The sequence below is a fragment of the Bacillus sp. B2-WWTP-C-10-Post-4 genome (assembly GCF_009183805.1).
GTDB classification, from domain to species: Bacteria; Bacillota; Bacilli; order Bacillales; family Bacillaceae_G; genus Bacillus_A; species Bacillus_A cereus.
Genome location: NZ_WEII01000031.1, coordinates 1 through 48,608 on the forward strand (window position 1 = coordinate 1; position 48,608 = coordinate 48,608).

Below are 48,608 nucleotides of genomic sequence, written 5' to 3' on the forward strand. Positions count from 1 at the left end.
AGATTTCCCATAGCGTAAGCTAGTAAGATCCCTGAAAGATGATCAGGTTGATAGGTTCGAGGTGGAAGCATGGTGACATGTGGAGCTGACGAATACTAATAGATCGAGGACTTAACCATATAATATGAAGCAATGTTATCTAGTTTTGAAGGAATATGCCTTCATAGTTTGGTGATGATGGCAGAGAGGTCACACCCGTTCCCATACCGAACACGGAAGTTAAGCTCTCTAGCGCCGATGGTAGTTGGGACCTTGTCCCTGTGAGAGTAGGACGTCGCCAAGCAACTAAAAACACAAGTCATTTGACTTGTGTTTTTTTGTATTGTTAAAAAGAATGGGAAAGAAGTAATGGTAATACAAACACGTTGCCCAAGAGTTAATCATATTATATAAAAGATGGGTGTATATTTTTCTGTAAATTGTTAAGGATTAGAAGTATAAAATAGGTTCACTTAAATAGGGAGGGAAGGTTATGAAATTACAAAGTGAAGTTTGTATTGTTTGTGAGACGAAAAGAAAAGAAGGTATATATGTTTATAATAATTTAATATGCTATGAATGTGAAAAGGATATGGTGAATACAGAGACAGATGATCCGAAATATATACATTATTTAAAGCAGCTTCGAAAATTAGAAGTATCATATTTTTAAATAGGCATATGCCTATTATTTTTTTTGTTCTGTATAATAGATAGAGAATGAATAATAAGGAAGAGATGTAGATGAATCAAAATCGTATGCCTTTATATGAGGCGTTAATAGAGTTTAAAGAAAGAGGGCCGTTATCTTTTCATGTTCCAGGTCATAAGAATGGTTTAAACTTCCCTCAGGAGGCAATAAGAGAGTTTAAAGATATTCTATCTATTGATGTAACTGAGTTAGCAGGACTAGATGATTTGCATAGTCCGTTTGAATGTATAGATGAGGCACAACAATTATTGGCTGAAGTTTATAATACAAAGAGGAGCTATTTTTTAATTAATGGTTCAACAGTCGGGAACTTAGCAATGATTTTGTCTTGTTGCGGGGAACATGATATTGTTCTTGTACAAAGAAATTGCCATAAATCAATTATTAATGCTTTAAAACTTGCGGGAGCAAATCCCATTTTTTTAGATCCATGGATTGATGAAGCTTATAACGTACCGGTGGGAGTTCGTAACGAAATTATTAAGAAAGCAATTGAAAAGTATCCAAATGCGAAAGCGCTCATTTTAACGCATCCTAATTATTATGGTATGGGGATGGATCTAGAGGCAAGCATCGCTTTTGCACATGCACATAAAATACCTGTTTTGGTAGATGAGGCACATGGGGCACATCTGTGCTTGGGAGAACCATTCCCGAAGTCAGCATTAACATATGGTGCAGATATTGTAGTTCATTCTGCACATAAAACATTACCCGCAATGACAATGGGTTCCTATTTACATATAAATAGTCACTTAGTAGACGAAGAGAAGGTTACTACTTATTTAAGTATGCTACAATCTAGTAGTCCATCGTATCCAATTATGGCTTCCTTGGATATAGCACGCTTTACAATGGCGCGTATAAAAGAAGAAGGTCACAGTGAAATTGTTGAGTTCTTACGAAAATTTAAGGAACAATTACGTTCTATTCCTCAAATCGCCATTTTAGAATATCCGTTGCAAGATGAGTTAAAGGTCACCGTACAAACTCGTTGTCAGTTATCAGGGTACGAATTACAGTCTGTATTTGAAAAGGTCGGTATATATACAGAGATGGCTGATCCGTACAATGTCCTATTTATTTTACCCTTACAAGTAAATGGGGGATATATGAAGGTTATAGAGATGATCCGAGTAGCATTGCAACATTATGAGGTGAAAGACAAGAGGGAATCTATTCGTTATACTTATAAAGGTGAATTCTCTCTTTTACCGTATACGTATAAACAACTAGATGGATATGAAACAAAGATAGTATCTATAGAAGATGCTGTTGGAATGATAGCGGCGGAAATGGTGATTCCGTATCCACCTGGAATTCCATTGATTATGTATGGAGAGAGAATTACTTCAGAGCATAAAGAGCAAATTATGTATTTAGAGAGAGCAGGGGCTCGTTTTCAATGTAATACGAAATATATGAAAGTGTATGATATAGAAAGTAGGTTTTAGGATGAAGGGATTATTTGTAACAATTGAGGGCCCAGAAGGTTCAGGTAAAACAACGTTAATTAAAAGCTTATTGCCATATTTTGAAAAAAAAGCACAAAAGGTAATGGCGACAAGAGAACCAGGCGGTATTGCAATTTCTGAGGACATTAGGACGATTTTACATAAACAAGAATATACGATGATGGAAGCACGTACAGAAGCGCTTCTTTATGCTGCTGCGCGCAGACAACATTTAGTAGAAAAAGTTATGCCAGCACTTAATGAGAACTACCTCGTGTTATGTGATCGTTTTATAGATAGCTCTTTAGCATACCAAGGCTATGCAAGAGGATTGGGTATGGATAAGGTATTTGAAATAAATCGTTTCGCAACAGAGGACTGTATGCCTAGTTTAACAATTTATCTAGACATTGAGCCTGAGGTTGGTTTGGCTCGGATTGAAAAAGATGCAGGACGTGAAGTAAATCGACTAGATATGGAAGATATCTCTTTCCATAAACGTGTGCGCGAAGGGTATTTACAAGTTGTAGAACGTTTCTCGGATCGTATTGTATTGGTAAATGCTGATCAGCCGATGGAAAAACTTATAGAAGAAGTTGTTCAGATTATAGAAGATAAATTGTTATAATAGAAGGAAAGAATGAAATAAGTGAGGTATGCATTATGACGAAGACGTGGGAGCAGCTTTCTGCTATACAACCCATCGGTGTAAAAATGTTGATGAATAGCATTGCAAAAGAGCGTATATCCCACGCTTACTTGTTAGAGGGAGGGAAAGGGACAGGAAAGTTTGCGACAGCAATTCAAATGGCAAAGAGTTTCCTCTGTTCTGAGCGAAATGGGGTAGAGCCCTGCCATGTATGTACAAACTGTAAGCGAATTGATTCAGGTAACCACCCTAACTTACATATTGTAAAACCAGACGGATTATCTATTAAAAAGCAGCAAATTCATGATTTACAAGAAGAGTTTTCAAAAACAGGATTAGAGGCAAATAAAAAATTATATATTATTGAGCACGCAGATCGTATGACAGCAAATGCGGCAAATACACTTTTGAAATTTTTAGAAGAACCAAGTAGTGATACAACTGCTATTTTACTTACTGAACAAAGTCATCAAATTTTAAATACGATTTTATCTCGTTGCCAAGTTGTTACGTTTAGACCGTTACCTACGGAATCTTTAATTAGAAGATTACAGGATGAAGGGATTACAGCATCTTTATCGACACTTGCTGCTCAACTTACAAATAGTTTTGATGAAGCTTTAGCTTTATGTAGTGATGAATGGTTTGCACAAGCACGAGCTTTAGTGATAAAATTATGTGAAGCGCTCGAAAAAGATAAAACCTCTATTTTTTTTGTACAAGAAAAATGGGGAAAACACTTTGGAGAGAAAGAACAATTACAGCAAGGTTTAGATATGTTACTCCTTATTTATAAGGATTTATTATATGTTCAACTTGGAGAAGAAGATCGTCTTGTTTTTCATGATCAGAAAGAGATGTTTGAATCGTTTTCCTATGCTCAGAAGCGCATTGTATCAGCTCTCTTTAATATATTAGAGGCAAAAAATAGAATCAACGCTAATGTAAATGCGCAGCTTGTGTTCGAACAGTTAGTGTTGCGGTTGCAGGAGGGATGACCGTTTTGTATGATGTAGTAGGTGTTCGCTTTAAGAAGGCCGGAAAGGTATATTACTTTGATCCAAATCAGTTCGATATCTCTGAAAATGAGTTTGTCATTGTAGAAACGGTAAGAGGTATTGAATACGGAAAAGTAGTTATTACCAAAAAACAAGTTGATGAAAACGACGTTGTATTACCGCTAAAAAAGGTTATTCGTATTGCAAATGAAAATGATCGTACCATTGTTGAAGAGAACAAACATGCTGCCAAAGAAGCATATCAAGTCTGTCAACAAAAGGTAGTAGAGCATAATCTTGATATGAAACTTGTAGATGTAGAGTATACATTCGATCGTAATAAGATTATTTTCTATTTTACTGCGGATGGTCGGATCGATTTCCGCGAACTAGTGAAGGACTTAGCCGCAATTTTTAGAACAAGAATTGAACTAAGACAAATTGGTGTTCGTGATGAAGCGAAGATGCTAGGTGGTATTGGTCCATGTGGTCGTATGCTTTGTTGTTCTACTTTTTTAGGGGATTTTGAACCTGTATCCATTAAAATGGCAAAGGATCAAAATTTATCATTAAATCCTGCAAAAATCTCTGGTTTATGTGGTCGCTTAATGTGTTGCTTAAAATATGAGAATGATGAATATGAGGCAGCAAAGGAACAACTTCCTGATTTAGATCAACGTATACAAACCCCGCATGGTACTGGCCGTGTTATCGGATTAAATATTTTAGAAAGATTAATTCAAGTGGAACTAGTAGACAAGGAACGGATAGTAGAATATACGTTAGATGAGTTAGTGAATAAAGGGGTCGTTTCGAGTCAAACCACAGATTAATGAGGTGGGTGCTTGTGGAGAAAAAAGATATTTTTGAATCGGTTTCTAGTATGGAAGAGCAAATTGGACATTTATATAAACAGTTGGGAGAGTTAAAACAGCATCTTGCAGAGTTGTTGGAAGAAAACCAGCATATAAAAATGGAAAATAACAATTTGCGACACCGTTTTGAAGAAGTGCAGAATAAAGAAAAACAAAAAACTCAAAAACGTAAAGAAGTGAAGCCGAAAACAGATATTGGTGAAGGCTATGACAATTTAGCGAGACTGTATCAAGAAGGTTTTCATATTTGCAATCTACATTATGGAAGTGTACGTAAAGAGGGAGATTGTTTATTCTGTCTGTCATTCTTAAATAAAAAGTGAAATTACCTTTCCAATTATAATTGGAAAGGTAATTTTTTATACATGAAATAGGGTAGGTTAAGGGTAAGAAAAGGAGCAGTATATGAATTTATATGAAGATGAACGTTTAGATTACTTATTAGCACAAGACATGAAGATTATACAAAGCCCATCAGTATTTAATTTTTCTTTAGATGCCGTTTTACTTGCAGATTTTGCATGGGTACCAATTCAAAAGGGGAATTTACTTGATTTGTGTACAGGTAACGCGGTTGTTCCCCTTCTATTAAGTACAAGAACAAAAGGAAATATTACTGGGGTGGAAATTCAAGAACGCTTATATGATATGGGAGTAAGAAGTGTTCAATACAATGGGTTGGAGGAAAGAATTCACCTCATACATGGAGATTTGAAAGATATGCCAGAGAAACTTGGGCGTCATCAATATGATGTTGTTACATGTAATCCACCATATTTTCAAACACCTCAAACTTCAGAGAAAAATATGAATGAACATTTAGCGATAGCTCGTCATGAAATTATGTGTACATTAGAAGATGTTGTATCTGCAAGTAGTCAGTTAGTAAAACAAGGTGGGAAAGTAGCGTTTGTACATCGTCCAGGGCGATTACTAGACATTGTCACATTAATGCGTAAATATAAAATTGAACCAAAGCGTGTGCAATTTGTTTATCCTAAGGTTGGAAAAGAAGCAAATACGTTGTTAATTGAAGGAATTAAGGATGGAAATGCAGATTTGAAAATTTTACCGCCTCTCGTTGTATATGAGAACAATAACGAATATACAAAGGAGCTACGTTCGATTTTATATGGAGAAGAATAAGCACTTTTTTTATGTGGTAGAGTGCTCTGATGGAAGTTATTATGCTGGATATACAAACCATATAGAAAAGAGAATTCAGACTCATAATAGCGGCAAAGGGGCTAAGTATACACGCGTCAGGCTTCCTGTTGTTTTAAAATATGTAGAGACCCACGATGATAAGCGTACAGCTATGCAAGCGGAGTATTACTTTAAGCAATTAACGAGAAAACAAAAAGAGGCATATATGCAAAAAGGAGAACGTTATGTGGCAACAAAAAAGCTTTCAACAAAATGAAAAGGGAGTTTTATATTTAGTACCAACTCCTATTGGAAATCTAGAAGATATGACATTTCGTGCAATCCGAATTTTAAAAGAAGTTGATTTAATTGCTGCTGAAGATACGAGACAAACGAAAAAACTTTGTAATTATTTTGAAATTGAAACACCTGTTACGAGTTATCATGAGCACAATAAAGAAGTAAGTGGGAAGAAACTATTAGAGAAATTAGAGGATGGAAAGAATGTAGCACTTGTTAGCGACGCTGGTATGCCGTGTATTTCTGATCCAGGTTACGATATTGTCGTTGAGGCAGTAGCTGAGCAATATCATGTAATTCCGCTTCCAGGAGCAAATGCAGCCCTTACAGCATTAATTGCATCCGGTCTTGAAACAAAGCAATTTTATTTCTATGGTTTCTTGCAGAGAAACAAAAAGGAACGAAAGATGGAGTTAGAAAAGCTTCGTTATGTACAAACTACAATGATGTTTTATGAAGCGCCTCATCGTTTAGACGATACTTTAATTTCGATGCAGGAAGTGTTGGGAAATAGAGAGATTGTATTATGTCGAGAGTTAACTAAAAAATTTGAGGAATTTATTCGAGGGACAATCGAAGAAGCAATTGAGTGGACGAAGCAAAATGAAGTACGTGGTGAGTTTTGTATTTTAGTAGCTGGTTCAACAGAAGAACCTGCTCCAGAAGAACAATGGTGGGAATCTCTTTCGGTATATGATCATATTGAATATTATATAAATGAAAAAAGTATGAATTCAAAAGAAGCGATTAAAACAGTCGCTAAAGATCGAGATTTGTCGAAAAGAGATGTATATCAAATCTATCATGTCGATAAAAAATAAGCTTCTCATAATTGAGAAGCTTATTTTGCTGTTTCGATATAATCTTGAAGTTCGTTTAAGATTTGCTCAGCGCCTTCTTTGCTTAAGATGATTTTACCTTCAGCTAAAGAAAGGTTACCGTCAGATACTTCACCAGTTACTTGGCAAGTCATGTTTGGTTTATATTTCTTTAAAATGATTTTTTCGTCATCAACATAGATTTCAAGAGCGTCCTTTTCTGCAATACCTAAAGTACGGCGTAATTCGATTGGAATTACTACACGACCTAATTCATCAACTTTACGAACAATACCAGTAGATTTCATAATTTTTTTCCTCCTAAATAAATAGTTTATAAGTTTCGAGTCTATTTTTAGATTCGTCATTTTTCGACAAAATACCCTATGGACATATGATACCAATCATTTACATTTCCGTCAATTCTTAAATTCTATATTTTTTAAAAAGATTTATAGATTTCTTATTTCTTATATATAATAGATTGAGAGGAAATTCCACAATTATTTACATTATTTTCTGAAAAAATAATAAATTAAAAGTGGAGATTGTATATTTTTGTGAAATATGAGCAATAGATGATAAAGATATCGAGCATTAAGACCTAAATTTAAAATTAGGTTGGCGTAAAGAAGATAAGTTAGATTTGGGCTGCTCGTAAAGCCCAATTAATGTGGGCTAATAATTAGTGGGGAGGAACAAAAACCCTACTGATTAAAGTTTCACTTTATATATGAGTTTTTGATATACTGTTTATAAATACATATGAGGTTATTCGGGAGGTCCAAAACAATGACAGAGGAAAATAAGTCCTTTTATATTACTACCCCAATTTATTATCCAAGTGGAAAATTACACATTGGACATGCTTATACGACAGTAGCAGGAGATGCGATGGCACGATATAAGCGTATGCAAGGTTATAATGTGCATTATTTAACAGGAACTGATGAGCATGGACAGAAGATCCAAAAGAAAGCAGAAGAGTTAAATATTACGCCACAGGCATATGTTGATAACATTGTTGCAGGAATTAAAGAGCTTTGGGAGAAGATGGATATTTCTTATGATGATTTTATTCGTACAACTGAAGATCGTCATAAAGATGTTGTCGAAAAAATCTTTAAGCAATTAGTAGATCAAGGTGACATTTATCTTGATGAATATGAAGGTTGGTATTCTGTACAAGATGAGACGTTCTATACAGAGCATCAATTAGTAGATCCAATTATGGAAGGCGACAAAGTAGTTGGAGGAAAAAGCCCAGATAGTGGTCATGATGTAGAACTTGTTCGTGAAGAATCTTATTTCTTTAGAATGGGTAAATATGTCGACAGACTATTAAAGTTCTATGAAGATAATCCACATTTCATTCAGCCGGAGTCTCGTAAAAATGAAATGATTAATAATTTTATTAAACCAGGATTAGAAGATTTAGCGGTTTCTCGTACTTCATTTGACTGGGGAGTTCGTGTTCCTGGTAACCCAAAACATGTTATTTACGTATGGGTTGACGCATTATCTAACTATATTACGGCGTTAGGTTATGGAACAGCAAATGAAGAGAAATATAAAAAATTCTGGCCTGCAGATGTGCATTTAGTTGGGAAAGAAATTGTTCGTTTCCATACAATTTATTGGCCGATAATTTTAATGGCATTAGATTTACCTCTTCCGAAGAAAGTCTTTGCTCATGGCTGGATTTTAATGAAGGATGGAAAGATGAGTAAGTCAAAAGGAAACGTAGTAGATCCAGTTACATTAATCGATCGTTACGGATTAGATGCATTACGTTATTATCTACTTCGTGAAGTTCCATTTGGATCTGATGGTGTATTCACACCAGAAGGATTTGTGGAGCGTATTAATTTCGACTTAGCAAATGACTTAGGTAATTTATTAAATCGTACAGTAGCTATGATTGATAAGTATTTTAACGGAGAAATCCCTGCATTTAAAGAAAATGTGACGGAATTTGATGAAACGTTAGTAGCGTTTGCACAAGATACTTTGAAAAAAGTAGAAGAAGCAATGGAGAATATGGAGTTCTCTGTAGCGTTAGGATCTATTTGGCAACTAGTTAGTCGTACGAATAAATATATTGATGAAACACAACCATGGGTATTAGCAAAAGATGAGAATGATCGTGAAAAGTTAGCTTCTGTAATGGCTCATTTAGCAGAAGTACTTCGTCAAACAGGTATTATGCTTATGCCATTCTTAACAGTAGCACCAAGCAAGATGTTTGCTCAACTTGGCCTTACTGATGAAGCTCATAAATCTTGGGAAAGTCTATCTACAATTGGCTGCATTCCAGCTGGAACAAAAGTAGAAAAAGGAAACCCAATTTTCCCTCGTTTAGAAATGGAAGTGGAAGTAGAGTACATTAAAGAACAAATGAAAAGCTCTGCTCCTAAAGTAGAAGAGAAAAAAGAAGAAGAACCGAAGGCAGAAGAAATTACAATTGATGATTTCTTTAAAGTAGAATTACGCGTAGCTGAAGTACTATCTGCTGAACCTGTGAAAAAAGCAGACAAGTTGTTAAAAATTCAACTAGACTTAGGCACAGAAAAGCGTCAAGTTGTTTCTGGAATTGCAAAATTCTATTCGCCGGAAGACTTAAAAGGTAAAAAGGTTATTTGTGTAACAAACTTAAAACCTGTAAAATTACGTGGTGAATTATCGCAAGGTATGATTTTAGCGGGTGAAGAGAATGGCGTATTGTCATTAGCATCAATTGACCAAAATCTACCAAATGGTACAAAAATCAAGTAATTAAGACAAGAAAAGAGATGTTTCACGTGTAACATGTGTGAAGCGTCTTTTTTCTTTTTACACTCTCTATTTTGCATTAAGATTGTAGTATTGTTATCGTTAAGTTATTAAAGAACTTATTTTTGTAGAATAAACTTGATTTCAATATAAAAGGAGTTATGTATTATGTTGTTTGATACACATTCACATTTGAATGCAGAGCAATTCGAAGAAGATTTGCAAGAGGTTATTGCCCGAATGAAAGAAGCGGGAGTTACTTATACAGTTGTTGTTGGTTTTGATGAAGTAACAATAAAAAAGGCGATGGAATTAGCTGAAGCCTATGATTTTATTTACGCTGCGGTTGGCTGGCATCCAGTTGATGCAATCGACATGACAGAAGAACATTTAGCTTGGTTAGAAGAACTTGCTTCTCATCCTAAAGTCGTTGCACTTGGAGAAATGGGCTTAGATTATCACTGGGATAAGTCTCCAAAAGAAATACAGAAAGAAGTATTTCGTAAACAAATTGCATTAGCGAAAAAAGTAAATTTGCCGATTATTATACATAACCGCGATGCAACTCAAGATATTGTCGATATTCTAGAAGAAGAGAATGCAGCTGAAGTAGGAGGCATTATGCATTGCTTTAGCGGTAGCGTAGAAGTAGCAGAGCGATGTGTTGATATGAACTTTTTAATTTCGTTAGGTGGACCAGTTACATTTAAAAACGCTAAGAAACCGAAAGAAGTTGCTACGGAGATTCCATTAGAGAAATTGTTAATAGAGACGGATTGTCCCTATTTAACGCCGCATCCATTTCGCGGGAAACGAAATGAACCGAGTTATGTAAAACTCGTAGCAGAAGAAATTGCGAATTTAAAAGGAATTTCTTATGAGGAAGTAGCAAAAATGACAACTAAAAATGCAAAAGTTTTATTTGGAGTTGAATAAAAAGAACGGGTGAAACCTGTTCTTTTTTATTTTGAGAAAAACTAGTAGAAGTAATCAAGAAAATAAATGTGAATGATGAAGTGTTACAATAAGGACAGAGAACAAAGATTTTTCTATTCTATTTTTTAAAATATAAGAATGGGGAAAATAATAATGGAAAAGTCGTCATTTTTTTGTTTTACTAAGTAGAGACGAAATGAGTGTGGAGGCAAGCATGAAAATAAAAGAGATTATCGTTGTAGAAGGTAAAGATGATACAGTTGCGATTAAGCGTGCTGTTGATGCGGATACAATTGAAACGAACGGTTCAGCAATCGGTGATCATGTTATTGAGCAAGTTAAATTAGCGCAGCAAAAAAGGGGCGTTATTATTTTCACAGATCCGGATTATCCTGGAGAGCGTATTCGAAAAATTATTTCTGACAAGGTTCCTGGCTGTAAGCATGCTTTTTTACCGAAGGAAGAAGCGCTTGCTAAAAGGAAAAAGGGTGTTGGGATTGAACATGCTTCTAATGAGTCGATTCGCCGTGCTCTAGAGAATATACATGAAGAAATGGAAGCTTACACAAGTGAAATTAGTTGGAGTGATTTAGTCGATGCAGGCTTAGTGGGCGGAGAAATGGCAAAGAGCCGCAGAGAAAGAATGGGTAAGCTATTAAAGATTGGTTATACAAATGCAAAACAGTTACATAAACGATTACAGATGTTTCAAGTTTCAAAGGAATCATTTGCAGAAGCTTATAAGCAAGTAATACAGGAGGAAAAAAAATGAAGGATATCGCAACGCCAAATCGTACAAAAGACATTGTTGAAAAGTATGGATTTTCATTCAAAAAAAGTTTAGGACAAAACTTTTTAATTGATACAAATGTATTAAATCGTATTGTCGATCATGCAGAAATTGGTTCAGAAAGTGGTGCAATTGAAATTGGACCAGGTATTGGAGCATTAACAGAGCAATTAGCGAAGCGTGCTAAAAAAGTAGTGGCTTTTGAAATTGATCAAAGACTATTACCAATTTTAGATGAGACGTTAGCGCCATATGGTAATGTTACAGTTATTAATAAAGATGTACTAAAAGCAGATGTACATGAAGTATTTAATGAGCAATTTGAAGAAGGGCAAGATGTAATGGTAGTAGCTAACTTACCGTACTATATTACAACGCCAATTTTATTTAAATTGCTTGAAGAAAAGTTACCAGTTCGTGGATTTGTTGTTATGATGCAAAAAGAAGTTGGAGATCGTTTAGCTGCTAAACCTGGAACGAAAGAGTATGGTTCTTTATCGATTGCCATTCAGTACTATACAGAGGTTGAAACAGTTATGACTGTACCGCGTACAGTGTTTGTACCACAGCCAAACGTTGATTCTGCAATTATCCGCCTTCTAAAGCGTCCTAAACCGGTTGTAGAGGTGACAGATGAAACGTTTTTCTTTGAAGTAGTACGAGCAAGTTTCGCACAGCGCCGTAAAACTTTAATGAATAATTTATCAAATAATTTAAATGGTTTCCCGAAAGATAAGGAGTTATTGGATCGAATTTTAACAGAAGTAGGAATTGATCCAAAGCGAAGAGGCGAAACGCTATCTATTGAAGAGTTTGCAACATTAAGTAATGCATTAGTTCTTCATAAATTATCATAAGAATATGAAAGGGACAGTTCAAGTTGAACTGTCCCTTTTGTCACCTTTCTCTCTCTAAATTCATACTTTAAAAACAGGTAAGATGGCCTAATGAGTTTGGAGGTAGGAGAATGGTTTTACATGTTGGAGAATTAGTGGAACGATATTCTCATAAGAGGGATATTCTTTTTCGTATTATAGAAATAAAAGGCGAGATAGCTATATTGTTTGGAGAGGAAATTAGACTGGTGGCGGATGCGCCACTTGAAGATTTAATTAGTATAGATCAAAGAGAACATAAAAAAAGGGTGAAGCGTGAGAAAGAAACAATGGAGCGCACGTATCGTTTGTTTCAACAAGATTATGTACTGATGAAACAAAGGCATGAACATACTTCAACTGGTGGATACACAAGTGAGGTAAATTATTTTCAAATGCCGGGACGTGTATTGCATATAGATGGAGACCCTTTATATTTGCGCAAGTGCTTAGATTTATATAATAAAATTGGCGTTCCTGTTCAAGGTATTCATTGTAAAGAAACGGAGATGCATGAAAAAGTAGTAGACTTAATAGATCACTTTCGCCCAGACATTCTCGTTATTACAGGGCATGATGCATATACAAAATCAAAAGGAGTGAAGGGAGATTTAGCGGCATATAGGCATTCAAGGCATTTTGTACAGGCTGTTCGTGAAGTGCGAAAAAAATATCCATCATTGGATCAACTTGTTATTTTTGCTGGGGCATGTCAATCACATTTTGAGGCACTAATTCGTGCAGGGGCCAATTTCGCTAGTTCACCATCTAGAATTAATATTCATGCACTAGATCCTGTATATGTAGTTGGTAAAATTAGTTTTACTTCATTTATGGAGAGAGTCAATGTATGGGATGTCGTACGTAATACAATTACTGGTGAAAAGGGACTAGGTGGAATTGAAACGAGAGGGATTTTACGAACGGGATTACCTTTTCAACATTACGAAGAGTAAGCAGGGTACATATGTATCTTGCTTTTTTGTATGGAAGGATTTAAATGAATTTGGATAAAAAGAGGTAAGAACGTAAAGACTACGTAATGATACTTTTACAATATAGTATTTCTTCTATCTATTCAAACGCAGGATGATATTAGCTGTGAATCGCGGTTAATAATTAGGATAGATATTATCGTGCTTTAAGTGTTCAATCTAAATTACAGCGAGGTGTAGCGAAGTATATGTCAAAACGTTTAGATGAAATTAAAAGCGAATTAGATCACCATCTTGGACAGCGACTTATGTTAAAAGCAAATAGTGGAAGAAGAAAAACTGTGGAGCAATCAGGTGTACTAGCAGAAACATACCGTTCCGTTTTTGTTGTACAATTGGATCAACAAGAAGATGCGTTGCAACGTGTATCTTATAGTTATGCAGATGTTTTAACAGAGACAGTAGAGTTAACATTTTATGGAGACCCTCATAATGAGGTCATTTTATAATCCATATATCATTACATATATTCCCATAAATGAAAAGCTATATTATTTTGCATACTAACTATACCGTAGCAAAATAAGGAGGGACTCTGCATTGAGTAGACGAAGAGGTGTCATGTCAAACCAATTTAAAGAAGAGCTAGCAAAAGAGCTTGGCTTTTATGATGTTGTTCAGAAAGAAGGATGGGGCGGAATTCGTGCGAAAGATGCTGGTAACATGGTGAAACGTGCTATAGAAATTGCAGAACAGCAATTAATGAAACGAAACCAGTAGTTGTAAGATACTTTCTATGCTACGGTAGCCGAGGAGACATTCCTCGGCTTTTTGTACTCTAAAAGGTGCCATCATTTTACATAAGTAGTTTCATTCTGAATGCTTTTCGTTATAATTAGGGAAGTGTCATCGTCTTACTATAAATTTATGGTAAAATAAACGATAAAAGATTGAGTACATAGAGTGGGTGAATAGATTGAAGCTACTAGTGAAAGCACCAGCAAAGATTAATCTGTCGTTAGATGTACTGGGAAAAAGACAAGACGGATATCATGAAGTGAAAATGATTATGACAACCATTGATTTAGCAGATCGTCTAGAACTAACGGAATTAGCAGAAGACCGTATTGAAATTTTATCCCATAATCGGTATGTCCCAGACGACCAACGAAATTTAGCTTATCAGGCAGCGAAATTATTAAAAGAGAAGTTTAATGTAAAAAAAGGTGTATCTATTACTATTGAAAAAACGATTCCAGTAGCAGCTGGATTAGCAGGTGGAAGTAGTGATGCAGCAGCGACATTACGTGGTCTTAATAAATTATGGAATTTAGGGCTTACAATTGATGAGTTAGCAGAGCTTGGTGCAGAAATTGGATCAGATGTATCGTTCTGTGTATACGGAGGCACAGCAATTGCCACTGGAAGAGGAGAGAAAATTGAACATATAAAGACTCCGCCTTCTTGTTGGGTTATTTTAGCGAAACCACATATAGGTGTATCTACTGCTGATGTGTATGGAAATTTAAAGTTAAATCGAGTTACACATCCAAATGTAGATAAAATGGTTGATGTCATAAATTCTGGTGATTATAAAGGAATTTGTGATACTGTTGGTAACGTTTTAGAAGATGTAACATTTGGAATGCATCCTGAAGTTGCCCGTATTAAATCACAGATGAAGCGATTTGGAGCGGATGCTGTATTAATGAGTGGAAGTGGTCCAACTGTATTTGGACTTGTACACCATGATTCACGAATGCATCGCATTTATAACGGATTAAAAGGATTTTGTGAACAAGTCTATGCGGTACGTTTATTAGGAGAGCGAGAAACGCTTGAATAAAGACGTATAATACGTTATGATTTGTTTAGAATATTCGTGATTTGAGGTGAGAGTATGAAAATTAGAAGAAGTACAAGATTAGTCGATATGACTTATTACTTGCTACAAAACCCTCGTCAGCTAGTATCTCTCACTTTTTTTGCTGAAAGGTATCAATCGGCTAAGTCTTCCATTAGTGAAGATTTAGTTATTATTAAGCAAACGTTTGAACAACAAGGGGTCGGCACATTGCAAACGATACCAGGAGCAGCAGGAGGAGTGAAATATATACCGTATATAAGTGAAGAAGAGGCAGATCTAATTATTGATGAGCTTTGTGGCTTATTTGAAAACCCAGATCGTATTTTGCCTGGCGGTTACTTATACATGACAGATTTATTGAGTAATCCTCGCCATATTAATGGCGCAGGTCGTTTGTTTGCTTCTGTTTTTGCTAGGCAACCAATTGATGCAGTTATGACGGTGGCAACGAAGGGGATTCCACTTGCTTATGCAGTGGCAAATTACTTAGATGTACCAGTTGTAATTGCAAGGAAAGATAATAAGGTAACAGAAGGTCCGACTGTTAGTATTAACTATGTGTCGGGTTCTTCTAAACGAATTCAAACAATGACGTTAGCAAAACGCAGTCTTCCAGAAGGGTCGAATGTTTTAATTATTGATGACTTCATGAAAGCTGGCGGAACAATTCAAGGTATGATGAGTATGCTAGAAGAATTCAAGGCTAATGTTGTTGGTATCGGTGTATTAGTAGAATCTACAGATATTGAAGAACGACTAATTAATAATTTTGTATCATTAATTCGTCTATCGGAAGTTGATGTGAAAGAAAAAACGATTCAAGTGGAAAAAGGGAATTATTCTCTTGCACCATTTGATGAAGGGCTTGTAGAGGCGGAATAAAAGATAGAGCAGATAGCTCTATCTTTTTTATTTTATTTATAGATTATAAAATAGATGGACAAACTGCCTTTCGTACACTATTTTTAAAGAGTAAAATAAATAATAAAAGGGTGAAAAGTATGAAAGTTGTTCAAACAAGCAAGGCACCACAAGCAATTGGACCTTATTCACAGGGGATTATTGTAAATAACATGTTCTATAGCTCAGGACAAATTCCATTGATGGCAAATGGGGAGCTTGTAACAGGAGATGTAACAGTACAAACAGAACAAGTATTTCAAAATTTACAAGCGGTATTAGAGGAAGCAGGTGCTTCATTTGATACAGTCGTAAAAACAACAGTATTTTTAAAGGACATGGATGATTTTAATGCTGTGAATGAAGTGTATAGCTCTTATTTCTCTACTCATAAACCAGCTCGATCTTGTGTGCAAGTAGCAAAATTACCGAAAGATGTTTCCGTTGAAATTGAAGTAATCGCCCTAGTTAAGTAACCTTTTGTAAGCGATAACCTCCACTAATCTCTATATTCAACTACTTTAAAAATTTTTATCTTAAAAATTTTTAAAAAATTAAAGGGAAAATAGAAAATTTGTGGAATTTATACAAATATATCGCTTATTTAGAAAAGGGTGGTGAACACAAGATGGAAGTGACTGACGTAAGATTACGCCGCGTAAACACAGAAGGCCGCATGAGAGCAATTGCCTCTATTACTCTAGACCATGAATTTGTTGTTCATGATATTCGTGTAATTGATGGTAATAATGGATTATTTGTAGCAATGCCAAGTAAACGTACTCCAGATGGAGAGTTCCGTGACATTGCACATCCAATTAATTCTGGTACACGCTCTAAAATTCAAGATGCGGTTTTAACAGAGTATCATCGTTTAGGCGAGTTAGAAGAGGTTGAGTTTGAAGAAGCAGGTGCTTCGTAAAATTCGAATGAAAAGGGCTTTTGACAAAAAGCCTTATAATTTTGTAGCAAACTCCTGTAAGCATTTACAGGGGTTTGTTTTTTTTGTTTTATATTTGGAAACTTCATAATTTATTAACATAAAAAGAAGAAACTACTAATTTTTTCAAAATCATTTTAAATAGTATAGCTTATTTCTTAAAAAAGATACTAAAGAGTAAAACATCTTATAAGAATTATGGTAAAATTTAATAGTTAAAATGTGTTTCTTGAAATATATGATGATTTAGGATAATATCTTTAATGGATAAATAGGTTGCGATGGAGGGTCTATATGTCAAACAGATTTGCAGTGATTCTAGCTGCAGGTAAAGGCACACGTATGAAGTCTAAGCTATACAAAGTGCTGCATCCTGTATGTGGAAAACCTATGGTACAACACGTAGTCGATCAAGTATCTCAATTAGGATTGCAGAAACTTGTAACGGTTGTTGGACATGGTGCTGAAATGGTACAAGAACAGCTAGGGAACGTAAGTGAATTTGCATTACAAGCAGAACAACTTGGTACAGCACATGCTGTAGATCAAGCTGCAAGTGTACTTGCAAATGAAGAAGGAACAACTTTAGTTATTTGTGGTGATACGCCTCTAATAACTGCTGAAACAATGGAAGCATTACTTCAGCAACATAAAGAAGCAGGAGCAATGGCGACGGTGCTAACAGCATACATAGAAGAGCCTGCTGGATATGGCCGTATTGTTCGTAATGAGAATGGTCATGTTGAAAAGATTGTTGAGCATAAAGATGCAAATGAGAAAGAATTAGCTATTAAAGAAATCAATACAGGTACGTATTGTTTTGATAATAAGGCTTTATTTGCTTCACTTTCTAAAGTTTCAAATGATAACGTGCAAGGTGAATATTACCTTCCAGATGTTATTGAGATTTTAAAAAATGAAGGTCATATCGTATCAGCTTATCAAACAGAGCAGTTCGATGAAACGTTAGGTGTTAACGACAGAGTCGCTCTATCGCAAGCGGAAATTATTATGAAAAACCGTATCAACCGAAAGAACATGGTAAATGGTGTTACAATTATTGATCCAAGTAACACTTATATTTCTGCTGATGCAATTATCGGTAGCGATACAGTTCTTCATCCAGGAACAATTATTGAGGGGAACACTGTAATTGGTTCTGATTGTGAAATTGGACCGCATACAGTAATTCGCGATAGTGAAATTGGAGATCGTACGACAATTCGACAATCTACTGTACATGATAGTAAGCTTGGTACAGAAGTATCGGTTGGTCCATTTGCACATATTCGCCCAGATTCAGTTATTGGAGACGAAGTACGCGTTGGAAACTTCGTGGAAATCAAAAAAACTGTCTTTGGTAATAGAAGTAAAGCTTCACACTTGAGTTATATCGGGGATGCACAAGTTGGAGAAGACGTGAATCTTGGTTGTGGTTCAATTACGGTGAACTATGACGGTAAGAATAAATTCAAAACTGTGATTGGTAATGGGGTATTTATTGGATGTAATTCAAACCTTGTTGCTCCAGTAACAGTTGAAGATGGTGCTTATGTGGCGGCAGGCTCTACAATTACAGAGAATGTTCCATCAAAAGCATTATCGGTAGCACGTGCACGTCAAGTTAACAAAGAAGACTATGTTGATCAATTGCTGAATAAGAAAAAATCATAATAATGTGGAGGGTTAATCTAGATGTCGACTCAATATCTAAATTCTAATTTGAAAGTATTCTCTTTAAACTCTAATAAGGAACTTGCTGAGCAGATTGCAAAGCATATTGGAGTAGGACTAGGAAAATGTTCTGTTGATCGTTTTAGTGATGGAGAAGTTCAAATTAACATTGAAGAAAGTATCCGTGGTTGCGATGTATTCATTATTCAATCTACAAGCTTCCCAGTAAACGAACATATCATGGAATTACTTATTATGATCGATGCATTAAAACGTGCATCTGCGAAAACAATTAATATTGTTATTCCTTACTATGGTTATGCGCGTCAAGACCGTAAAGCGCGTTCTCGTGAACCAATTACATCGAAACTTGTAGCAAACTTGCTTGAAACAGCAGGTGCAACTCGTGTAATCACTCTAGATTTACATGCTCCACAAATTCAAGGGTTCTTTGATATCCCAATCGACCACTTAATGGGTGTACCGATTCTTTCTGATTACTTTGAAACAAAAGGTCTTAAAGATATCGTAATCGTGTCTCCTGATCATGGTGGTGTAACTCGTGCGAGAAAAATGGCAGATCGTCTAAAAGCGCCAATCGCTATTATTGATAAGCGTCGTCCTCGCCCGAACGTTTCAGAGGTAATGAACATTATCGGTAATATTGAAGGCAAAACAGCGATTTTAATTGATGACATCATTGATACAGCTGGTACAATTACATTAGCAGCAAACGCTCTTGTTGAGAACGGTGCTTCTGAAGTATATGCTTGCTGTACACACCCAGTATTATCTGGTCCAGCAATTGAGCGTATTCAAAATTCAAACATTAAAGAGTTAGTTGTAACGAACTCTATCGTATTACCAGAAGAGAAGAAAATCGACAAAGTACATGAACTTTCAGTTGCTCCATTAATCGGAGAAGCAATCATTCGTGTATACGAAGAAGAATCTGTGAGTGTATTATTCAATTAATTGGATAGAATGAGACGTAACCAAAATTGGTTACGTCTTTTCGTATCGAAAAAAGAAAGTAGTGGTACAAGAATGAAATTGATAGTAGGACTTGGGAACCCAGGTAGAGAATATGAATTAACAAGGCATAATATTGGATTTATGGCCATTGATGAACTTGCGAAGCGTTGGAACATTTCTTTGAATGAACAAAAATTTAAAGGTGTATTTGGTGCAGGGTTTGTTAATGGAGAAAAGGTAATCTTATTAAAGCCGCTAACATACATGAATTTATCTGGGGAAAGTATTCGTCCACTTATGGATTATTATAAAATTGATGTTGAGGACTTCGTTGTTATGTACGACGATTTAGACATTCCTGTAGGTAAATTGCGTCTTCGCATGAAAGGTAGTGCTGGTGGACATAATGGTGTAAAGTCAACGATTTCGCACTTAGGAACACAAGAATTTCAACGTATCCGTATGGGAATTGATCGCCCGAAAAATGGAATGAAGGTAGTCGATTATGTATTAGGACGCTTTACATCTGAAGAGATTCCGGATGTTAACCATTCTATTGAAAAAGCAGCGGATGCATGTGAAGAGTGGCTAAATAAGCCTTTTCTTCAAATCATGAATACTTTCAATAGTTAAAAATGAGATTGGGAATATTTCTCTTTTGTTTTACCCATACTAGTAGTAATTGAATTTTTAGGAGGCTAGTATGGAAGGGTATTATTATTGCAGACACTGCGGAGGTAATGTAGGCTCCATTAACGCAGAAAAAGTATATAGCGACGTTTTATTTCAACTAACGGAGCAAGAAGTAGTAGAAATGATTCATTTTCATGAGAATGGAAATATATATATAAAAACGATTTGTGAATCGTGTCAAGAAACGCTTGCATCTTATCCTGAGTATTATGAGTATGAAAAATTTCTGCAATAAAATGTTGTCGCTTTGGCATGTCCAAAGCATTTTTCTGTTTTCCTTTTCCAAAATATTTGCATAAAATAGAATGACTTGCTCTTTATGTTGAGAGGAGTTTTAAAAATGATAGGTTTATTAGAGCAATTTTATAAAAATGAAGAGATACAATCGGTTATTAATGGGTTAGAAGATGGGTTAAAAGAACAACTTATATCAGGGATGGCAACGTCTTCTCGTTCATTATTAATGGCGGCTTTATATAAAAAAACAAAAAAATCACAATTAATCGTGACACATAACTTATACCAAGCACAAAAAGTACATGAAGATTTAGTGGCGTTACTTGGTGAAAAAGATGTGTGGTTATATCCAGTGAATGAACTGATAGCATCGGAAATTGGAGTTGCAAGTCCAGAATTGAAGGCGCAACGTATAGAAGTGTTAAATCGCTTGGCTGCGGGAGAGAATGGAATCATTGTAGCGCCAGTGGCAGGATTGCGTAGATTTTTACCAATAAAAGAATTGTGGAAGCAAAAGCAAGTTGAAATCAATCTAGGGCAAGAGATTGATTTAGATGCGCTCTTGCATACTTTACATCATATTGGCTATGAACGTAAGTCGATGGTAGAAGCTCCAGGGGAGTTCAGTTTGCGTGGGGGAATATTAGATATTTATCCTTTAACTGAAGAACTACCATTTCGTATTGAATTCTTTGATACAGAAGTCGATTCTATTCGATTATTTGATGTGGATGAACAGCGTTCTCAAGGTAAAAAAGAAAACGTTAGGTTTGGTCCGGCAACAGAGTTTTTATTTTCACAGGAAGAATTAAAATCAGGAATTCAGCATCTTGAAGAAGGCTTGACTAAGACGATGCAAAAACTTTCTGATGATAAACTAAAGACTAAAGTGCTTGAGACGGTAAGTCATGAAATTGAGATGTTGAAAAACGGGCAAAGTATAGAACAGATGTTTAAATACTTATCTATTTTCTATAAAGAACCTGCTAGTCTGATAGATTATTTACCAGAAGATGGTGTTGTAATTTTAGATGAGATTTCCCGTATTCAAGAAACAGCATCACATCTTGAAACAGAAGAGGCGGAATGGTATATATCACTTCTTGGTGAAGGAACAATTATTCAAGATTTATCTTTCTCTCACCCATTCGAGGGGTTTCTTCATCATAAAAAAAGAAGTTTTGTATATTTAACGTTATTCTTGCGTCATATCGCACACACACATCCGCAAAATATTGTTAATGTAACATGTAAAACAATGCAAGATTTCCATGGACAGATGAATTTGTTAAAAACAGAAATTGATAGATGGAATGAAGGGCATTTTACGACTGTTGTACTCGGAACAGATGATGAACGTGTGAAAAAATTACAACATATTTTAAGTGATTATGATATTGAGGCAGATATTGTAGAAGGTACAGATATTTTATTGCCTGGAAGGTTACAAATTGCTGTAGGTGATTTACATGCAGGATTTGAAATGCCGATGCAAAAGCTTGTTGTCATTACTGAAAAGGAGCTTTTTCATAAGAAAGTTAAAAAATCACAACGTAAACAAAAGCTATCGAATGCTGAACGTATTAAAAGTTATTCGGAATTAAAAGTTGGAGATTATGTAGTTCATGTAAATCATGGTATAGGTAAATTTTTAGGTATTGAGACATTAGAGATTAATGGTGTTCATAAAGATTATTTAAATATTAAATATCAAGGTAATGATAAGCTATACGTTCCAATTGAACAAATTGATCAAGTTCAAAAATATGTAGGATCTGAAGGTAAGGATCCGAAAGTTTACAAATTAGGTGGGAATGATTGGAAAAAGGTTAAAACGAAAGTTGAAAAATCTGTACAAGACATTGCGGATGACCTAATTAAACTATATGCTGAGCGCGAAGCTTCAAAAGGCTATGCATATACGCCAGATACGGCAGAACAACAAGAGTTCGAATCATCTTTCCCATACCAAGAGACAGAGGATCAGTTACGTTCTATTGACGAGATTAAAAAAGATATGGAACGCGGACGCCCGATGGATAGGCTCCTTTGTGGTGATGTAGGGTATGGGAAGACTGAAGTGGCTATTCGTGCGGCATTTAAAGCGATTATGGATGAAAAACAAGTTGCAATTTTAGTACCGACAACGATTCTTGCGCAGCAACACTATGAAACAATTCGAGAGCGTTTTCAAGATTATCCAATCAATATAGGCTTATTAAGTAGATTCCGTACGAGGAAACAACAAAATGAAACAATTAAGGGCTTAAAGGATGGAACAGTAGATATTGTAATCGGAACACATCGTATTTTATCTAAAGATGTTACTTATAAAGATTTAGGGCTTCTTATTATTGATGAAGAACAAAGATTTGGTGTGACACATAAAGAAAAAATTAAACAATTGAAGGCGAATGTTGACGTATTAACATTAACGGCAACTCCGATTCCGCGGACGCTTCATATGTCTATGCTTGGTGTGCGCGACTTATCTGTTATTGAGACACCACCAGAAAATCGTTTCCCAGTCCAAACGTATGTAGTCGAGTATAATCCAGCGTTAATGCGAGAGGCGATAGAGCGAGAGCTTGCAAGAGGTGGTCAAGTTTACTTCCTATATAACCGTGTAGAGGATATTGAAAGAAAAGCAGATGAAATTTCGATGTTAGTTCCAGATGCCCGCGTAACGTACGCACATGGGAAAATGAACGAAAGCGAATTAGAGTCTGTTATGCTATCATTTTTAGAAGGACAGCATGATGTTCTTGTAAGTACAACAATTATTGAGACGGGTGTAGATATTCCGAATGTAAATACGTTAATTGTATTTGATGCAGATCGTATGGGATTATCACAGTTGTATCAGCTTCGTGGGCGTGTTGGACGTTCTAATCGTGTTGCATATGCATACTTTGCATATAAACGTGACAAAGTGCTGTCAGAGGTTGCAGAGAAGCGTCTACAAGCAATTAAAGAGTTCACGGAACTTGGATCTGGTTTCAAAATTGCGATGAGAGATTTATCTATTCGTGGAGCAGGTAATTTGTTAGGGGCAGAACAGCATGGATTTATTGATTCTGTCGGATTTGATCTATATTCTCAAATGTTAAAAGATGCAATTGAACAGCGTAGAGGAACAGATGGGGCTGAAAATATAGTTAATGTTGAAATTGACTTAGAGGTAGATGCATACTTACCAGATGCTTATATTTCAGATAGTAAGCAAAAAATTATGATGTATAAACAATTTAGAGGTGTTTCTGCAATTGAGGATATTGAAGAATTGCAGGAAGAAATGATCGATAGATTTGGCGATTATCCACAAGAAGTTGGTTATTTATTACAAATTGCAAATATTAAAGTGTTGGCAATGAAAGAACAAATTGAATTAATTAAGCAGAATAAATTTGAAGTAACATTCCTGTTTTCTGAACAAGCAAGTCAAAATATTGATGGTGGAAAATTATTCATGCTCGGAAATAGTTTTGGACGTATGATTGGTTTAGGAATGGAAGGATCACAATTGAAAATTGTTATGAAAACAAATGGCTTAGAGACATCGAAGTGGTTAACGATTGCTGAAAATTTATTAAAAGGCTTACCAGATGTAAAAAAAGAAGTAATAAATGCCTAAAATAAGATAAAAAAATACAATTCGACGTGCATAGAAGAACTAATGTGTAAAATACTATATCTAACAGTTGGTGATTTTTACATGAACAGGTAAATTCACCACTTTGATCATCAGTAGAAAGTGAGGCAGCATTAGAATGAAAGCAACTGGAATCGTACGTCGAATTGATGATTTAGGCAGGGTCGTAATCCCGAAGGAAATTCGTAGAACTTTACGTATTCGAGAAGGAGACCCACTAGAAATATTTGTTGATCGCGATGGAGAGGTAATTTTAAAGAAGTATTCTCCAATTAGTGAGCTAGGTGATTTTGCAAAAGAATATGCTGATGCTTTATATGACAGCTTAGGACATAATGTGCTTGTGTGTGATCGAGATTCTATCATCGCAGTATCAGGCGTATCGAAAAAAGAATACTTAAATAAAAGTGTTGGCGATTTAATTGAAAAAACGATGGAAGAACGAAAGTCTGTTATTATGACGGATGAAAGTGATATTTCCATTATTGATGGTGTAACAGAAAAGGTTCATTCTTATACAGTTGGACCAATTGTTGCAAACGGAGATCCGATTGGAGCCGTCATTATTTTTTCAAAAGAAGCTATTATAAGCGAGATCGAGCATAAAGCGGTTAATACTGCTGCCAGTTTCTTAGCGAAACAAATGGAACAGTAAGGGTATATTGATTTTAGAAGTAGCAATCTTTCCTAATTATGATCTTTCTTTTTGAGAAATCAATTATTTGGAGATATATGTATATTGAATGAAGGTAGCACTTTGCTACCTTTTTTCGTTGAATATTTTTAACGTGTAGGAACTCATTATTACCCGTGTTGGGAAGGGAGTTTGTTCTTTTCTTTATGATATAATACGAGAGGTGAGAATAGAAAAAGGAGTTTTCTTGTATGGAAGCGAAGAAGTATCAAGCCTTTTGGCGTGGGGCTATTATATTAACGATTGCAAGTTTCGTTACAAAAGTATTAAGCGCTTTTTACCGTATTCCATATCAAAATATAGCGGGGGATATTGGGTTTTATATTTACCAACAAATTTACCCGTTTTATGGATTTTGTTTAATTTTAGCTACTTATGGATTTCCTGTTATCATTTCGAAAATGGTTGCAGAACGATTAGAGCGGGGAAAACAAAAAGAAGCAGAAGAAATTATTTGTGTATCTTTTTGGTTCTTATTAGGAATTGGTTTTATAGGCTTCTTTACATTGTTTTTTGGGGCCGAAACAATTGCGGTAGCTATGGGCGATATACACTTAGATAAGTTACTACGTGTTATTTCATTTTCATTCTTATTGATGCCATTTTTGTCTGTAGCAAGAGGGTATTTTCAAGGATTTAATAATATGATGCCAACGGCTGTTTCGCAAGTAATAGAACAAACAATTCGAGTTTCTATTATTGTATTTTTATCGCTATTCCTAATTGCTCACGGATTTGATTTATATACAGTTGGTGCAGGGGCTATGTTAGGCTCAATTGCGGGTGGTCTTATTGGGATTATTGTACTTATATTGTATATGCGTCAAGATTTTCGTTCTATATTCTTCAAAAGTGCAGCGAGAATTAAGGGTAAAAGGAAGATAGTTAAAATCCTTTTTTGGCAGGGGTTAGCGATTTGTGTTAGTAATTTAGTGCTTATTTTTATACAGATGGCTGATTCAGTGTCCTTTTACAGCTTACTTATTGGTGTGGGAGAACAGGCTGAAAATGCAAAGTTATTAAAGGGTGTTTATGATAGAAGTATTCCGCTAATGCAATTAGGTACTGTTGTGACGACTTCTTTCTCGTTGTCACTTATTCCGATTATTACAGCGGCGAAGGAAAGAGGAGATCTTTCCTTTATTCAAGAAAAGGTAAAGTTAGCAGTGAAAATAACATGTGTTATTGGACTTGCAGCAGCTATTGGACTAACTTGTATTATTCAACCTACGAATATTATGTTGTTTGAAAACAGTGATGGATCAGATGTTTTATCTATTTTATCGTTATCTATTTTATTTAGTTCATTGTCAATTACGACAGCTTCTATTTTACAAGGATTGGGGCAAACGTTTAAGCCAGCATTATTTGTTGTATTTGGAGGTTGCTTGAAGTTAGCGTTAAATTATATATTCATGCCTTATTTTGGTGTGAAAGGTGCAGCCTTTGCGACTTTATGTGCGTTAATTATAATCTCTGGACTAAATACTTTGTTGCTTACGAGAGCTGTATCAGGGTCACTTATCAATAAGCGAAATATGTTAGGGATAGTAATTAGTGGTATCTGTATGGGATTTGTATTAATGATATTCACACGTGTGTTACAGATGTCTGGATTAGTAATTGATACGGAACATAGAGGAAGCGCGACACTTGAAGCGTTGTTAGGTGTAGCCATTGGCGGATTGACATATATGTTTTTTATTTTGAAATTACGTGTATTTACAAAAAAAGAATTAGGAACCGTTATGAAACAAGAGAAAAAAGAAGGTTCATTGAAGAAGAGTGGATAGAGGTGACTGGTTGTGAGTGGAATCATTACTATTTTAGGTTTAGGAGCTGGTGAATTAGATCAGCTAACGATGGGTGTATATCGAAAAATAAAAGAAGCAGACCATCTGTTTGTTAGAACGAAAGAACATCCAGTTATAGAAGAATTGGAGAAAGAAGGCGTACAATATACGTCTTTTGATGCTGTATATGAAGCACATGATACGTTTGAAATTGTATATGAAACAATTGCGAATAAATTGCTAGAACAAGCTGAAGGTACAGAAATTATCTATGCTGTTCCCGGGCATCCACTTGTAGCAGAAAGAACAGTTCAGCTACTGTTGGAAAAAGGAGAAGTTTCAAATGTTGAAGTGCGAATTGAGGGTGGACAAAGTTTCCTTGATCCTATGTTTGCAAGTCTAAAGATTGATCCGATTGAAGGATTCCAATTACTTGATGCTACATCATTTGAAAGAGGGCAATTAGAACTGCGTCAACATTTAATCTTTTGCCAAGTATATGATGCATTCGTTGCATCTGATGTGAAATTAACATTAATGGAGATGTTACCAGATGATTATGAAGTGTATATCGTAACAGCTGCAGGAACTTCATTTGAACAAGTAAAGAAGGTACCGTTGTACATGTTAGATCATGAAACGGAATTGAATAATTTAACGAGTGTGTACGTGCCGCCAGTTCAGGAGCGTGCGTCCTTGTATCAACAGTTTGATGTTCTTAGAGAAATTATTGCGGAACTTCGTGGTCCAAATGGTTGTCCGTGGGATAAAAAGCAAACACATCAATCATTAAAGAAATATTTAATTGAGGAAGCTTATGAAGTGTTGGAAGCAATCGATGAAGAGGATGATGATCACTTAGTAGAAGAATTAGGTGATATATTATTACAAGTTATGCTTCATGCTCAAATCGGAGAAGATGAAGGTTGGTTCTCTATAGATGATATCATTCGAACTCTATCTGAAAAAATGGTTCGTCGCCATCCGCATGTGTTTGGAAATACGGATGTAAACAGCGCTGATGAAGTGATTGCAAATTGGGAAGAAATTAAAAAACAAGAAAAAGGATTCGTGAAAGAATCTGTTTTAAATGGTGTTCCCAAAAGTTTGCCGCAGTTACTACGCGCCTATGAAATTCAGAAGAAAGCTGGTAAGGTTGGATTTGATTGGGTTGATGTGCAACCGATGATAGAGAAAGCTTTGGAAGAATGGCAAGAGTTCCAACAAGAGGTTACAAATATGGATGAGAAAAAGATGCTGGGTGAGTTTGGTGATTTACTATTTGCATTTGTTAATATAGCTCGTCATTACAAAATAGATCCAGAAGAGGCGTTACGTTCAACTAATGAGAAATTTACTGGTCGTTTTTTATACATGGAGGCAAAAGTAGCTGAAATGAATAAAGAGATGAAAGATTTATCATTAGAACAGTTAGATGTTTTATGGGAAGAAGCGAAACAGACAGAGCGTTAATAGGGGGATTTGATATGCGTCTAGATAAGTTTTTAAAAGTATCACGTTTAATTAAAAGAAGAACATTAGCGAAAGAAGTAGCTGATCAAGGAAGAATATCTATTAATGGTCAAGTGGCAAAAGCAAGTTCTGATGTGAAAGTAGCTGACGAATTAACAATTCGTTTTGGTCAAAAAATAGTGACTGTGAAAATAAATGAATTAAAAGAAACAACTAAAAAAGAAGATGCAGCAAATATGTATAGCTTAGTTCGTGAAGAAAAAGTAAAAGCGGAAGAAGGCTTGTTCTAAAATCATTTATCCCCTCATACATTACTATTAGCTAGTAAAAACCTATGGGGGGATTTACGTGAATAATGGTTACTCACCTACGTCTTCTAATCAACAAAATGTTTCTGTAGAGCATGACATTATTATGCGTGGCAGGCGTATAATTGATATTACCGGTGTGAAGCAGGTAGAGAGTTTTGATAGCGAAGAGTTTTTACTAGAGACCGTAATGGGTTTTTTAACAATTCGTGGTCAAAATTTACAAATGAAAAATTTAGATGTGGAAAAAGGTATTGTGTCGATTAAAGGGAAAGTTAATGAGATGCTGTATATTGATGAAAATCAAGGGGAAAAAACTAAAGGTTTCTTTAGTAAGTTGTTTAAATGAGCTTAACAATTCAGTTGTATACAATGCTTTCAATGATTGGAATGGGTGCTTGGATTGGAGCGTCTTTAGATACATATCAACGTTTTTTAAAGCGCCAAGAACGTAAACGTTGGCTTGTATTTATACATGATATATTATTTTGGATTGTCCAAGCATTATCCGTCTTTTATGTATTGCTTCTCGTAAATGAAGCTGAGCTACGTATATATGTGTTTTTGGCATTATTATGTGGTTTTGCGGCATATCAAAGCTTACTGAAGGCACTATACATGAAGCTGTTAAATTTTCTCATCTATATTTTTATGCAAACAACATATTTTTTTGTTCGAATTATACAGCTACTCATGATAAAACCTGTTATTATTATAGCGCAGCTATTTATTGCATTTATATTATTCTTATTTCGTATACTGCTTTCAATTGGACATGTGTTATGGAAAATGGTGATTTGGATATTACTTTTCATATGGAAAGTTTTTTTCTGGCCTGTTCGATTTATTGCTTCGCTCATATGGAAACTTCTCCCTAATCGTGTTAAACTTTTTATAGTGAAACATATAGGGTTCCTGCAATATATAGCAAAATTGAAGGAACATATCTTCCAACTATGGGAGCATATAAAAAAGAAGTTAGGGGGACCTCGGAAATGAGGGAACTGAGACAAAGAACAATCGAAAAACAGAGTCCAAATCCTGTTAAAGAGCATATAATACAAACGGATGAGAACAGGAAGCGACTTTATCGCCGTTTAGCGGTTTTTCTTGTCTTTACTTTTACAATTATTGCGAGTATTGGTGTAACGTTTTATCAACAAAACAGTTCCATTAAAGCAAAAGAAGCAAAAGTTAAGGACATGAAAAAAGAACTGGATTCATTAACGAATAAAGAAAAAAGTCTAAAAGACGAAGTTCAAAAGTTAAATGATGAAGAGTACGTATTAAAGATTGCTAGAAGGGATTATTTCTTCTCTGGTAAAGGGGAGATAATTTTTCCTGTTTCTAAGTAGAGTATGTCTTATTGACACTATATTTTAGGATTATATATAATAAAGTAAAATTTGACTTTTTAACCACTAAGGAGGAGCATTTTTTTTATGTCAATCGAGGTAGGCAGCAAGTTACAGGGTAAAGTAACAGGTATTACAAATTTTGGGGCTTTTGTGGAGCTGCCAGAGGGCTTAACGGGTCTTGTTCATATTAGTGAAGTTGCTGATAACTATGTAAAAGATATTAACGATCACTTAAAAGTGGGCGACCAAGTAGAAGTAAAAGTTATTAATGTTGAAAAAGACGGAAAGATTGGTTTATCTATCAAAAAAGCGAAAGAACGTGAAAAAACAGAAGGAGATCGTCCACGCGGTGAATACCAACGCGGTGGTGATCAACAACGTTCTGGACGTCCACAACGTAATAATCGCTCTTTCAACAGAGATAATCGCGGTGGCGGTAACGACCGAGCTCCGAAAGAAACATTTGAGCAAAAGATGGCACGCTTCTTAAAAGATAGCGAAGATCGTTTAACTTCTTTAAAGCGTAACACAGAGTCTAAACGTGGTGGCCGTGGCGCGCGTCGCGGATAATAAGGACGTTTAGTTTTTAACATATAGAGAGGTACCCAGAGTGATGGCTCAGGGTGCTTTTTTATATGTTAAAAATATTTTTAAAAAAGTTTTTGAGATGTGTTGACTTTAATTAGTATCTGATGTAAGATACTAATTGTCCGTTAAATAAGACGACATGGCGGTGTAGCTCAGCTGGCTAGAGCGTACGGTTCATACCCGTGAGGTCGGGGGTTCGATCCCCTCCGCCGCTATATTTAATTTAACGGCCCGTTGGTCAAGTGGTTAAGACACCGCCCTTTCACGGCGGTAACACGGGTTCGAATCCCGTACGGGTCATCTAAAAAGATCATGCAAATTTGCATGATCTTTTTTTGTTAAATAAATTAAGATATACAACACTTCTACAAAATCACCCTATATTTTCTGAATATTTAATTAAAATCTCAAAAATAACTTACATACCGTGTATATCTGTAGAGTTATTTCGAATAAAAAGTCGAACGATTATAAAAGTGAAAACTGTTGTTTTGACAAAAAAACCAACAATCATCTTTTATAATGACAGTAATTAAACTATGCAGGTGGTGTTAAAAATATGCCTAAAGCAGGAAGGAATACTATGAATACAAGTGCATTGGCAATGAATGAGAGTCAGCTTGGAGGAATAAAGTGGACGAGTAAGTTGCGAATGAAATTTGAGCAAGTTTTCTTTAGATGGGGATTTATTATTGTTGTTATTGGTTTTCTTTTGGGACGAGCATATATATTAACAAATATTTTACCGTTTGCACTGCCATTTTTTGCTGCTGTTTATGTTATGAAGCGGGATAAGATGCCGCTAGCATTTTTAGCTCTAATGGGAGGAGCTCTTTCGGTATCGATAGATAATTTGTTTTTTACCTTTGCATCTATCTTTACCTTCTTCATTTATAATATCTTCTTTAGTCGATTTACACGTAAAACTGTTGGACTTGTTCCATTTCAAGTATTTATCTCCGCATTAACCGCACACTTAGTTGTTGTATATTTTGCGCAACAAACTGTCACCATGTACGATTTACTCGTTAGTACCATTGAGGCTGGGCTTAGTTTCGTATTAACTATGATATTTTTACAAAGCGTCCCGCTTTTAGTGGAAAGGAAAGGAAAACAACAGGCATTAGAGACGGAAGAAATTGTTTGTTTGATTATATTACTAGCATCTGTTTTAACGGGTACAACAGATTGGTTTGTATATGATGCTTCTATTCAACATATTTTTACAAGGTATTTAGTGCTAGTATTTGCATTTATTGCAGGTGCTGCCACAGGATCCACAGTAGGGGTTGTAACAGGACTAATATTAAGTTTAGCAAATGTGTCTAGCTTGTCTCAGCTTAGCCTTCTTGCTTTCTCTGGATTGCTTGGTGGATTGTTAAAAGAAGGGAAGCGTTTAGGTGTTAGTTTAGGTTTATTAATTGGGACAAGCTTAATTACATTATATGTGGACAAACAGACAAATATTGTAACAACTTTAATTGAGTCAGGTGTAGCGATTGTTATCTTCTTATTAACACCGAAGCTTGTTTTGGATCGTATTGCTAAATTTATGCCAGGTACACAAGAGCATTCGCAAGATCAACAACAATATTTAAGAAGGATGCGTGATGTTACGGCAAATAAAATCAACCAATTTGCAAATGTATTTGCTGCTTTATCTAATAGCTTTTCTGTATATGGGTATGTAGAGGAAGAAGATAAAGAGACAGAAGCAGATTTGTTTTTGAGTACAATTACTGCGAAAACATGTCAAACATGCTTTAAAAAGGATCAATGCTGGGTAGTGAATTTTGATAAAACGTACGATTATATGAAACAAATAATGAATGAAACGGAAGAAGGAACCCTGCAACATAATCGTAAATTAGTTCGTGAGTGGGACAAGCATTGTGTGAGAGGGAAAAAAGTGACGGATTTAGTAGCGGGTGAATTAGATCACTTCTATGAGGGACAAAAATTACGAAAACAAATGAAGGAAAATCGTAGAATAGTAGCGGAGCAACTATTAGGTGTATCAAAGGTTATGGAGGATTTTGCTAAGGAGATACAACGAGAGCGTGAAAATCATCAAGTGCAGGAAGAACAGATTATGCAAGCATTCCGTGATTTTGGTGTCGAAGTAGAGCATGTTGATATTTATTGTTTAGATAGAGGAAGTATTGATATTGAAATGTTAATTCCAGTTGCATCTAATGAACATGGTGAATGTGAAAAGTTAGTTGCACCGATGCTTTCGGATATCCTTAAAGAAAATATTGTCGTTAAACATGAAGAAAAGTCTTCTTATCCAAATGGCCATAGTTTAATATCATTTGGTTCGGCGAAGACGTATTCTCTTGATACAGGATTGGCTACAGCTGCAAAAGGCGGTGGATTTGTTTCGGGTGACTCTTATGCGATGATGGATTTAAGTGTTGGTAAATATGCACTTGCAATTAGTGATGGTATGGGGAATGGGCAAAGGGCTCATATGGAAAGTAAGGAAACGGTGAAATTATTACAAAAAATACTCCAATCGGGCATTGATGAAGAAATAGCAATTAAGTCTATCAATTCAATTCTTTCTTTGAGAACGACAGAAGAGATGTTTACGACGTTAGATTTAGCTATGGTAGATTTGCGGGATGCGAGTGCAAGGTTTTTAAAGATTGGATCGACGCCGAGTTTTGTTAAACGCGCAAATAATATTTTGAAAATTGAAGCAAGTAATTTGCCGATGGGAATCATTGAAGATGTTGAAGTTGATGTGGTGGGTGAACAATTAAAAACGGGCGATATTCTTATTATGATGAGCGATGGGATTTTTGAAGGAGCACAGCATGTGGAGAATCATGAATTGTGGATGAAACGAAAAATTAAAGAATTGCAAACCGAAGACCCGCAAGAAATAGCTGATATCATTATGGAAGAAGTGATTCGCTCTTGTGATGGTTATATAAATGATGATATGACTATTGTAGTGGCAAAAGTGAAGAAAAATATGCCGAAGTGGGCTACGATTCCGATTGTAGGAATGCAGGCGCAGTAAAATGTAAGTGGAATGTTTATCTATAATTTGATTTTAAAAACCTAGGTGAATACCTAGGTTTTTTTGTGGAAAAAGGTAATGTTATTAATTTTGTGAATATACACGGAGGATGTAAGATAAAAATGTAATTTTTGTATATCTTTTTTTTGCACAATGTTTGTAAAAGTTGTACCATTGTAGACAAGGCAACTAACGTTGCTGTTCTTGTTTAATGAAAGGTGATTACGAAGTTGAAAGATACATTTGTTGAAAAAGTAGATGACTTTGTAAAGCAGCATGATGTATTAAAGAATGATTCAACAATTGTTGTGGGAGTTTCTGGTGGTCCTGACTCGTTAGCGCTTTTATATTATTTATTAGAAAAAAGAGCGGAAAAACAGTTAAAAATTGTAGTAGCTCATGTGGATCATATGTTTAGAGGTGATGAATCTCATGAGGATTTACGGTTTGTGCAGGGCCTTTGTGAAGAACTGGGAATTATTTGTGAAACGATAAGGATTAATGTATCACAATATCAACAGCAATACGGAATGAATGCACAGGTTGCTGCTAGAGAATGCAGATATGCATTTTTGGAAAGAATAATGAAGAAATATGATGCAAGATATGTTGCTCTTGGACATCATGGAGATGATCAAGTCGAGACAATTTTAATGCGTCTTGTAAGAGGGAGTACTCCGAAAGGATATGCAGGAATTGCAGTGAAGCGTCCTTTTCATAATGGGTATTTAATTAGGCCGTTACTTGGGGTAACGAAGGAAGAAATTGTTGATTACTGTAATAAGCTAAATTTAATGCCACGTATAGATCCGAGTAATAAAAAGGAAGTATATACAAGGAATCGATTACGTAAATATGTCCTTCCTCATTTGAAAGAAGAAAATCCACAAGTGCATGAGAAATTCCAAAAATTTAGCGTGCAGATGCAAGAGGATGAGGCTTATTTGCAGGAATTAGCTTTTGAGAAAATGAATAAAGTAATTACAAAAAAAAGTGATAAACAAATTAGCTTATCAATTCCTGCCTTTGAATCCATGTCTATGCCTTTACAAAGAAGAGGGATTCAACTAATATTAAACTATCTTTATGAATATAAGATTCCATCTTCTCTTTCTTCCATACATATTGACAAGGTGATTGAGTTTTTTAAGCGGACACAACCTTCAGGTTCACTTGATTTTCCAGGTGATTTGAAAATTGTTCGTACATACGAGGAGTGTAGCTTTAGATTTAAACAAGAAATTGTTTCTCCTTTTTTACAAGATTTATCAGTACCCGGGACCATTACGCTATTGAACGGGGATGAATTTGTAACAGAGGTGAGCGAAGATATACCAAGTAACATGAATGAAACAGTATTTGTTGCTAAGTATAATGATATATCATATCCACTTCGTATTCGTTCTAGGGAAAATGGAGATCGCATGTCAATACAAGGTATGAATGGCACGAAAAAGATAAAAGCTATTTTTATCGAAGCAAAAGTACCGAAAGAAAAAAGAGAAGAATGGCCGGTCGTTTGTGATGCAAGTGGGACCATTATTTGGATACCCTTGTTGAAGCGATCTGCATTTGCAATTTCGAAAGAGATGGCAAAGAAGGATAAATATATGATTATTCACTACAAAAGCAAGGAGTCTTCCGGGAGGATAATGAAATGATGAATCAAGATATCGAAAAAGTATTAATTTCTGAAGAGCAAATACAAGAAAAGGTGCGCGAACTAGGTGCAATTGTTGCAGAGGATTATAAAAACACAGTACCTCTTGCAATTGGTGTATTAAAAGGCGCAATGCCATTCATGGCAGATTTATTAAAGAGAACAGATACATATCTTGAAATGGATTTTATGGCTGTATCTAGTTACGGTCACTCTACAGTTTCAACAGGCGAAGTGAAAATTTTAAAAGATCTTGATACTTCTGTAGAAGGTCGCGATATTTTAATCGTCGAAGATATTATTGATAGTGGTCTTACACTAAGCTACTTAGTAGACTTATTCAAATATCGTAAAGCGAAGTCTGTAAAAATTGTTACATTATTAGATAAGCCAACAGGCCGTAAGGTTGATCTGAAAGCGGATTATGTTGGATTTACTGTTCCACATGAATTTGTAGTAGGATATGGATTAGATTATAAAGAGCAGTACCGTAATCTTCCTTATGTAGGCGTATTAAAACCAAGCGTTTACTCAAATTAATTAAATATAGGCTTCACAATTGTATAGGAAAGTTTTTCTATGTTACGATTTACTATAGTGTTTATGCCGTGAGAGGAGGTTAGGAATGAATCGTATCTTCCGTAATACCATCTTTTATTTACTGATATTCTTAGTAGTAATTGGAATCGTGAGCTATTTTAATGGTTCGACACAAAAAACGACATCAGTTAGCTACGACAAATTCATTACTAAACTAGAAAGCGGTGAAGTGCGTAATGTGCAACTTCAACCGAAAAATGGTGTATTTGAGGTAAAAGGACAATTTAATAACTCTAGCCAAGGAGAACAATTTGTTACTTATGCACCAAATACTGAGGAATTACAAAAGAAAATTAATGATAAAGCGAAAGGTGCCGAAGTTAAGTATCAACCAGCAGAAGAAACAAGTGCTTGGGTAACATTCTTTACTTCAATCATTCCATTTGTCATCATCTTCATTTTATTCTTCTTCTTATTAAACCAAGCTCAAGGCGGCGGTAGCCGTGTTATGAACTTCGGGAAAAGTAAGGCGAAGTTATATAATGATGAAAAGAAAAAAGTTCGTTTCAGAGATGTTGCTGGTGCGGATGAAGAGAAACAAGAACTTGTTGAGGTAGTTGAATTCTTGAAAGACCCTCGTAAGTTCTCTGAAGTTGGTGCTCGTATTCCAAAGGGTGTCCTATTAGTTGGACCTCCAGGTACAGGTAAAACTTTATTAGCACGTGCTGTTGCAGGTGAGGCTGGCGTTCCATTCTTCTCTATCAGTGGTTCTGACTTCGTAGAGATGTTTGTCGGTGTCGGTGCATCACGTGTACGTGATTTATTTGAAAATGCAAAGAAAAATGCTCCTTGTATCATTTTCATTGATGAAATTGATGCAGTAGGGCGTCAACGTGGCGCAGGTCTTGGTGGTGGCCATGATGAGCGTGAGCAAACGTTGAACCAATTACTTGTTGAAATGGATGGATTCGGTGCAAACGAAGGTATTATTATCATCGCTGCGACAAACCGTCCTGATATTCTTGATCCAGCATTATTACGTCCAGGTCGTTTTGACCGTCAAATTACAGTAGATCGTCCAGATGTAAATGGCCGTGAAGCTGTACTGAAGGTGCATGCTCGTAATAAACCGCTTGATGAGAATATCAACTTAAGAGCAATTGCAACTCGTACGCCAGGATTCTCTGGTGCTGATCTTGAAAACTTATTAAACGAAGCTGCTTTAGTAGCTGCGCGTCAAGATAAGAAGAAAATTGATATGAGTGACATTGATGAAGCAACGGATCGCGTTATTGCAGGTCCGGCTAAGAAAAGTCGTGTTATCTCTGAAAAAGAACGTAATATCGTTGCTTTCCATGAAGCGGGTCATACTGTAATTGGTGTTGTTCTTGATGAAGCTGATGTCGTTCATAAAGTAACAATTGTCCCTCGTGGTCAAGCTGGTGGATATGCAGTAATGCTTCCGAAAGAAGATCGTTACTTCATGACAAAGCCAGAGTTACTTGATAAAATCACTGGTTTACTTGGTGGTCGAGTAGCTGAGGAGATTGTATTTGGTGAAGTGAGTACAGGTGCTCACAACGACTTCCAACGTGCGACGGGCATTGCAAGACGTATGGTTACAGAATTCGGTATGAGTGATAAGCTTGGACCAATGCAATTTGGTAGTTCGCAAGGTGGTCAAGTGTTCTTAGGAAGAGACTTCCATTCAGAGCAAAACTACAGTGATGCAATTGCACACGATATCGATGTAGAAATGCAAACGATTATGAAAGAATGTTATGCTCGTGCAAAAGACATTCTTACTGAAAATCGTGATAAGCTAGATCTTATTGCAAAAACGTTACTTGAAGTAGAAACGTTAGATGCTGAGCAAATCAATCATTTATGTGATTACGGCAGATTGCCAGAACGTCCAACATCTTCAGATGATGTGAAAGTAAACATCAACATGAAGAAAGACGATGAAGATAAAGAAGATAAGTAAGAAACGAAGGAGTGACTATCGTCACTCCTTTTTTGTTTGTAAAAACCTTTGTTAATTACTATTGAGAACTTAGTGGATAAAGTAATTTAAGTAAAACTAGTATTAAAAATTGAAATAGAGAGCAATCTTTTTGTAAAATGATGAGGATAGGAAAGCTGATTATATAAGTATGTGTGATATGATGTTTTTATAAGTTTTATACATACTGCACAAATATAGATTAAATAAGATAAGTGGTGAGAATATGATTTTTGTATTGGATGTAGGGAACACAAATGCTGTACTAGGTGTGTTTGAAGAGGGGGAACTTCGTCAGCATTGGCGCATGGAAACAGATCGTCATAAGACAGAAGATGAATATGGAATGCTTGTAAAGCAATTGCTTGAGCATGAAGGTCTTTCGTTTGAAGATGTGAAAGGTATTATTGTGTCTTCAGTCGTACCACCAATTATGTTTGCTTTAGAGCGCATGTGTGAAAAATATTTTAAAATTAAACCGCTTGTAGTAGGGCCTGGGATAAAAACAGGGCTAAATATTAAATATGAAAATCCGCGTGAAGTAGGCGCAGACCGAATTGTAAATGCAGTAGCAGGAATCCACCTATATGGAAGTCCGCTTATTATTGTTGATTTTGGTACGGCTACTACATATTGTTATATTAACGAAGAAAAGCATTATATGGGTGGAGTTATTACGCCAGGAATTATGATTTCAGCAGAGGCTTTATATAGCAGAGCAGCAAAACTTCCTCGTATCGAAATTACAAAACCAAGCAGTGTAGTTGGGAAAAATACAGTAAGTGCGATGCAATCGGGTATTCTTTATGGTTATGTTGGACAAGTGGAAGGTATTGTTAAGCGTATGAAAGAAGAAGCTAGACAAGAACCTAAAGTTATTGCAACAGGTGGATTAGCAAAATTAATTTCCGAAGAATCGAATGTAATTGATATTGTAGATCCATTTTTAACGTTAAAAGGTTTATACATGTTATATGAACGTAATGCAAATTTACAGCATGAGAAAGGTGAATAAATACGTATGAAAGATTATTTAGTAAAAGCGTTAGCGTTTGATGGAGAAGTGCGTGCGTATAGTGTACGTACAACAAATACAGTAAGTGAGGCGCAAAGACGTCATGATACATGGAGAACAGCTTCAGCAGCACTAGGGCGTTCTTTAACTGCGGGTACAATGATGGGCGCAATGTTAAAAGGTGAGCAAAAGTTAACGATTAAGGTAGAAGGTAACGGTCCGATTGGTCCTATCTTAGTAGATGCTCATGCAAATGGAGATGTACGTGGTTATGTAACGAATCCGCATGTTGATTTTGAAGGAACAGAACAAGGGAAGTTACGTGTATATCAAGCGGTAGGTACAGAGGGGTTTGTAACTGTAATTAAAGATATTGGAATGCGTGAACCGTTTATTGGTCAATCTCCAATCGTTTCAGGAGAATTAGGAGAAGACTTTACGTATTATTTTGCAGTTTCTGAACAAACGCCTTCTTCTGTAGGTGTTGGTGTTCTTGTAAATGGAGATGATAGCATATTAGCGGCAGGTGGATTCATCCTTCAAATTATGCCGGGTGCGCAAGATGAAACGATTTCATTTATTGAAGACCGTTTACAAAAAATTCCCCCTGTATCAACGTTGATTGAACAAGGCCTTTCTCCGGAAGAGCTACTATATGCAGTTCTTGGAGAAGATAAAGTAAAAGTATTAGAAACGATGGATGTTCAATTTAATTGCACATGCTCACGCGAGCGTATTGAGAGTGTATTAATTAGTTTAGGTAAAACAGAGTTAGAGCAAGTTCGTGAAGAAGAGGAAGAGACAGAAGTGCACTGTCATTTCTGTAATGAACGATACAAGTTCTCTAAAGAAGATATTACAAATTTAATCGAGAATTTGTAATAAGGGAATTAAGAGGAGCAATCCTCCAAATGAATTGACAAACAGGGAATTTTCTGACAAAATCTAAATATAGATAAAACCAATAAAAATACTCGGTGTTAGGAGTGACAGGAATGCGAGTGGCACAATCAGTTTCAGAATTAATCGGGAAAACGCCGATCGTCAAGTTGAACCGCATCGTAGAATCAGACAGCGCAGATATATACTTAAAATTAGAATTTATGAATCCGGGGAGTAGCGTTAAAGATCGTATCGCATTAGCTATGATTGAAGATGCTGAAAAAAATGGATTATTAAAAGAAGGCGATACAATCATTGAGCCGACAAGTGGTAACACAGGAATTGGTTTAGCGATGGTAGCGGCTGCTAAAGGATATAATGCAATCTTAGTAATGCCAGAAACAATGAGTATTGAGCGTCGTAATTTATTACGTGCTTACGGTGCGGAATTAGTATTGACTCCAGGGCCTGAAGGAATGGGTGGAGCAATTCGTAAAGCGACTGAATTAGCAAAAGAGCATGGCTACTTTATACCACAACAGTTCAAAAACCAATCGAATCCAGAAATTCACCGTTTAACAACAGGTCCAGAAATTATTGAACAAATGGGCGACCAATTAGATGCGTTTATTGCAGGTATTGGTACAGGTGGAACGATTACTGGTGCGGGTGAAGTACTGAAGGAAGCGTATAAAGATATTAAAATTTATGCAGTAGAACCTGCAGATTCACCAGTATTATCTGGTGGGAAACCAGGTCCACATAAAATCCAAGGAATTGGGGCGGGATTTATTCCGGAGACGTTGGATGTAGAAGTATATGATGAAATTATTCAAGTGAAAACAGAGCAAGCATTTGAATATGCGAGAAGAGTGGCTAAAGAGGAAGGTATTTTAGTTGGTATCTCTTCAGGTGCAGTTATTTATGCAGCAACAGAAGTTGCGAAAAAGTTAGGTAAAGGGAAAAAGGTACTTGTTATTATCCCGAGTAACGGTGAACGTTATTTAAGTACACCACTTTATCAATTTGAATCATAATTAAACGCGATTGAAAAAGCATCCTTGAAAAAGGGTGCTTTTTCTTTTGGGATTGGAAATAGGAAAAGAGTGAATGACTAGAAAACTTCATGTAAAATAAGAGGTAGTATAATTAAATTATTTTCACTAGCCTTCGAGTATAATCAATCTCTATATAAATAACTTATGTAGTTTGAGCTGGTTAATCTAAGAGGGTGGGATAAAAGAAGACGGGGTGTTGATATGCAACGAAGAAAATCTTTAGCGCTTTCTATTCCATATCAGTTAGATTTCTTTAAGCAATATAAATTTCTTTCTCAGGGTAAATTGCAACATATTTTGTTAGAAAGCGGCCGTGGCGGTCGTTATAACATTGTAGGGCTGAACCCAGTAGCGGTAATCCAAGGGAAGGATGAAACGTTACATATAAGTGAAAGTGGTAAGGAAACAATAAAACGAGGGAATCCGTTAGATTTAATGCAAGAATATATGGAACAATGGAAGACGGACTATAACCCAGAGTATCCGCCTTTTCAAGGTGGTGCAATTGGCTATTTCAGTTATGACTGTATCCGTTATATTGAAAAGCTACCTTCTCTTGCGGAAGATGATATTAATATACCTGACATCTTCTTTTTATTATTTGATGACGTATTTGTCTATGATCAAAAAGAACAAGTGTTATGGGTTATTACGCATTATGTAGATAAATATGAAGAGGCAAAAGAACGGCTAAATGAGTGGAAGAGTCTTTGGATGACAGAAGCGCCTGAAGTGACTGTGCCCTTTGAAAGTCCTGAAAAGAAAAGTGAAGCAGTTGCTTTTACTGAAGCTGGCTTTATGAAGGCAGTTGAATGTATTCAAGAATATATTGGGGCGGGTGATGTGTTCCAAGTAAACTTGTCGACGAGACAAGAAAGAACGTTACAGACACACCCACTAGAAATTTATACAAGTCTTCGTGAAATTAATCCATCTCCATATATGGGTTACCTGGAGCTTGGGGATTTTCAAATTGTTAGTGGATCGCCAGAGTTGTTAATTAAGAAACAAGGAACTGAAGTAAGTACAAGACCAATTGCTGGAACGAGATCTAGAGGCGCGGATGAGCAAGAGGATGAAGAATTAGCAAGAGAATTAATTGAAAACGAAAAAGAAAGAGCAGAGCATGTAATGCTTGTGGATTTAGAAAGAAATGATTTAGGACGTGTTTGTAAATATGGCACTGTAGAAGTAGATGAATTTATGGTAATTGAGAAATACTCACATGTTATGCATATTGTTTCTAATGTGCGTGGTGAGGTGGAAGAAGATAAAGATGCTTTTGATTTAGTGAAGGCTGTATTCCCTGGGGGAACAATTACTGGTGCCCCGAAAATACGTACGATGGAAATTATTGAGGAATTAGAACCTGTTCGAAGAGGGATTTATACAGGTTCAATCGGTTGGATTGGTTATTCTGGAGATACAGAATTGAATATTGTAATTAGAACACTTCTTGCTAAAGATGGAAAGGCTCATGTACAAGCAGGGGCGGGAATTGTAATTGATTCAAATCCAGAAAATGAATATAAAGAGTCGTTAAAAAAGGCGATTGCTTTATGGCGTGCAAAAGAACGTAGCGAAGAAACGGTTAGGTGAGAGAAATGATATTAATGATTGATAATTATGATTCTTTTACATTTAATTTAGTGCAGTTTCTTGGAGAACTTGGACAAGAGCTCGTTGTTAAACGTAACGATGAAGTGACCATTTCAGATATTGAGAATATGAAACCAGATTTTCTAATGATTTCTCCAGGTCCATGTAGTCCTAATGAAGCGGGGATTAGTATGGAAGTTATTAAATACTTTGCTGGAAAGATTCCGATTTTTGGAGTTTGTCTAGGGCATCAATCCATTGCACAAGTGTTTGGTGGAGAGGTTGTCCGTGCAGAACGATTAATGCATGGGAAAACGTCGCTTATGCATCATGATGGAAAGACGATTTTTTCGGATATTCCTAATCCGTTTACTGCGACGCGCTATCATTCCCTTATTGTTAAGAAAGAGACGTTACCCGATTGCTTAGAGGTAACATCTTGGACAGAGGAAGGAGAAATTATGGCACTTCGTCATAAGACATTGCCGATAGAGGGTGTGCAATTCCATCCGGAATCTATTATGACTTCTCATGGGAAAGAGTTGTTACAGAATTTCATTTGTAAATACAGTCCAAGTGCAACGTTATGTTAATTTACGTAAATGGTCAGTATGTAGAAGCAAGTGAAGCGAAAATTTCTCCTTATGATCATGGTTATTTATATGGTCTTGGAGTTTTTGAAACGTTTCGTATTTATAATGGTCATCCTTTCTTATTGGATGATCATTATGACCGTTTAATAGAAGCGCTGGATACATTGCAAATTAAATGGACAATGACAAAAAATGACGTGATGCTTATTTTGAAAGATTTACTCGCTAAGAATGAATTGAAGCATGCATATGTACGTTTTAATGTATCAGCGGGTATAGATGAAATAGGATTACAAACGGAAATGTATGAAGAGCCTTCGGTTATTGTTTTTATAAAATCTTTAACAGCTCCAGGAGATGTAGTGGAAAAAGAAGGTGTTATTCTAAAACAAGTGCGAAATACACCGGAAGGACCATTTCGCCTGAAGTCTCATCATTATTTAAATAATATTTTAGGGAAGCGTGAAATTGGAAATGTTGTGAGTAAGGAAGGTATTTTTCTTACTGAAGCAGGTTATGTTGCAGAGGGTATTGTTTCCAATCTATTTTTTGTGAAAGGTGATGTTTTATATACACCTTCGTTAGAGACAGGGATTTTAAATGGTATCACTCGTGCGTTTATTATAAAGAGTGCTGAAGAATTAAATATAGAAGTAAAGGAAGGTTTCTTTACAAAAGATGAGCTACTTTCAGCGGATGAAGTCTTCGTAACAAACTCCATTCAAGAAATTGTTCCGCTTTATCGTATAGAAGCGCAGGATTTCCCGGGTAAAGTAGGAGTGGTTACAAAAAGTTTAATGTACCTTTATGGAATGCAAAGAGAGAAATTATGGAGCAGAAATGAATTACGAAGAGGAGATGTGTAGTTTGAAGTGGGATTATGATTTACGCTGCGGCGAATATACATTGAATTTAAATGAAAAGACATTAATTATGGGGATTTTAAATGTAACACCAGATTCGTTTTCTGATGGTGGGAGTTACAACGAGGTAGATGCTGCGGTGCGTCACGCAAAAGAAATGCAAGGTGAAGGTGCTCATATTATTGATATTGGTGGCGAATCTACTCGCCCGGGTTTTGCTAAAGTATCAGTAGAAGAAGAAATAAAGCGAGTTGTCCCGATGATTCAAGCAGTTTCAAAAGAAGTAAAATTGCCTATATCTATCGATACATATAAAGCTGAAGTTGCAAAGCAAGCAATTGATGCTGGTGCTCATATTATTAATGATATTTGGGGAGCGAAGGCGGAGCCGAAAATTGCTGAAGTCGCAGCTCATTACGATGTACCCATCATTTTAATGCATAACCGCGATAACATGAATTATCGTAATTTAATGGCGGATATGATTGCTGATTTGTATGACAGTATTAAAATTGCTAAAAATGCTGGTGTGCGAGATGAGAATATTATTTTAGATCCAGGTATCGGTTTTGCTAAAACACCTGAGCAGAACTTAGAGGCGATGCGTAATTTAGAACAGTTAAATGTGCTAGGTTATCCGGTTCTCTTAGGTACTTCGAGAAAGTCCTTTATTGGGCACGTATTAGATTTGCCAGTAGAGGAACGCCTTGAGGGAACGGGAGCTACTGTTTGTCTTGGTATTGAAAAGGGCTGTGAGTTTGTTCGTGTCCATGATGTGAAAGAAATGGCGCGTATGGCTAAAATGATGGATGCGATGATTGGTAAGGGGGTAAGGTAATTGGATAAAATTTATATCCATGATATGGAGTTTTATGGTTATCATGGCGTGTTCCCAGAGGAGAATAAATTAGGTCAGAGATTTAAAGTTGACTTAACGGTGGAGTTGGATTTAAAGCGTGCAGGGGAAAGTGATGACTTAGAGCATTCGGCCAATTATGGAGAGCTTTTCGAATTATGTAGAAAAGTTGTTGAGGATAGAAAGTATAAGCTTGTGGAGAGTATCGCTGAAAATATTGCTGCAGATATATTAAAACAATATGAAAGTATTTCGCGCTGTACAATTAAGGTAATTAAGCCGGATCCACCGATACCGGGTCATTATCGTGCTGTAGCAGTAGAAATTACGAGAGAACGTCCATGAACAATATAGCTTACATTGCATTAGGGTCAAATATTGGAGAGCGTTATACGTATCTAACCGAAGCGATTCAGTTTTTAAATAAAAATCCTTATATTCAGGTTGATGATATTTCATCTGTATATGAAACTGAGCCAGTTGGCTATACTGACCAAAGTTGCTTTTTAAATTTAGTTATAAAAATTTCTACCAATTTATCACCACAAGAATTATTGAAAGTAACACAAAAAGTAGAAAATGACCTAGGAAGAAAAAGGGAAATTAGGTGGGGGCCGAGGACTATCGACCTTGACATTTTACTTTATAATCAAGAGAATATTGAAGCAGAGAATCTTATTGTTCCGCATCCGCGGATGTTTGAAAGAGCTTTTGTTATCGTTCCGTTGTTAGAAATTAATCAAGACATAAAACAAAACATTTCATGTTCACAAGTAGAAGAAATGAAAAGGCGAGAGGGAGTAACGGTATGGAAGCAGAAAAATGGGGAAGACGCATTCGTGCTTTTCGAAAGCTAAAAGGTTACACACAAGAAGGTTTTGCTAAAGCACTAGGGGTATCTGTATCTGTTTTAGGTGAGGTTGAGAGAGGGAATAGATCGCCTTCTCAAGATTTTGTAGTAGAAGTTGCTAAGGCATTAAATGTTTCGATAGAGGAATTAATGCCAAAGTGATTGTACAGGAAGGAGTAGATTGATTGTTAAAGATTGCAAATATCGAGATGAAAAATCCGGTTGTACTAGCACCGATGGCGGGAGTGTGTAACTCTGCATTCCGTTTAACAGTAAAAGAATTTGGTGCCGGCTTAGTTTGTGCTGAAATGGTAAGTGATAAGGCAATATTGCTTAATAATAAAAGAACATTAGATATGTTATATATCGACGAGAGAGAAAAGCCATTAAGTTTACAAATTTTTGGTGGAGAGAAAGAAACTCTTGTAGATGCTGCGAAATATGTAGATAAATATACAACAGCAGACATAATTGATATTAATATGGGTTGTCCAGTGCCGAAAATCGTTAAATGTGATGCTGGGGCAAGGTGGCTTTTAGACCCGAATAAAATATATGAAATGGTAGCAGCGGTTGTAGATGCTGTTGAAAAGCCGGTTACAGTTAAAATGCGTATCGGTTGGGATGAAGAACATATTTTCGCAATAGAAAATGCTAGGGCTGTTGAGCGTGCTGGTGGCCAAGCTGTGGCGGTTCACGGACGTACACGAGTGCAAATGTATGAAGGAAAAGCGGATTGGGATATTATTAAACAAGTAAAACAATCTGTAAATATCCCGGTTATCGGAAATGGTGATGTCGCAACGCCGCAAGATGCAAAGCGTATGCTTGATGAAATTGGTGTAGATGGTGTTATGATTGGTCGTGCTGCTCTTGGAGATCCGTGGATGATTTATCGTACGGTAAAGTATTTGGAGACAGGTGAATTAATGCCGGAACCAACAGTGCGCGAGAAAATTGATGTATGTATGTTGCATCTAGATCGTCTTATCAACTTAAAGAATGAAAGTGTCGCTGTAAGAGAGATGAGAAAACATGCAGCTTGGTATTTAAAAGGTGTTCGTGGTAATGCGAGTGTACGTAATGGTATTAATGCTTGTAACACACGGGAAGACCTTGCGAATGTGTTAGGTACATTTGTAGAAGAAGTGGAAGCGAAACAACAAACAATTTACGTTGGTTAATAATGGACATAGGAGATTGACATTCTTCTATACACTTCCTATAATTACGTGAAAGAAAGAAGAGCTGCCAGTTAGTTGCTGGCAGTTTTTCTAGTTGAGTAGAAAATGCTATACTGTATATATTGTAAAATTAAATAGAGCTGGAGTGATATCAATATCATGGATAACATGAACCACGAAGAATTAAACGACCAATTGATTGTTCGTCGTGAAAAGCTACATAATTTACGTGAACAAGGAATTGACCCGTTCGGTAAAAGATTTGAACGCACAAATTCAACAACTGACTTAGTGAGTCTATATGGAGAGTTCTCTAAAGAGGAATTAGAGGAGAAGGAAATCGCTGTTTCTATCGCTGGTCGTATTATGACAAAACGCGGAAAAGGGAAAGCTGGATTTGCACATGTTCAAGATTTACATGGACAAGTTCAAATTTATGTTCGTAAAGATGCTGTTGGAGATGACGAGTACGAATTATTTAAAACAGCAGATTTAGGTGATTTAGTAGGTATTGAAGGTAAAGTGTTCAAAACAAACGTTGGAGAACTTTCAGTAAAAGCAACAGGCTTTACGCTATTAACGAAATCTCTTCGTCCATTACCAGATAAATACCATGGATTAAAAGATGTTGAACAACGCTACCGTCAACGTTACTTAGACTTAATTACAAGTATGGAAAGTCGTGAAACGTTCGTTACTCGTAGTAAAATCATTCGTGAGATGAGAAGATACCTAGATGACAACGGTTATCTTGAAGTGGAAACACCTATGATGCATGCAATTGCAGGTGGAGCTTCTGCGCGTCCTTTCACTACACACCATAATGCGTTAGATATGGAATTATATATGCGTATCGCAATTGAGCTACATTTAAAGCGTCTTATTGTGGGTGGTTTAGAAAAAGTATATGAGATTGGCCGTGTATTCCGTAATGAGGGTGTATCAACTCGTCATAACCCTGAGTTTACGATGATTGAATTATATGAAGCATACGCTGATTATAAAGATATTATGAAGTTAACAGAAGATATGGTTGCTCATATCGCGAAAAAAGTACTGGGTACAACAACAATCCAGTATGGTGATTATGAAATTAATCTAGAACCAGAATGGACACGTCTTCATATGGTAGATGCGATTAAGCAATACTCTGGAGCTGATTTCTGGAATCCGATGAGTGTAGAAGAAGCGCGTGAACTTGCAAAAGAACATAATATAGAAATTAAAGATACAATGGAAGTTGGTCATATTATAAATGAATTCTTCGAACAAAAAGTAGAAGATAAATTAATCCAACCAACATTTATTTACGGTCATCCGGTAGAAATCTCGCCGCTTGCGAAAAAGAATGATGAAGATCCAAGATTTACAGATCGTTTCGAATTATTTATCGTTGCGCGTGAACATGCAAATGCATTCACTGAGTTAAATGATCCAATCGATCAAAAAGAACGTTTTGAAGCGCAATTAAAAGAGCGCGAACAAGGTAATGACGAAGCTCACATGATGGATGACGATTATATTGAAGCTCTTGAGTACGGTATGCCTCCTACGGGTGGATTAGGAATCGGTATTGATCGTCTAGTTATGTTATTAACAAATGCACCATCTATTCGTGATGTATTATTATTCCCTGCTATGCGCCATAAACAAGACTAAGCTTTGGAGATTTCTCCAAAGCTTTTTTTATTTGAGCATGAGTTGCGTGGGTATAGTAAATCTTGATAGTGCGAGAAATTATATTTATATAGAAGAAATGTGCTGTTTTTATACTTTTTTACTAAGTTAAAAATTTTATTAGAAAAACTATTGCATTTTAATAATCAAACTGGTATATTTATATTCGTTGCCACGAAAGGTAACAAACAAAACAAACGAAAAACAACTTATTGAAAAAAGTTGTTGACGAAAATATAACGAAATGTTATATTGATAAAGTCGCTTCTGAGCGACAAAGTAGTTCTTTGAAAACTGAACGAAACAAACAACGTGAAACGTCAATTTTTATTTTAGATGCTAGACAAACTAACTTTATTGGAGAGTTTGATCCTGGCTCAGGATGAACGCTGGCGGCGTGCCTA

At 36.0% G+C, this 48,608-nt stretch carries 50 protein-coding genes, 2 tRNA genes and 2 rRNA genes; 53 read left to right on the forward strand and 1 reads right to left on the reverse strand.

The window, feature by feature from the left end; all coding sequences use genetic code 11:
* From GBN78_RS14260 to rsmI, 11 genes are all read left to right on the forward strand, one after another.
* Nucleotides 1–119, forward strand: a 23S ribosomal RNA gene (locus GBN78_RS14260); the annotation flags it as partial.
* A 48-nt stretch (nt 120–167) separates the two neighbouring features.
* Nucleotides 168–283 (forward strand): 5S ribosomal RNA (rrf, locus tag GBN78_RS14265).
* A 189-nt stretch (nt 284–472) separates the two neighbouring features.
* Entirely contained in the window at nt 473–652 is a 180-nt protein-coding gene (locus GBN78_RS14270; RefSeq protein ID WP_000776279.1) for a sigma factor G inhibitor Gin, read from the forward strand.
* A gap of 71 nt (nt 653–723) precedes the next feature.
* Nucleotides 724–2,145, forward strand: a complete 1,422-nt coding sequence (locus GBN78_RS14275; RefSeq protein WP_001075294.1) for an aminotransferase class I/II-fold pyridoxal phosphate-dependent enzyme — start codon at nt 724–726, stop codon at nt 2,143–2,145.
* A gap of 1 nt (nt 2,146) precedes the next feature.
* Nucleotides 2,147–2,773, forward strand: coding sequence for a dTMP kinase (gene tmk, locus GBN78_RS14280; RefSeq protein ID WP_000677214.1), 627 nt, complete (start codon nt 2,147–2,149; stop codon nt 2,771–2,773).
* Between the two features lie 35 nt (nt 2,774–2,808).
* Nucleotides 2,809–3,792: a DNA polymerase III subunit delta' gene (gene holB / locus GBN78_RS14285; RefSeq protein ID WP_000169563.1), complete on the forward strand. Its 984-nt coding sequence runs from the start codon at nt 2,809–2,811 to the stop codon at nt 3,790–3,792.
* 5 nt (nt 3,793–3,797) lie between these two features.
* Nucleotides 3,798–4,625, forward strand: a complete 828-nt coding sequence (locus GBN78_RS14290; protein ID WP_000272429.1) for a PSP1 domain-containing protein — start codon at nt 3,798–3,800, stop codon at nt 4,623–4,625.
* 14 nt (nt 4,626–4,639) lie between these two features.
* Nucleotides 4,640–4,990, forward strand: coding sequence for a DNA replication initiation control protein YabA (yabA, locus tag GBN78_RS14295; RefSeq protein ID WP_000412063.1), 351 nt, complete (start codon nt 4,640–4,642; stop codon nt 4,988–4,990).
* An 82-nt stretch (nt 4,991–5,072) separates the two neighbouring features.
* Nucleotides 5,073–5,813, forward strand: a complete 741-nt coding sequence (locus GBN78_RS14300; RefSeq protein ID WP_001055366.1) for a tRNA1(Val) (adenine(37)-N6)-methyltransferase — start codon at nt 5,073–5,075, stop codon at nt 5,811–5,813.
* A complete protein-coding gene (locus GBN78_RS14305; RefSeq protein WP_000414350.1) occupies nt 5,800–6,090 on the forward strand; it encodes a GIY-YIG nuclease family protein in 291 nt (96 codons plus the stop codon). The genes GBN78_RS14300 and GBN78_RS14305 overlap by 14 nt, the downstream gene beginning before the upstream one ends.
* A complete protein-coding gene (gene rsmI, locus GBN78_RS14310; RefSeq protein WP_000267821.1) occupies nt 6,059–6,934 on the forward strand; it encodes a 16S rRNA (cytidine(1402)-2'-O)-methyltransferase in 876 nt (291 codons plus the stop codon). Before GBN78_RS14305 ends, rsmI begins: the two co-directional genes overlap by 32 nt.
* Before the next feature lie 20 nt (nt 6,935–6,954).
* On the opposite strand, the gene GBN78_RS14315 is transcribed toward rsmI, so the two are convergent.
* The gene (locus GBN78_RS14315; RefSeq protein ID WP_000843036.1) at nt 6,955–7,239 is read right to left on the reverse strand and encodes an AbrB/MazE/SpoVT family DNA-binding domain-containing protein; all 285 of its coding nucleotides are present in this window, start codon (nt 7,237–7,239) and stop codon (nt 6,955–6,957) included.
* A gap of 484 nt (nt 7,240–7,723) precedes the next feature.
* Between GBN78_RS14315 and metG the strand changes: the two genes are divergently transcribed.
* The 42 genes from metG to lysS all read left to right on the forward strand — a co-directional run bounded on the left by metG (nt 7,724) and on the right by lysS (nt 48,186).
* The gene (gene metG / locus GBN78_RS14320) at nt 7,724–9,706 is read left to right on the forward strand and encodes a methionine--tRNA ligase (protein WP_000134135.1); all 1,983 of its coding nucleotides are present in this window, start codon (nt 7,724–7,726) and stop codon (nt 9,704–9,706) included.
* A 165-nt stretch (nt 9,707–9,871) separates the two neighbouring features.
* Nucleotides 9,872–10,639, forward strand: a complete 768-nt coding sequence (locus GBN78_RS14325) for a TatD family hydrolase (RefSeq protein ID WP_098299813.1) — start codon at nt 9,872–9,874, stop codon at nt 10,637–10,639.
* Between the two features lie 214 nt (nt 10,640–10,853).
* Nucleotides 10,854–11,411, forward strand: coding sequence for a ribonuclease M5 (rnmV, locus tag GBN78_RS14330; protein WP_000692835.1), 558 nt, complete (start codon nt 10,854–10,856; stop codon nt 11,409–11,411).
* Nucleotides 11,408–12,286, forward strand: a complete 879-nt coding sequence (gene rsmA / locus GBN78_RS14335; RefSeq protein ID WP_000651548.1) for a 16S rRNA (adenine(1518)-N(6)/adenine(1519)-N(6))-dimethyltransferase RsmA — start codon at nt 11,408–11,410, stop codon at nt 12,284–12,286. Before rnmV ends, rsmA begins: the two co-directional genes overlap by 4 nt.
* A 110-nt stretch (nt 12,287–12,396) precedes the next feature.
* Nucleotides 12,397–13,260 (forward strand): sporulation peptidase YabG, encoded by an 864-nt coding sequence (gene yabG, locus GBN78_RS14340; protein ID WP_000242868.1) that lies wholly within the window; start codon nt 12,397–12,399, stop codon nt 13,258–13,260.
* Nucleotides 13,261–13,487: 227 nt separating this feature from the next.
* Complete coding sequence (gene veg / locus GBN78_RS14345) at nt 13,488–13,748, forward strand: biofilm formation stimulator Veg (RefSeq protein ID WP_000044347.1); 261 nt, start codon at nt 13,488–13,490, stop codon at nt 13,746–13,748.
* A gap of 91 nt (nt 13,749–13,839) precedes the next feature.
* Complete coding sequence (gene sspF / locus GBN78_RS14350) at nt 13,840–14,019, forward strand: acid-soluble spore protein SspF (protein WP_002094215.1); 180 nt, start codon at nt 13,840–13,842, stop codon at nt 14,017–14,019.
* Nucleotides 14,020–14,215: 196 nt separating this feature from the next.
* On the forward strand, nt 14,216–15,085 hold the full coding sequence (gene ispE, locus GBN78_RS14355) for a 4-(cytidine 5'-diphospho)-2-C-methyl-D-erythritol kinase (RefSeq protein ID WP_000772104.1): 870 nt from the start codon (nt 14,216–14,218) through the stop codon (nt 15,083–15,085).
* 54 nt (nt 15,086–15,139) lie between these two features.
* The gene (gene purR / locus GBN78_RS14360) at nt 15,140–15,988 is read left to right on the forward strand and encodes a pur operon repressor (protein ID WP_000702466.1); all 849 of its coding nucleotides are present in this window, start codon (nt 15,140–15,142) and stop codon (nt 15,986–15,988) included.
* A gap of 119 nt (nt 15,989–16,107) precedes the next feature.
* Entirely contained in the window at nt 16,108–16,482 is a 375-nt protein-coding gene (locus tag GBN78_RS14365; RefSeq protein ID WP_000869811.1) for a RidA family protein, read from the forward strand.
* 152 nt (nt 16,483–16,634) lie between these two features.
* Nucleotides 16,635–16,928 carry a septation regulator SpoVG gene (gene spoVG, locus GBN78_RS14370; RefSeq protein ID WP_000454041.1) on the forward strand — a complete coding sequence of 98 codons (294 nt, stop codon included), beginning with the start codon at nt 16,635–16,637 and terminating at the stop codon, nt 16,926–16,928.
* A gap of 312 nt (nt 16,929–17,240) precedes the next feature.
* Nucleotides 17,241–18,620, forward strand: a complete 1,380-nt coding sequence (gene glmU / locus GBN78_RS14375) for a bifunctional UDP-N-acetylglucosamine diphosphorylase/glucosamine-1-phosphate N-acetyltransferase GlmU (protein ID WP_000071039.1) — start codon at nt 17,241–17,243, stop codon at nt 18,618–18,620.
* Between the two features lie 21 nt (nt 18,621–18,641).
* Complete coding sequence (locus tag GBN78_RS14380; RefSeq protein WP_000107420.1) at nt 18,642–19,595, forward strand: ribose-phosphate diphosphokinase; 954 nt, start codon at nt 18,642–18,644, stop codon at nt 19,593–19,595.
* A 72-nt stretch (nt 19,596–19,667) separates the two neighbouring features.
* Nucleotides 19,668–20,228 carry an aminoacyl-tRNA hydrolase gene (gene pth, locus GBN78_RS14385; RefSeq protein ID WP_000767702.1) on the forward strand — a complete coding sequence of 187 codons (561 nt, stop codon included), beginning with the start codon at nt 19,668–19,670 and terminating at the stop codon, nt 20,226–20,228.
* Nucleotides 20,229–20,298: 70 nt separating this feature from the next.
* A complete protein-coding gene (locus tag GBN78_RS14390; RefSeq protein ID WP_000399438.1) occupies nt 20,299–20,523 on the forward strand; it encodes an anti-sigma-F factor Fin family protein in 225 nt (74 codons plus the stop codon).
* 105 nt (nt 20,524–20,628) lie between these two features.
* Nucleotides 20,629–24,159: a transcription-repair coupling factor gene (gene mfd, locus GBN78_RS14395; protein WP_000579678.1), complete on the forward strand. Its 3,531-nt coding sequence runs from the start codon at nt 20,629–20,631 to the stop codon at nt 24,157–24,159.
* Nucleotides 24,160–24,295: 136 nt separating this feature from the next.
* Entirely contained in the window at nt 24,296–24,832 is a 537-nt protein-coding gene (gene spoVT, locus GBN78_RS14400; protein ID WP_000648302.1) for a stage V sporulation protein T, read from the forward strand.
* A 230-nt stretch (nt 24,833–25,062) separates the two neighbouring features.
* Nucleotides 25,063–26,664, forward strand: coding sequence for a putative polysaccharide biosynthesis protein (locus GBN78_RS14405; RefSeq protein WP_152127484.1), 1,602 nt, complete (start codon nt 25,063–25,065; stop codon nt 26,662–26,664).
* A gap of 12 nt (nt 26,665–26,676) precedes the next feature.
* Entirely contained in the window at nt 26,677–28,137 is a 1,461-nt protein-coding gene (yabN, locus tag GBN78_RS14410) for a bifunctional methyltransferase/pyrophosphohydrolase YabN (RefSeq protein WP_000014241.1), read from the forward strand.
* Nucleotides 28,138–28,151: 14 nt separating this feature from the next.
* On the forward strand, nt 28,152–28,427 hold the full coding sequence (locus GBN78_RS14415) for an RNA-binding S4 domain-containing protein (protein WP_001234876.1): 276 nt from the start codon (nt 28,152–28,154) through the stop codon (nt 28,425–28,427).
* 58 nt (nt 28,428–28,485) lie between these two features.
* Complete coding sequence (gene yabP, locus GBN78_RS14420; RefSeq protein WP_001059104.1) at nt 28,486–28,794, forward strand: sporulation protein YabP; 309 nt, start codon at nt 28,486–28,488, stop codon at nt 28,792–28,794.
* A complete protein-coding gene (yabQ, locus tag GBN78_RS14425; protein ID WP_070757065.1) occupies nt 28,791–29,444 on the forward strand; it encodes a spore cortex biosynthesis protein YabQ in 654 nt (217 codons plus the stop codon). The genes yabP and yabQ overlap by 4 nt, the downstream gene beginning before the upstream one ends.
* A complete protein-coding gene (divIC, locus tag GBN78_RS14430; protein WP_001208738.1) occupies nt 29,441–29,800 on the forward strand; it encodes a cell division protein DivIC in 360 nt (119 codons plus the stop codon). Before yabQ ends, divIC begins: the two co-directional genes overlap by 4 nt.
* 87 nt (nt 29,801–29,887) lie before the next feature.
* Nucleotides 29,888–30,373, forward strand: coding sequence for a S1 domain-containing RNA-binding protein (locus GBN78_RS14435; protein ID WP_000021451.1), 486 nt, complete (start codon nt 29,888–29,890; stop codon nt 30,371–30,373).
* 159 nt (nt 30,374–30,532) lie between these two features.
* Nucleotides 30,533–30,606 (forward strand) — tRNA-Met (locus GBN78_RS14440).
* Nucleotides 30,607–30,619: 13 nt separating this feature from the next.
* A tRNA-Glu gene (locus GBN78_RS14445) sits at nt 30,620–30,691 on the forward strand.
* Nucleotides 30,692–30,950: 259 nt separating this feature from the next.
* On the forward strand, nt 30,951–33,422 hold the full coding sequence (gene spoIIE / locus GBN78_RS14450) for a stage II sporulation protein E (protein ID WP_001123552.1): 2,472 nt from the start codon (nt 30,951–30,953) through the stop codon (nt 33,420–33,422).
* A 230-nt stretch (nt 33,423–33,652) separates the two neighbouring features.
* Nucleotides 33,653–35,083: a tRNA lysidine(34) synthetase TilS gene (tilS, locus tag GBN78_RS14455; RefSeq protein WP_000655466.1), complete on the forward strand. Its 1,431-nt coding sequence runs from the start codon at nt 33,653–33,655 to the stop codon at nt 35,081–35,083.
* Complete coding sequence (hpt, locus tag GBN78_RS14460; protein WP_000981844.1) at nt 35,080–35,622, forward strand: hypoxanthine phosphoribosyltransferase; 543 nt, start codon at nt 35,080–35,082, stop codon at nt 35,620–35,622. Before tilS ends, hpt begins: the two co-directional genes overlap by 4 nt.
* An 85-nt stretch (nt 35,623–35,707) precedes the next feature.
* The gene (gene ftsH / locus GBN78_RS14465; RefSeq protein ID WP_001079672.1) at nt 35,708–37,609 is read left to right on the forward strand and encodes an ATP-dependent zinc metalloprotease FtsH; all 1,902 of its coding nucleotides are present in this window, start codon (nt 35,708–35,710) and stop codon (nt 37,607–37,609) included.
* Between the two features lie 244 nt (nt 37,610–37,853).
* The gene (locus tag GBN78_RS14470; RefSeq protein ID WP_000578368.1) at nt 37,854–38,642 is read left to right on the forward strand and encodes a type III pantothenate kinase; all 789 of its coding nucleotides are present in this window, start codon (nt 37,854–37,856) and stop codon (nt 38,640–38,642) included.
* A gap of 6 nt (nt 38,643–38,648) precedes the next feature.
* Nucleotides 38,649–39,524: a redox-regulated molecular chaperone HslO gene (hslO, locus tag GBN78_RS14475; protein WP_000656372.1), complete on the forward strand. Its 876-nt coding sequence runs from the start codon at nt 38,649–38,651 to the stop codon at nt 39,522–39,524.
* Between the two features lie 113 nt (nt 39,525–39,637).
* Nucleotides 39,638–40,561: a cysteine synthase A gene (gene cysK / locus GBN78_RS14480; protein ID WP_001261718.1), complete on the forward strand. Its 924-nt coding sequence runs from the start codon at nt 39,638–39,640 to the stop codon at nt 40,559–40,561.
* A gap of 222 nt (nt 40,562–40,783) precedes the next feature.
* Nucleotides 40,784–42,181 carry an aminodeoxychorismate synthase component I gene (pabB, locus tag GBN78_RS14485; protein ID WP_152127485.1) on the forward strand — a complete coding sequence of 466 codons (1,398 nt, stop codon included), beginning with the start codon at nt 40,784–40,786 and terminating at the stop codon, nt 42,179–42,181.
* Between the two features lie 5 nt (nt 42,182–42,186).
* A complete protein-coding gene (gene pabA, locus GBN78_RS14490; protein ID WP_000602296.1) occupies nt 42,187–42,774 on the forward strand; it encodes an aminodeoxychorismate/anthranilate synthase component II in 588 nt (195 codons plus the stop codon).
* Nucleotides 42,768–43,640, forward strand: a complete 873-nt coding sequence (pabC, locus tag GBN78_RS14495) for an aminodeoxychorismate lyase (RefSeq protein WP_098299818.1) — start codon at nt 42,768–42,770, stop codon at nt 43,638–43,640. The genes pabA and pabC overlap by 7 nt, the downstream gene beginning before the upstream one ends.
* The gene (gene folP / locus GBN78_RS14500; RefSeq protein WP_130068102.1) at nt 43,615–44,475 is read left to right on the forward strand and encodes a dihydropteroate synthase; all 861 of its coding nucleotides are present in this window, start codon (nt 43,615–43,617) and stop codon (nt 44,473–44,475) included. The genes pabC and folP overlap by 26 nt, the downstream gene beginning before the upstream one ends.
* Nucleotides 44,476–44,838: a dihydroneopterin aldolase gene (gene folB / locus GBN78_RS14505; RefSeq protein ID WP_098299821.1), complete on the forward strand. Its 363-nt coding sequence runs from the start codon at nt 44,476–44,478 to the stop codon at nt 44,836–44,838.
* Nucleotides 44,835–45,350, forward strand: a complete 516-nt coding sequence (gene folK / locus GBN78_RS14510) for a 2-amino-4-hydroxy-6-hydroxymethyldihydropteridine diphosphokinase (protein WP_001059447.1) — start codon at nt 44,835–44,837, stop codon at nt 45,348–45,350. The genes folB and folK overlap by 4 nt, the downstream gene beginning before the upstream one ends.
* Nucleotides 45,302–45,505 (forward strand): helix-turn-helix domain-containing protein, encoded by a 204-nt coding sequence (locus GBN78_RS14515; protein WP_000387024.1) that lies wholly within the window; start codon nt 45,302–45,304, stop codon nt 45,503–45,505. Before folK ends, GBN78_RS14515 begins: the two co-directional genes overlap by 49 nt.
* Before the next feature lie 23 nt (nt 45,506–45,528).
* Nucleotides 45,529–46,527 (forward strand): tRNA dihydrouridine synthase DusB, encoded by a 999-nt coding sequence (dusB, locus tag GBN78_RS14520; protein WP_086409614.1) that lies wholly within the window; start codon nt 45,529–45,531, stop codon nt 46,525–46,527.
* Nucleotides 46,528–46,686: 159 nt separating this feature from the next.
* The gene (gene lysS / locus GBN78_RS14525) at nt 46,687–48,186 is read left to right on the forward strand and encodes a lysine--tRNA ligase (protein ID WP_098299822.1); all 1,500 of its coding nucleotides are present in this window, start codon (nt 46,687–46,689) and stop codon (nt 48,184–48,186) included.
* The last annotated feature ends 422 nt before the right edge of the window (nt 48,187–48,608 follow it).

Bases quoted from the DNA above. Each gene is read 5' to 3' on its own strand.
- holB (WP_000169563.1), top strand. From the start codon at position 2,809: ATGACGAAGACGTGGGAGCAGCTTTCTGCTATACAACCCATCGGTGTA.
- ftsH (WP_001079672.1), top strand. From the start codon at position 35,708: ATGAATCGTATCTTCCGTAATACCATCTTTTATTTACTGATATTCTTA.
- GBN78_RS14365 (WP_000869811.1), top strand. From the start codon at position 16,108: ATGAAAGTTGTTCAAACAAGCAAGGCACCACAAGCAATTGGACCTTAT.
- spoVT (WP_000648302.1), top strand. From the start codon at position 24,296: ATGAAAGCAACTGGAATCGTACGTCGAATTGATGATTTAGGCAGGGTC.
- folK (WP_001059447.1), top strand. From the start codon at position 44,835: ATGAACAATATAGCTTACATTGCATTAGGGTCAAATATTGGAGAGCGT.
- veg (WP_000044347.1), top strand. From the start codon at position 13,488: ATGTCAAAACGTTTAGATGAAATTAAAAGCGAATTAGATCACCATCTT.
- spoVG (WP_000454041.1), top strand. From the start codon at position 16,635: ATGGAAGTGACTGACGTAAGATTACGCCGCGTAAACACAGAAGGCCGC.
- GBN78_RS14325 (WP_098299813.1), top strand. From the start codon at position 9,872: ATGTTGTTTGATACACATTCACATTTGAATGCAGAGCAATTCGAAGAA.
- hslO (WP_000656372.1), top strand. From the start codon at position 38,649: ATGAAAGATTATTTAGTAAAAGCGTTAGCGTTTGATGGAGAAGTGCGT.
- folP (WP_130068102.1), top strand. From the start codon at position 43,615: ATGAATTACGAAGAGGAGATGTGTAGTTTGAAGTGGGATTATGATTTA.
- GBN78_RS14275 (WP_001075294.1), top strand. From the start codon at position 724: ATGAATCAAAATCGTATGCCTTTATATGAGGCGTTAATAGAGTTTAAA.
- cysK (WP_001261718.1), top strand. From the start codon at position 39,638: ATGCGAGTGGCACAATCAGTTTCAGAATTAATCGGGAAAACGCCGATC.
- pabB (WP_152127485.1), top strand. From the start codon at position 40,784: ATGCAACGAAGAAAATCTTTAGCGCTTTCTATTCCATATCAGTTAGAT.
- GBN78_RS14315 (WP_000843036.1), bottom strand. From the start codon at position 7,239: ATGAAATCTACTGGTATTGTTCGTAAAGTTGATGAATTAGGTCGTGTA.
- yabG (WP_000242868.1), top strand. From the start codon at position 12,397: ATGGTTTTACATGTTGGAGAATTAGTGGAACGATATTCTCATAAGAGG.
- GBN78_RS14405 (WP_152127484.1), top strand. From the start codon at position 25,063: ATGGAAGCGAAGAAGTATCAAGCCTTTTGGCGTGGGGCTATTATATTA.
- GBN78_RS14300 (WP_001055366.1), top strand. From the start codon at position 5,073: ATGAATTTATATGAAGATGAACGTTTAGATTACTTATTAGCACAAGAC.
- rsmI (WP_000267821.1), top strand. From the start codon at position 6,059: ATGTGGCAACAAAAAAGCTTTCAACAAAATGAAAAGGGAGTTTTATAT.
- pabA (WP_000602296.1), top strand. From the start codon at position 42,187: ATGATATTAATGATTGATAATTATGATTCTTTTACATTTAATTTAGTG.
- pabC (WP_098299818.1), top strand. From the start codon at position 42,768: ATGTTAATTTACGTAAATGGTCAGTATGTAGAAGCAAGTGAAGCGAAA.
- hpt (WP_000981844.1), top strand. From the start codon at position 35,080: ATGATGAATCAAGATATCGAAAAAGTATTAATTTCTGAAGAGCAAATA.
- GBN78_RS14435 (WP_000021451.1), top strand. From the start codon at position 29,888: ATGTCAATCGAGGTAGGCAGCAAGTTACAGGGTAAAGTAACAGGTATT.
- metG (WP_000134135.1), top strand. From the start codon at position 7,724: ATGACAGAGGAAAATAAGTCCTTTTATATTACTACCCCAATTTATTAT.
- GBN78_RS14380 (WP_000107420.1), top strand. From the start codon at position 18,642: ATGTCGACTCAATATCTAAATTCTAATTTGAAAGTATTCTCTTTAAAC.
- tmk (WP_000677214.1), top strand. From the start codon at position 2,147: ATGAAGGGATTATTTGTAACAATTGAGGGCCCAGAAGGTTCAGGTAAA.
- divIC (WP_001208738.1), top strand. From the start codon at position 29,441: ATGAGGGAACTGAGACAAAGAACAATCGAAAAACAGAGTCCAAATCCT.
- pth (WP_000767702.1), top strand. From the start codon at position 19,668: ATGAAATTGATAGTAGGACTTGGGAACCCAGGTAGAGAATATGAATTA.
- GBN78_RS14470 (WP_000578368.1), top strand. From the start codon at position 37,854: ATGATTTTTGTATTGGATGTAGGGAACACAAATGCTGTACTAGGTGTG.
- lysS (WP_098299822.1), top strand. From the start codon at position 46,687: ATGGATAACATGAACCACGAAGAATTAAACGACCAATTGATTGTTCGT.
- GBN78_RS14390 (WP_000399438.1), top strand. From the start codon at position 20,299: ATGGAAGGGTATTATTATTGCAGACACTGCGGAGGTAATGTAGGCTCC.
- mfd (WP_000579678.1), top strand. From the start codon at position 20,629: ATGATAGGTTTATTAGAGCAATTTTATAAAAATGAAGAGATACAATCG.
- rnmV (WP_000692835.1), top strand. From the start codon at position 10,854: ATGAAAATAAAAGAGATTATCGTTGTAGAAGGTAAAGATGATACAGTT.
- purR (WP_000702466.1), top strand. From the start codon at position 15,140: ATGAAAATTAGAAGAAGTACAAGATTAGTCGATATGACTTATTACTTG.
- spoIIE (WP_001123552.1), top strand. From the start codon at position 30,951: ATGCCTAAAGCAGGAAGGAATACTATGAATACAAGTGCATTGGCAATG.
- GBN78_RS14515 (WP_000387024.1), top strand. From the start codon at position 45,302: ATGGAAGCAGAAAAATGGGGAAGACGCATTCGTGCTTTTCGAAAGCTA.
- glmU (WP_000071039.1), top strand. From the start codon at position 17,241: ATGTCAAACAGATTTGCAGTGATTCTAGCTGCAGGTAAAGGCACACGT.
- GBN78_RS14415 (WP_001234876.1), top strand. From the start codon at position 28,152: ATGCGTCTAGATAAGTTTTTAAAAGTATCACGTTTAATTAAAAGAAGA.
- yabQ (WP_070757065.1), top strand. From the start codon at position 28,791: ATGAGCTTAACAATTCAGTTGTATACAATGCTTTCAATGATTGGAATG.
- rsmA (WP_000651548.1), top strand. From the start codon at position 11,408: ATGAAGGATATCGCAACGCCAAATCGTACAAAAGACATTGTTGAAAAG.
- GBN78_RS14305 (WP_000414350.1), top strand. From the start codon at position 5,800: ATGGAGAAGAATAAGCACTTTTTTTATGTGGTAGAGTGCTCTGATGGA.
- GBN78_RS14270 (WP_000776279.1), top strand. From the start codon at position 473: ATGAAATTACAAAGTGAAGTTTGTATTGTTTGTGAGACGAAAAGAAAA.